The 57,671-nt window shown below is 44.7% G+C and carries 53 protein-coding genes; 33 read left to right on the top strand and 20 right to left on the bottom strand.

The window, feature by feature from the left end; translation table 11 throughout:
• Window positions 1-168 precede the first annotated feature (168 nt).
• The gene (gene ampD, locus H0S56_RS13945) at window positions 169-759 is read left to right on the top strand and encodes a 1,6-anhydro-N-acetylmuramyl-L-alanine amidase AmpD (RefSeq protein ID WP_004281241.1); all 591 of its coding nucleotides are present in this window, start codon (window positions 169-171) and stop codon (window positions 757-759) included.
• 60 nt (window positions 760-819) lie between these two features.
• Window positions 820-2,370, top strand: coding sequence for a murein biosynthesis integral membrane protein MurJ (gene murJ / locus H0S56_RS13940; RefSeq protein WP_195725328.1), 1,551 nt, complete (start codon window positions 820-822; stop codon window positions 2,368-2,370).
• A 123-nt stretch (window positions 2,371-2,493) separates the two neighbouring features.
• Here murJ and H0S56_RS13935 read toward each other — a convergent pair whose 3' ends face one another.
• Window positions 2,494-2,652 (bottom strand): DUF1328 domain-containing protein, encoded by a 159-nt coding sequence (locus tag H0S56_RS13935; RefSeq protein WP_004647174.1) that lies wholly within the window; start codon window positions 2,650-2,652, stop codon window positions 2,494-2,496.
• Window positions 2,653-2,844: 192 nt separating this feature from the next.
• Between H0S56_RS13935 and H0S56_RS13930 the strand changes: the two genes are divergently transcribed.
• Window positions 2,845-3,297: a YcgN family cysteine cluster protein gene (locus H0S56_RS13930; RefSeq protein ID WP_195725327.1), complete on the top strand. Its 453-nt coding sequence runs from the start codon at window positions 2,845-2,847 to the stop codon at window positions 3,295-3,297.
• Window positions 3,298-3,316: 19 nt separating this feature from the next.
• On the opposite strand, the gene H0S56_RS13925 is transcribed toward H0S56_RS13930, so the two are convergent.
• Complete coding sequence (locus tag H0S56_RS13925; protein WP_195725326.1) at window positions 3,317-5,455, bottom strand: putative bifunctional diguanylate cyclase/phosphodiesterase; 2,139 nt, start codon at window positions 5,453-5,455, stop codon at window positions 3,317-3,319.
• Window positions 5,456-5,718: 263 nt separating this feature from the next.
• Here H0S56_RS13925 and H0S56_RS13920 point away from each other — a divergent pair, with 263 nt between their 5' ends.
• Window positions 5,719-6,993 (top strand): replication-associated recombination protein A, encoded by a 1,275-nt coding sequence (locus H0S56_RS13920; RefSeq protein WP_180180781.1) that lies wholly within the window; start codon window positions 5,719-5,721, stop codon window positions 6,991-6,993.
• 301 nt (window positions 6,994-7,294) lie between these two features.
• Here the strand turns inward: H0S56_RS13920 and purC are convergent, their stop codons facing one another.
• From purC to dapA, 3 genes are read right to left on the bottom strand one after another with little or no spacing between them, the layout of a single operon-like run.
• Window positions 7,295-8,014 carry a phosphoribosylaminoimidazolesuccinocarboxamide synthase gene (purC, locus tag H0S56_RS13915; protein ID WP_004281247.1) on the bottom strand — a complete coding sequence of 240 codons (720 nt, stop codon included), beginning with the start codon at window positions 8,012-8,014 and terminating at the stop codon, window positions 7,295-7,297.
• Window positions 8,015-8,050: 36 nt separating this feature from the next.
• A complete protein-coding gene (locus H0S56_RS13910) occupies window positions 8,051-8,656 on the bottom strand; it encodes a hypothetical protein (RefSeq protein ID WP_004281248.1) in 606 nt (201 codons plus the stop codon).
• Window positions 8,657-8,670: 14 nt separating this feature from the next.
• Window positions 8,671-9,570, bottom strand: coding sequence for a 4-hydroxy-tetrahydrodipicolinate synthase (gene dapA, locus H0S56_RS13905; protein WP_004281249.1), 900 nt, complete (start codon window positions 9,568-9,570; stop codon window positions 8,671-8,673).
• A 724-nt stretch (window positions 9,571-10,294) separates the two neighbouring features.
• On the opposite strand from dapA, the gene mhpT reads away from it, so the two are divergent.
• The 4 genes from mhpT (at window position 10,295) to ppk1 (ending at window position 15,756) form a co-directional block, all read left to right on the top strand.
• A complete protein-coding gene (mhpT, locus tag H0S56_RS13900) occupies window positions 10,295-11,500 on the top strand; it encodes a 3-(3-hydroxy-phenyl)propionate transporter MhpT (RefSeq protein WP_195725325.1) in 1,206 nt (401 codons plus the stop codon).
• 308 nt (window positions 11,501-11,808) lie between these two features.
• Entirely contained in the window at window positions 11,809-12,438 is a 630-nt protein-coding gene (gene pncA, locus H0S56_RS13895) for a bifunctional nicotinamidase/pyrazinamidase (RefSeq protein WP_195725324.1), read from the top strand.
• A gap of 129 nt (window positions 12,439-12,567) precedes the next feature.
• Window positions 12,568-13,515, top strand: coding sequence for a bile acid:sodium symporter family protein (locus H0S56_RS13890; RefSeq protein WP_195725323.1), 948 nt, complete (start codon window positions 12,568-12,570; stop codon window positions 13,513-13,515).
• A gap of 177 nt (window positions 13,516-13,692) precedes the next feature.
• Window positions 13,693-15,756 carry a polyphosphate kinase 1 gene (ppk1, locus tag H0S56_RS13885; RefSeq protein ID WP_195725322.1) on the top strand — a complete coding sequence of 688 codons (2,064 nt, stop codon included), beginning with the start codon at window positions 13,693-13,695 and terminating at the stop codon, window positions 15,754-15,756.
• A 94-nt stretch (window positions 15,757-15,850) separates the two neighbouring features.
• On the opposite strand, the gene H0S56_RS13880 is transcribed toward ppk1, so the two are convergent.
• The gene (locus H0S56_RS13880) at window positions 15,851-17,104 is read right to left on the bottom strand and encodes a hypothetical protein (protein WP_004729076.1); all 1,254 of its coding nucleotides are present in this window, start codon (window positions 17,102-17,104) and stop codon (window positions 15,851-15,853) included.
• Window positions 17,105-17,181: 77 nt separating this feature from the next.
• On the opposite strand from H0S56_RS13880, the gene serB reads away from it, so the two are divergent.
• From serB to H0S56_RS13865, 3 genes are all read left to right on the top strand, one after another.
• Window positions 17,182-18,402 carry a phosphoserine phosphatase SerB gene (gene serB / locus H0S56_RS13875; RefSeq protein ID WP_005108185.1) on the top strand — a complete coding sequence of 407 codons (1,221 nt, stop codon included), beginning with the start codon at window positions 17,182-17,184 and terminating at the stop codon, window positions 18,400-18,402.
• A 414-nt stretch (window positions 18,403-18,816) separates the two neighbouring features.
• Entirely contained in the window at window positions 18,817-19,152 is a 336-nt protein-coding gene (gene aciT, locus H0S56_RS13870) for a ciprofloxacin tolerance protein AciT (RefSeq protein WP_004647188.1), read from the top strand.
• Window positions 19,153-19,293: 141 nt separating this feature from the next.
• Entirely contained in the window at window positions 19,294-19,773 is a 480-nt protein-coding gene (locus H0S56_RS13865; protein ID WP_195725321.1) for an SCP2 sterol-binding domain-containing protein, read from the top strand.
• Between the two features lie 304 nt (window positions 19,774-20,077).
• Here the strand turns inward: H0S56_RS13865 and dtd are convergent, their stop codons facing one another.
• The gene (gene dtd / locus H0S56_RS13860; protein ID WP_195725320.1) at window positions 20,078-20,518 is read right to left on the bottom strand and encodes a D-aminoacyl-tRNA deacylase; all 441 of its coding nucleotides are present in this window, start codon (window positions 20,516-20,518) and stop codon (window positions 20,078-20,080) included.
• A gap of 227 nt (window positions 20,519-20,745) precedes the next feature.
• Here dtd and H0S56_RS13855 point away from each other — a divergent pair, with 227 nt between their 5' ends.
• The 5 genes from H0S56_RS13855 to asd all read left to right on the top strand — a co-directional run bounded on the left by H0S56_RS13855 (window position 20,746) and on the right by asd (window position 26,181).
• Window positions 20,746-22,260: a catalase gene (locus tag H0S56_RS13855; RefSeq protein ID WP_180186343.1), complete on the top strand. Its 1,515-nt coding sequence runs from the start codon at window positions 20,746-20,748 to the stop codon at window positions 22,258-22,260.
• 186 nt (window positions 22,261-22,446) lie between these two features.
• Window positions 22,447-22,977 (top strand): ankyrin repeat domain-containing protein, encoded by a 531-nt coding sequence (locus tag H0S56_RS13850; protein ID WP_195725319.1) that lies wholly within the window; start codon window positions 22,447-22,449, stop codon window positions 22,975-22,977.
• A gap of 118 nt (window positions 22,978-23,095) precedes the next feature.
• Entirely contained in the window at window positions 23,096-24,301 is a 1,206-nt protein-coding gene (gene pncB, locus H0S56_RS13845) for a nicotinate phosphoribosyltransferase (RefSeq protein ID WP_100329534.1), read from the top strand.
• A 183-nt stretch (window positions 24,302-24,484) separates the two neighbouring features.
• The gene (locus H0S56_RS13840) at window positions 24,485-25,333 is read left to right on the top strand and encodes a sulfurtransferase (protein ID WP_195726096.1); all 849 of its coding nucleotides are present in this window, start codon (window positions 24,485-24,487) and stop codon (window positions 25,331-25,333) included.
• On the top strand, window positions 25,330-26,181 hold the full coding sequence (gene asd / locus H0S56_RS13835; RefSeq protein ID WP_100329532.1) for an archaetidylserine decarboxylase: 852 nt from the start codon (window positions 25,330-25,332) through the stop codon (window positions 26,179-26,181). The genes H0S56_RS13840 and asd overlap by 4 nt, the downstream gene beginning before the upstream one ends.
• 233 nt (window positions 26,182-26,414) lie before the next feature.
• Here the strand turns inward: asd and H0S56_RS13830 are convergent, their stop codons facing one another.
• Together H0S56_RS13830 and argS are read right to left on the bottom strand one after the other, a co-directional pair.
• Window positions 26,415-27,029: an SPOR domain-containing protein gene (locus H0S56_RS13830; protein WP_100329531.1), complete on the bottom strand. Its 615-nt coding sequence runs from the start codon at window positions 27,027-27,029 to the stop codon at window positions 26,415-26,417.
• A gap of 305 nt (window positions 27,030-27,334) precedes the next feature.
• Window positions 27,335-29,125 carry an arginine--tRNA ligase gene (gene argS, locus H0S56_RS13825; RefSeq protein ID WP_195725318.1) on the bottom strand — a complete coding sequence of 597 codons (1,791 nt, stop codon included), beginning with the start codon at window positions 29,123-29,125 and terminating at the stop codon, window positions 27,335-27,337.
• A 258-nt stretch (window positions 29,126-29,383) separates the two neighbouring features.
• On the opposite strand from argS, the gene H0S56_RS13820 reads away from it, so the two are divergent.
• Entirely contained in the window at window positions 29,384-29,671 is a 288-nt protein-coding gene (locus H0S56_RS13820) for a DUF2798 domain-containing protein (protein WP_004281267.1), read from the top strand.
• Window positions 29,672-29,753: 82 nt separating this feature from the next.
• Here the strand turns inward: H0S56_RS13820 and H0S56_RS13815 are convergent, their stop codons facing one another.
• Genes H0S56_RS13815 through H0S56_RS13805 form a run of 3 tightly spaced genes read right to left on the bottom strand, consistent with a single transcriptional unit; the run spans window position 29,754 to window position 32,210 of the window.
• Window positions 29,754-31,055: a DUF445 domain-containing protein gene (locus tag H0S56_RS13815; RefSeq protein ID WP_195725317.1), complete on the bottom strand. Its 1,302-nt coding sequence runs from the start codon at window positions 31,053-31,055 to the stop codon at window positions 29,754-29,756.
• A gap of 11 nt (window positions 31,056-31,066) precedes the next feature.
• Complete coding sequence (locus H0S56_RS13810; protein WP_004647203.1) at window positions 31,067-31,618, bottom strand: CC0125/CC1285 family lipoprotein; 552 nt, start codon at window positions 31,616-31,618, stop codon at window positions 31,067-31,069.
• 52 nt (window positions 31,619-31,670) lie between these two features.
• Complete coding sequence (locus tag H0S56_RS13805; protein ID WP_004281270.1) at window positions 31,671-32,210, bottom strand: DUF924 family protein; 540 nt, start codon at window positions 32,208-32,210, stop codon at window positions 31,671-31,673.
• A 211-nt stretch (window positions 32,211-32,421) separates the two neighbouring features.
• Here H0S56_RS13805 and gshA point away from each other — a divergent pair, with 211 nt between their 5' ends.
• Together gshA and H0S56_RS13795 are read left to right on the top strand one after the other, a co-directional pair.
• Entirely contained in the window at window positions 32,422-33,999 is a 1,578-nt protein-coding gene (gshA, locus tag H0S56_RS13800) for a glutamate--cysteine ligase (RefSeq protein WP_148335210.1), read from the top strand.
• 18 nt (window positions 34,000-34,017) lie between these two features.
• Entirely contained in the window at window positions 34,018-34,545 is a 528-nt protein-coding gene (locus H0S56_RS13795; protein WP_195725316.1) for a disulfide bond formation protein B, read from the top strand.
• Window positions 34,546-34,598: 53 nt separating this feature from the next.
• On the opposite strand, the gene H0S56_RS13790 is transcribed toward H0S56_RS13795, so the two are convergent.
• Window positions 34,599-35,930 carry a PGAP1-like alpha/beta domain-containing protein gene (locus tag H0S56_RS13790; RefSeq protein ID WP_044108803.1) on the bottom strand — a complete coding sequence of 444 codons (1,332 nt, stop codon included), beginning with the start codon at window positions 35,928-35,930 and terminating at the stop codon, window positions 34,599-34,601.
• Window positions 35,931-36,176: 246 nt separating this feature from the next.
• On the opposite strand from H0S56_RS13790, the gene H0S56_RS13785 reads away from it, so the two are divergent.
• The 7 genes from H0S56_RS13785 (at window position 36,177) to urtE (ending at window position 44,622) form a co-directional block, all read left to right on the top strand.
• Window positions 36,177-36,770, top strand: coding sequence for a YqiA/YcfP family alpha/beta fold hydrolase (locus tag H0S56_RS13785; protein ID WP_195725315.1), 594 nt, complete (start codon window positions 36,177-36,179; stop codon window positions 36,768-36,770).
• Between the two features lies 1 nt (window position 36,771).
• A complete protein-coding gene (gene parE, locus H0S56_RS13780; protein ID WP_005261524.1) occupies window positions 36,772-38,652 on the top strand; it encodes a DNA topoisomerase IV subunit B in 1,881 nt (626 codons plus the stop codon).
• A gap of 358 nt (window positions 38,653-39,010) precedes the next feature.
• Window positions 39,011-40,291 carry an urea ABC transporter substrate-binding protein gene (urtA, locus tag H0S56_RS13775; RefSeq protein WP_195725314.1) on the top strand — a complete coding sequence of 427 codons (1,281 nt, stop codon included), beginning with the start codon at window positions 39,011-39,013 and terminating at the stop codon, window positions 40,289-40,291.
• Window positions 40,292-40,385: 94 nt separating this feature from the next.
• Window positions 40,386-42,020 (top strand): urea ABC transporter permease subunit UrtB, encoded by a 1,635-nt coding sequence (gene urtB / locus H0S56_RS13770; RefSeq protein WP_195725313.1) that lies wholly within the window; start codon window positions 40,386-40,388, stop codon window positions 42,018-42,020.
• A 4-nt stretch (window positions 42,021-42,024) separates the two neighbouring features.
• Window positions 42,025-43,098 carry an urea ABC transporter permease subunit UrtC gene (gene urtC / locus H0S56_RS13765; protein ID WP_195725312.1) on the top strand — a complete coding sequence of 358 codons (1,074 nt, stop codon included), beginning with the start codon at window positions 42,025-42,027 and terminating at the stop codon, window positions 43,096-43,098.
• Window positions 43,095-43,913: an urea ABC transporter ATP-binding protein UrtD gene (gene urtD, locus H0S56_RS13760; protein ID WP_005245659.1), complete on the top strand. Its 819-nt coding sequence runs from the start codon at window positions 43,095-43,097 to the stop codon at window positions 43,911-43,913. Before urtC ends, urtD begins: the two co-directional genes overlap by 4 nt.
• Before the next feature lie 10 nt (window positions 43,914-43,923).
• A complete protein-coding gene (urtE, locus tag H0S56_RS13755; RefSeq protein WP_195725311.1) occupies window positions 43,924-44,622 on the top strand; it encodes an urea ABC transporter ATP-binding subunit UrtE in 699 nt (232 codons plus the stop codon).
• A gap of 207 nt (window positions 44,623-44,829) precedes the next feature.
• On the opposite strand, the gene H0S56_RS13750 is transcribed toward urtE, so the two are convergent.
• From H0S56_RS13750 to H0S56_RS13735, 4 genes are all read right to left on the bottom strand, one after another.
• On the bottom strand, window positions 44,830-45,390 hold the full coding sequence (locus H0S56_RS13750; protein ID WP_195725310.1) for a hypothetical protein: 561 nt from the start codon (window positions 45,388-45,390) through the stop codon (window positions 44,830-44,832).
• Window positions 45,391-45,417: 27 nt separating this feature from the next.
• Window positions 45,418-46,152, bottom strand: coding sequence for a hypothetical protein (locus H0S56_RS13745; RefSeq protein WP_195725309.1), 735 nt, complete (start codon window positions 46,150-46,152; stop codon window positions 45,418-45,420).
• A 172-nt stretch (window positions 46,153-46,324) separates the two neighbouring features.
• Window positions 46,325-46,837, bottom strand: coding sequence for a GNAT family N-acetyltransferase (locus tag H0S56_RS13740; RefSeq protein ID WP_195725308.1), 513 nt, complete (start codon window positions 46,835-46,837; stop codon window positions 46,325-46,327).
• A gap of 81 nt (window positions 46,838-46,918) precedes the next feature.
• Window positions 46,919-47,644 (bottom strand): outer membrane protein OmpK, encoded by a 726-nt coding sequence (locus H0S56_RS13735; protein ID WP_005105335.1) that lies wholly within the window; start codon window positions 47,642-47,644, stop codon window positions 46,919-46,921.
• A 1,006-nt stretch (window positions 47,645-48,650) separates the two neighbouring features.
• On the opposite strand from H0S56_RS13735, the gene H0S56_RS13730 reads away from it, so the two are divergent.
• The 4 genes from H0S56_RS13730 (at window position 48,651) to dsbD (ending at window position 52,323) form a co-directional block, all read left to right on the top strand.
• Window positions 48,651-49,016, top strand: coding sequence for an HPF/RaiA family ribosome-associated protein (locus H0S56_RS13730; protein ID WP_004647220.1), 366 nt, complete (start codon window positions 48,651-48,653; stop codon window positions 49,014-49,016).
• A 127-nt stretch (window positions 49,017-49,143) separates the two neighbouring features.
• Window positions 49,144-49,686, top strand: a complete 543-nt coding sequence (locus tag H0S56_RS13725) for a hypothetical protein (RefSeq protein WP_004647221.1) — start codon at window positions 49,144-49,146, stop codon at window positions 49,684-49,686.
• A gap of 21 nt (window positions 49,687-49,707) precedes the next feature.
• Window positions 49,708-50,463, top strand: a complete 756-nt coding sequence (locus H0S56_RS13720; protein WP_004281287.1) for a transporter — start codon at window positions 49,708-49,710, stop codon at window positions 50,461-50,463.
• 18 nt (window positions 50,464-50,481) lie between these two features.
• Window positions 50,482-52,323, top strand: coding sequence for a protein-disulfide reductase DsbD (dsbD, locus tag H0S56_RS13715; RefSeq protein ID WP_195725307.1), 1,842 nt, complete (start codon window positions 50,482-50,484; stop codon window positions 52,321-52,323).
• A 28-nt stretch (window positions 52,324-52,351) separates the two neighbouring features.
• On the opposite strand, the gene H0S56_RS13710 is transcribed toward dsbD, so the two are convergent.
• Window positions 52,352-53,548: a GGDEF domain-containing protein gene (locus H0S56_RS13710; RefSeq protein WP_138742628.1), complete on the bottom strand. Its 1,197-nt coding sequence runs from the start codon at window positions 53,546-53,548 to the stop codon at window positions 52,352-52,354.
• Window positions 53,549-53,890: 342 nt separating this feature from the next.
• Here H0S56_RS13710 and H0S56_RS13705 point away from each other — a divergent pair, with 342 nt between their 5' ends.
• On the top strand, window positions 53,891-54,460 hold the full coding sequence (locus tag H0S56_RS13705; RefSeq protein ID WP_004281290.1) for an FMN-dependent NADH-azoreductase: 570 nt from the start codon (window positions 53,891-53,893) through the stop codon (window positions 54,458-54,460).
• A gap of 62 nt (window positions 54,461-54,522) precedes the next feature.
• Here the strand turns inward: H0S56_RS13705 and H0S56_RS13700 are convergent, their stop codons facing one another.
• A complete protein-coding gene (locus H0S56_RS13700; RefSeq protein ID WP_195725306.1) occupies window positions 54,523-55,434 on the bottom strand; it encodes an alpha/beta hydrolase in 912 nt (303 codons plus the stop codon).
• 156 nt (window positions 55,435-55,590) lie between these two features.
• Here H0S56_RS13700 and H0S56_RS13695 point away from each other — a divergent pair, with 156 nt between their 5' ends.
• Window positions 55,591-56,028, top strand: a complete 438-nt coding sequence (locus tag H0S56_RS13695; protein WP_005105342.1) for a DUF2147 domain-containing protein — start codon at window positions 55,591-55,593, stop codon at window positions 56,026-56,028.
• Window positions 56,029-56,100: 72 nt separating this feature from the next.
• On the opposite strand, the gene H0S56_RS13690 is transcribed toward H0S56_RS13695, so the two are convergent.
• Window positions 56,101-56,451 (bottom strand): Spx/MgsR family RNA polymerase-binding regulatory protein, encoded by a 351-nt coding sequence (locus tag H0S56_RS13690; RefSeq protein WP_168730606.1) that lies wholly within the window; start codon window positions 56,449-56,451, stop codon window positions 56,101-56,103.
• Between the two features lie 152 nt (window positions 56,452-56,603).
• On the opposite strand from H0S56_RS13690, the gene H0S56_RS13685 reads away from it, so the two are divergent.
• Entirely contained in the window at window positions 56,604-57,305 is a 702-nt protein-coding gene (locus H0S56_RS13685; RefSeq protein ID WP_005263793.1) for an IS1 family transposase, read from the top strand.
• The last annotated feature ends 366 nt before the right edge of the window (window positions 57,306-57,671 follow it).

The following is a 57,671-nucleotide window of genomic DNA, read 5'->3' as shown; positions in this document are numbered from 1 at the left end:
CTTTTTTAAGCCGTGAAAATTGCGCCTTATCTTAGCACCGTTACATAAAAGATGAGCGATTTTTCATCCAGTTTGCCGGGATGAATTGAGATTTGTCCTTGAAAGTTTTAGCATGAAGCCGGCTGCAATGCTGATCTTGCAGATTTTATTTTTGGGGAGAACGGTTTTATGCAACAGGCAGCTGAGTTTCAGGTCAAGGACGGGCAACTAATCGGTGCACGTCAAATCCCGTCTCCCAATTTTAATCAGCGGCCAGAACAGACCGAGATTCAATTGCTGGTGATTCATAATATCAGCCTGCCACCTTCCCAGTTTGGCGGCGGTTATATTGAACAGTTTTTTCAGAACCAGCTGGATTGGTCAGTACATCCCTATTTTCAAACCATTGAAGGGATGCAGGTGTCGACCCATCTGCTAATTTTAAGAACGGGAGAAGTACTGCAATTTGTTAATTTCAATGACCGTGCCTGGCATGCCGGCCGCTCGACCTATTTGGGCAAAAAAGAATGTAATGATTATTCGATCGGGATCGAGCTGGAAGGCAGTGACGATTTGCCTTTTGCAACCGCACAGTATGAAGCCCTGGTCAAAGTGGCTGCCTGTTTGCAAGATTATTATCCTAAAATTCAGCAGCATATTGCCGGACATTCGGATATTGCACCGGGCCGCAAGACCGATCCGGGACCATATTTTAACTGGGCTGATTTTCGTACACAGCTACAGCATTATAAAAACACCTCAAGCTCGCTTGAGCGATGAAATTAAGCAATGAACTTCTGATAAAAGTTTCATTACAATAGCCACAAATTTATACATTAGGTGAATAGGATGGCGCTTTGGCGTTCGACCGTCATTGTCAGTGCGATGACCATGTTGTCACGCGTACTGGGATTGGTTCGAGACATTGTTTTACTGAATGTCTTTGGTGCTGGTAAAGACTTCGATACCTTCGTAGTCGCATTTCGTATTCCAAACTTTTTCAGGCGTTTATTTGCCGAAGGCGCATTTTCACAGGCGTTTATTCCGGTACTGACTGAATATAAAACCAGTCGCACGCATACCGAAGTCCAGATCCTGATTAGCCGGGTGTTTGGCTGTCTGGCCACGGTCATGACCACGCTTACCATGGTCGCGATCATTGCTGCGCCATTGATTATGTATATCTATGCGCCCGGTTTCCATAGCGATCCTGAAAAGTTCGCTCTGGCGACCGACATGTTCCGCCTGACCATTCCTTATTTGCTGTTCATGTCACTGACGGCTTTTGCCAGCAGTATTCTGAACAGTTATGGCTCTTTTAGTACCCCGGCATTTGCGCCGGTCTTGCTGAATGTGGCGATGATTGCCGGGGCGCTCTGGCTTACGCCTTATATGGCCGAGCCGATTATGGCGCTGGGCTGGGCTGTGATCATTGCCGGTATTTTACAGCTGGCGATCCAAATTCCTGAATTGTGGCGTAAAAATCTGCTGATTCCACCGAAAATTGACTTCAAGCATGAAGGCGTTGATCGCATCATGAAGTTGATGCTGCCGGCATTATTTGGTGTATCTGTCACGCAAATTAACCTGCTGTTAAATACCATCTGGGCCTCATTCATGCAGGATGGTTCGGTGTCCTGGCTGTACAGTGCCGAGCGTATGACCGAATTGCCGCTGGGTCTGATCGGTGTTGCAATTGGTACCGTGATTTTGCCGTCCTTATCGGCACGGCATACTGAGCAAAATCCGGAAAAATTCCGTGGCATGATGGACTGGGCAGCCAAAGTTATTGTGATGGCAGGCCTACCCGCCAGTATTGCACTGTTTATGCTGTCGACCCCGATCATTCAGGCCCTGTTTGAACGTGGCCAGTTCACCTTTGAAGATACCCAGATGACGGCTTTGGCGCTGCAATGTATGAGCGGTGGTGTGATTGCCTTTATGTTGATTAAAGTCTTTGCACCCGGTTTTTATGCAAAGCAGGATACCAGAACCCCGGTGCGTGTTGGTCTGATGGCTGTGGCAGCCAATGCGATTCTGAACGTGATTTTTATCGGCTTCTTCAAGCTGATTGACTGGGAAGCGGAGCATATGGCCCTTGCGTTGGCATCGACGGGTTCAGCGATGGTCAATGCTGGTTTGCTTTATTATTATCTGCATAAACGTGATATTTTCCGTTTTGGTGCACACTGGAAAAAAATCTTCCTGCAATTCATGTTTGCTAATGTGGTGATGATTGCGGCCTTAGCCTATGCCCTGAGCTGGTATAACGCAGATGTGTCGCAATGGATGCGTGTTTTAGAAGTATTGATCTTATGTGTTGTCGGTGTGGTGGCGTATGTTGCAGCCTTGCTAGTGGCAGGTTTTAGACCACGTCATTTAAAACCTTAAGTTCATATTGAAAGAAGTATTTTTGATCAAAACAGAGCATTAAAATACCCATAAAAAAACAAGAGCCAGAAGGCTCTTGTTTTTTGAAAGCTAACACTTGCTTTGAAAAGGTCTAGCGTAAATCTAGACCTTGCCGCGCGAAAGAAAACCAACGATCGCAAGAATCACCGCAATTACTAACAAGATAATTGCAAAATCCTTAGACAAGCCTGCGACGCCACCGAAACCAAGTAGACTCGCAATTAATGCAATAACAGCAAAAATAATAGCCCAGCGAAACATATATATTCTCCATGTGTTTTTATTTTCAAATTTAGTATAGAAATAAACGATTCCAGCGACTGTTAGTGTTTTGTTGATGAACTGTCTATGATTTAACAATAGTTTACGTGATAGTAATAAGAATTTGAGGCGGTAGGTCTGCAGGGTTCGGGCTGCTATAATAAGCTGATTTTTGAATGTGCCGACCTGATCATGAGCGATACTTTACGTCCCGAATTCTGGAAAAACTATTCACTTGCTGAACTGACACAAGTCGAGTGGGAGGCCTTGTGTGATGGTTGCGGATTATGTTGTCTGATTAAACTGGAAGATGAAGAGACTCAGGAAATCGCATATACCAAAGTGGCCTGCAAACTGCTGGATTGTAGCACTGCGCGTTGCTCCAATTATCCAGATCGCTTGCAATATGTGCCGGACTGTATTCAGCTCACGCCAGAGAAGCTGGAGACAATTCACTGGCTGCCTTCGAGTTGTGCCTATCGCCGGGTAGAGCAGGGTAAAAGCCTGCCATCTTGGCATTATCTGATTAGCGGTTCACGGGAAAGTGTGATTCAGGCACGCAAGTCGGCAGCAGGGCGCTGCCTGAGTGAAGCCGATATTCATGAAGATGACATCGAAGACTATATCGTACGCTGGGTGCGTTAAATCTGCCTGAGTGATTCGTTTATTGATCTGCTGGATGGAGTAGGGCCTGGGCCGAAGCACCGGCCATCGGACGATAGAAATAAAATCCCTGTCCAATCTGACAGTCACAATGGATCAGGGTGTCCAGCTGTTCTGTATTCTCGATCCCTTCCACTAGAATATCCAGTGCAATACTAGAGCCAATCTGGGTAATGGCTTTGACAATGGCCAAGGCGGACGGGTCACTGTTCATGCGTTCTACAAAGTTGCGGTCAATCTTGATGCAATCGACCGGATAGTCTTGCAAGCGGGTCAGCGAAGAATGTCCAGTGCCAAAGTCATCTAGTGAAATCTGGATTCCGGCCTGTTTCAGCAGGTTCAGGGCGCGAACCACATAATTAGCACCATGTTCGGATAGGCTCTGCTCGGTAATTTCTAGTTCAACTTTATGTGCGGGAATATCAAAGTTGGACAGGCGTGCCAACAGTTTTTCGGCATAGTCATCGCGCAGGAATTCGACCGGTGCAGCATTGATGGAAATCGGTAACAGATCCAGACCTTGCGCCTGCCAGCGACTCATATCTGCAAAGACTTTCAGTTGCATGGTCTCACTGATGCGTGAGGCCAGCTCATAGTCCTGAAAGGCAGCAAAAATTTCGGAAGGTAACTGAATGTTCTGATTCTGATCTTGCCAGCGTAATAGTGCTTCGAAACCAATCACTGCACCATCAGAAAGACGTACTTTAGGTTGGTAATAGGGAATGATCTGATCGGCGAGAATAATTTTGCGTGCCAGAGTCAGCTGCTTGGTCATATTTTCCAGTGAACCGCACATTTCCTGATTGAACATGCGGATGCCACCACGACCACTATTTTTCAGGTCGTTTAAGGCGATATCAGCACATTTCAGCAAATTAGAAGTATTTAAGGCATCACGTGGATAGATGGCACAGCCAATACTCATGGCACTGCTGATGCTATTGCCGACATAATTGATGGGCTGATCCAGCTGGGCATAGGCCATTTGCGCCGTTGCCAGCAGCTGTTCTTCACTTTCCAAATTTTTGACCAGTACGGCAAATTCATCGCCACCCAAACGGGCGATGATGGTATTTGACCCGAAGCAGGTCTGGAAACGTTTGCCCAAGACATGTAACAGATGATCGCCGGCAATATGGCCCAAGGTATCATTGATATGCCGGAAATAATCCAGATCAATCAGCAGTAAACCCGCCATGGTCTGCTGTTGTTTGGCCTTTAACAGTACCTGTTTAAAGGTTTTATAGAAGGTACTGCGATTATACAGGCCAGTCAGTTCATCACGTTTAATTACTTCTTTTAACCGCGTTTCTGCAATTTTTTGCTGACTAATATTGCGTGATACACAGAGAATATTTTGGGTAATATTCTGCTGATCCAGAATCGGGGTGAGCAGATGATCCCAATATTGGATTGGTTGATCTTTGATCTGAATTTTGCTGGAAAAACGACTGTTTAAGCCTTGGGCAGCCTGTTTCAGAGCACGTTGTCCGGATTTTCGGGCTTCAGGGGTTAAGCGATTTAACCAGCATAATGAACGGTCTTGATCTTGTTCTGTGGTCTCATTTTCTTGTGCCAGACAGCCAGACTGGTTGCTATGCCGAATCTCACCTTCAGGACTGATAATGTTAATGCAGTCTGCGCTGGCATCCAGCATATTTTCCTGAGTTGAAACGATTTGAGAAAGTTGTTGCTGGATTTCAAAATAATCATGCACATCAGTCAGGGAAACGGCCCATTGCAGCAAATGTTCAGGTTCATGATGAAATTTTACCGCTAGGGTACACATGCGATAATGGGTATCACTGCGTTTAATCCGGCACTGGGTTTCAAAGTTCTGATGCTGATCCAGCGCAGCATGCCACTGCGCTAAAAACAGCTGCAAGTCTTCTGCATGAATAAAGCTCTGCCATTGCGGATGACCCTGTTCATTCAGGTTCACGCCAAGATAATCAGTCAAGGCATCGTTAAAATATTGCAGATGTTTTTTGTTGCTGACCCACAAGGGTTGCGGTAAGGCATCGATCAGATTTTTTAACAAAACCGATTCAGACAAGTGAACGTGGGGTGCAATCAGTGATGATGACGTCAGTGGCTTAGACCGACTCACAGCTCCCTGTTCAAATTTATCATGCTTCATGCATTCACCACTACAACCCAAAAGTGCCCAAGGGGCGAGATAAGTTTCTTTTAATTAGAATAAACAATATGAAAATTAAACTGTAATTAATTCACAATTAATCATGTTCAAATTATTCGCTTTTATAGAGATTAATTCATTCAGAATTAAAAAAATAGAGGATATCTACATAAATTAATTTTTTATGCTTGATGTTTGCATTCTTGGAATCAAAACTGCTGATGTTAGAATGAGATCAGAATTTAGTTTGAGCCAATAATAACATGTCAGATAGTCATATCCCGCTTCCAGAACGCTTACGGCCACGCGACCTTACACAGATTATCGGGCAGGAACATTTGCTGGGTGAGCAGGCGCCCTTACGCCAGATGATTGATCAGGGGCATCTGCCTTCGATCATTTTCTGGGGACCTCCCGGAGTCGGAAAAACCACCATTGCCTTACTGCTGGCTCAAGCGGTAGACCGGCCTTTTATCAGCCTGTCTGCACTGAATACCGGCGTGAAAGAGCTGCGTGAAATCATTGCAGAAGGTGGCGATTTGCTGACGCCAGTGGTGTTTATTGACGAAATTCATCGCTTTAATAAATCCCAGCAGGATGCACTGTTAAATGCGGTCGAGAAGGGGAAAATTACCTTAATTGGCGCCACCACGGAAAACCCGTCTTTTGAAGTGAATAGTGCCTTATTGTCACGTTGTCAGGTGTATAGCCTGAATGCATTGAGCGCTGAATCGATTCAGACTCTGCTGACACAAGCCTTACAAAATGACTCTTTTTTGCAGGAACGCCATATCCTGATTGAAGAATTTGATGCCCTGATCCAGTTCGCGGCAGGAGATGCCCGCAAGGCGCTAAATTTACTGGATCTGATTGCTAGTACCTTTGAAGCGGATATGGAAAATATCATCACCAATGCGGTGGTGGTAAAAGTAGCACAGCAAAATATTGCCCGTTATGACAAGTCTGGTGAGCAGCACTATGATCTGGTCTCGGCCTTTATTAAATCGATTCGCGGCAGTGATCCGGATGCAGCCTTGTACTGGATGGCTCGCATGCTCAAAGGCGGCGAAGATCCGGTGTTTATTGCACGGCGTATGCTGATTGCCGCATCTGAAGATATTGGCAATTCCAATCCGAACGCTTTGTTGCTGGCGGGTGAGTGTTTCCGTTCTGTGCAAGCCGTAGGCATGCCAGAATGTCGGATTATTTTGGGACAATGTGCGGTTTATCTGGCGACCAGTGCCAAAAGTAACAGTACTTATCTGGCGATTAACAAGGCGATGGAACTTGCAGACAAAACCTCAAATCTGCCTGTACCTTTACATTTAAGAAATGCACCGACCAAGCTGATGAAAGAACAGGGCTATGGCGTGGATTATCTGTATCCGCATAACTATCCGGAGCATTTTGTACTGCAAGAATATATGCCACCAGAACTGAAAAATACCAAACTGTATGAATCAGCACGTAATAAACGTGAAGTTGAAGGAGAGCGATTACAGCAACGCCGTTGGCAACAGCAACAACAGCAGCAATAAAGGTGGGTATTCCAACTAATTGAACAGATTAAAAAAAGCCCAATTCAAGGCGAATTGGGCTGAAAGTAGGATGTTTTTGAGGGAGATAACATCCTAGAGGGTAGAGGAGAAATTTGGTCGGCAAATATGGAGTAAAGTGCGTCAACTCACTGATTTGCCTGGTATGAAATCATATTAATGCATGTAGTTTTTGATGTAAAAACGATCATTTTAATAATAAAGATTTATTTTTCCGATTAATAGTCGGATATAAAAAACCGAGCTAAAAAGCTCGGTTTTTTCAAATCTGCGTATTTACAGATTAGATGTTGTCTAGATTGATACCTAAACGGCCAGCCACTTCTTCATAGGCTTCAACCACGCCGCCTAAACCTTGACGGAAACGGTCTTTATCCAGTTTTTTCTTGGTGTCTTTGTCCCATAGACGGCAACCGTCTGGAGAGAATTCATCACCAAGTACGATACGGTCATGGAACACGCCGAATTCAAGTTTGAAATCGACCAGAATCATGTTACCTGCATCAAACAATGCTTTAAGCACATCGTTCACTTGGTAAGTCAATTCTTTCATTTTCGCCAATTGTTCAGCAGTTGCCCAACCTAAAGCAATGGCTTGTGATTCATTGACCATTGGATCGCCAAGCGCATCATCTTTAAAGAACAATTCAAATGTTGGAGGAGTCAGTTCCTTGCCTTCTTCCACACCCAAGCGGCGACATAAAGAACCTGCTGCATAGTTACGAATCACACATTCAACCGGGATCATATCCAGTTTTTTCACCAGCACTTCATTTGGAGTCAGTAGCTTTTCAAAGTGGGTCTCAATTCCCGCTTCTGCCAGTTTTTCCATGATGAAGGCGTTAAAACGGTTGTTCACCTTGCCTTTACGATCTAGTTGCTCAATTTTTTCGCCATTGAATGCTGAGGCATCATCGCGAAAGACTAAAATCAGATGGTCTGAACTGTCTGTGGTGTAGACAGATTTCGCTTTACCAGTATAGAGCAAGGTTTGTTTTAACATGAGGGAACCTTTTACAAAAAAAATGCCTAGAAATGTCTAGGCTGGCCAATTTTGGTAAATCTGGTTGAGCAGTTCTGCAGCTTTTTCACGGTCGGCAAAACTGTTATCGGCATTGAACACAGCGAGGTTATTACTTGAACCGACAGAAGATAATCTTAATACATAGATCTGCTGATCAACCTTAATCGTGACTTCATAACGATTTTTGCTCTGCGCAACGATGCTATGATTCAGACTGCTGAGGGTGGCAAGTGTATATTGCCAAATTGTAGCAGAATTTCCCTCAATTTTAAGCAGCGGATTAAGATTTCCGTCAGTGACCAACTGTGGTCGACCCACCGTATTGGTTTCGGTTAGATCAGCTGTATTTGAGTTTTCAGTCTGGGCTTGTGGGCGTGGCAAGGCAAAACGGTTGCCACGCTGGTTTTCAAGCTTCGGTGCATGTTCAATTGCAAGCGGATCAACTGTTGGAGCAGGATACAATGGCGTTGCAGGACGAACCATGGCGCCTTCAGGATATTGTAAAGCTTCCAGGGTAGTAGTCTCTTTATAGTCTAAAGTGCCGTTATTAAAGGCCATTGAACTACAACCTGCCAAACTGAATACTGAAAGTGTAAGGCTAAGTCCTAAACGTAATTGCATAATCTTGTGCTCTTTTATTTGATAACGCCCGCTTCGACCAGTGCTTCATGAAGCGGAGCGCGATATTGTTCTGCAAGTGGTGTTAATGGAAGGCGAATACCCGTACCAATTAAGCCCATGTCATGGAGTGCCCATTTCACAGGAATTGGGTTCGATTCGCAAAATAAAATATTGTGTAAATTTGCAACCTGAGCATTTAACTGTTCAGCTGTGGCTGCATCACCGGCAATCGCAGCTGCACACACTTCGCTCATGGCTTTCGGAGCCACGTTCGCCGTGACCGAGATATTACCTTTGGCGCCATGACCGATCAGTTGATACGCAGTTGCATCATCACCCGAATAAACAGTCATATCTTTACCGACAAGGCCTTGCAGCAGTTCAGCACCGCGCGGTACATCGCCAGTCGCATCTTTAATACCGATAATTTGTGGAATATCCGCCAGGCGAATCACGGTTTCATTGGCCATATCCACACCGGTACGGCCCGGAACATTATAAAGAATCTGTGGAAGATCAACGGCTTCAGCAATAGCTTTATAGTGCTGATACAAGCCTTCCTGAGTCGGTTTATTATAATATGGCGTCACCAGTAAAGCGGCATCTGCCCCCAGCTCTTTGGCTTCGCGGGTCAGTTCGATCGCTTCACGGGTCGAGTTTGCACCTGTGCCGGCAATAATAGGAATACGTTTGTTGGCCACACGAATGATTTCTTTGATCACCTGGGTGTGTTCACTCATACTGAGAGTAGAGGCTTCGCCTGTTGTTCCAACGGCGACAATACTGTTGGTGCCCTCTGCAATGTGCCATTCAACCAGCTTCTCGAGACCCTTCCAATCTACGCTGCCATCTTCAAACATAGGGGTGACGATTGCGACTATGGAACCTTGAATGGTCTGTGCTTGCTGAGTCATTTTAAAAAACTATCCTATTTGTCCATCCGAAAGGAATGAGAAAACATAAATTGGGATGGATTTGTATTTTGATTTATAGCAAATTCAATAGATTTGCATTGAATTGAATATTGCTTATGCAAATTATGACTGATCAAACGCATAAGAACAATATGCTTTAGTAAAAGCTACTGAATTCTTTATACAAAGCCTTTTGGAAACAATCAAGTAATAAATAAGATGATTTATAAAGCAAAATCCTGAGACCAAAGTTATGTCTCCAGTCTAGACAATGGAGGAGATTACCCCAAATGAACCCAATAATGATAAGGCTTGTGCAAAAAGATCAGCTGAAAACTGCCATTTTTATGCCTTTTAATTTTTGATTAATAGTTATATTGGATAAATTGAGACCTCGTACATCTTGATCGTACTCTCGTACCAAAACAAATAAAGCCAAAAACGACTAAGACTAATCTTTTTTAAATATCAATAAATTGAGAATTTTTTTTCTTATCGGTTAATTTTTTAACTTGATGTATAAGCTTTAAACTCTAAGTCTTGAACTTTATGATGTTCTGATTAAGTGTTTTTGCGACTTTATCTGGTCTTATCCTATTTTTATCTGCCTCTACTCCTTTGGGAATATCTAAGCAAAACGTTCAACTTATTGATAGTTATTTCTGCAATCAGGCTCATAGATGATGGCTGTCTTTTGTAACGCTGATTGAACAAGGATAATCCAATGGAAAAATCAGACAATAAGCATGCTATCGTCACGGTCGCGATCTGTTTTCTGATTGCGGTGATTGAAGGCTTAGATATTCAGGCAGCCGGAATTACTGCTGCAGGTATTCGTGAGCATTTTGGTCTCGATAGTTCCCAGTTGGGTGTGTTTTTTAGTGCAGGGATTCTGGGTTTATTACCGGGTGCACTGGTTGGTGGTCGATTTGCGGACCGCATTGGCCGTAAGAAAGTCTTGATCTGGTCAACAGCAATATTTGCTGTATTTACCTTATGTACGGTTTGGGTCAATAGCTTTAACAGCTTGCTGGCAGTGCGTTTCCTGGCTGGAGCAGGTCTGGGCGGCGCAATGCCGATTCTGATCACACTCGCCTCTGAAGCTGTGTCTCCACAAAATCGTGGTCGTGCAGTGGGCTTGATGTACTGTGGCATGCCAGTTGGTGCAGCAATTTTATCTTTAATTGCGGCGACTGAATTTGGCGCCAACTGGAAAAATGTTTTCTATCTCGGTGGCCTGTTACCGATTTTTGCCATTCCGCTGATGATGCTATTTTTGCCTGAATCGAAGGAATACCTGAAAGCACAGAATAAAACGGCTGCAGAGCTTGCTGTTGCACCGCAGGGTTCATTCAAGGACCTGTTTAATTCGGACAACCTGTTACGTACGCTATGTATCTGGGTGAGCTACTTCTTTACCTTGATGGTGGTTTACATCATGTTGAGCTGGTTGCCATCATTGTTTATGGAACTTGGCTTTACCCGTAAAGATGGTTCAACTGCACAATTCTACTTCATGGTTACAGCGACGATTGGTACGATTATTTTGGGTATGCTGACCGACCGCTGGAAGAAAGCCTATGTGATCCTGTTGATGTACGGCGGTATTCTGGCAGGTCTACTGGCGCTGAATGGTGCAAGCTCGCTGAACCAGATGTATATGGCAGCCGCATTGGCCGGTGCCTTCGTGATTGGCTGTCAGGGTGTACTGTATGCCTTCGGTAGTATCGTTTATCCGACAGAAGTGCGTGGTACTGGTGTTGGTGTTGCATCTGCAGTTGGCCGTATTGGTGCCATGCTGGGTCCAGTCATCGCGGGTCAGTTATTGACAGCAGGTTTCGGTGCTGCGGGGGTCATTACTGCTGCGATCCCATGTATCATTATCTCTGCATTATGTATGCTGTTTTTAGTGAACCGCACCAAAGTGTAAGGTTCAACGATTTAAAAAAGCCTGCTCTTGCAGGCTTTTTTATTTTCAGAATTTAAGAATTAAATACACTGTTTTATTATTAAAAAGACTCATCACTTTATCTTAAAACTTATTTTTTTTGCAGAGATCTAGCTTGATACAAGCCCGGAACTCATCTCATATTTGTCAAAAACAATGAATCTATTGATCTGCTCATATACACATGCCGAGAATACACAGTCATGCCATTTTTAACCGTAGAGCTAAAAATCCTGAGGTATTTTGCGCTATGCTTGGGCATAAATCGAGATTTCAATGGATGAAAACAGATGCAGAATAATATCGCTTTACTGGTCGTAGACGTACAAAGAGGATTTACCCCGGGAGGCAATCTGGCTGTAGCCAATGCTGACCAGATTATTCCAAATATTAATCTATTGGGGCAGCATTTTAAGCATATTATCCTGACCCAAGACTGGCATCCGGACAACCATATTTCTTTTGCAGACAACCACCCCGGCAAAGTAGCCTATGACAGCATTCAGCTGGATTATGGCAGTCAGGTTTTATGGCCAAAGCATTGTGTACAAGGGACACTTGATGCCGAACTGCATCCGGATTTAAATTTACCGCAAGCACAACTCATCATTCGCAAGGGTTTTCATTCCCAGATCGACAGTTATTCGGCCTTTATGGAAGCTGACCAGAAAACCACGACGGGTCTTGCTGGCTATCTGCGTGAACGTGGGATTGATACCGTATTTGTGGTCGGGATTGCTACGGACTTTTGTGTGGCCTGGACTGCAATCGATGCCTGCAAACTGGGCTTTAAAACCTATGTGATTGCCGATGCCACCAAGGGCATTGACCTGAATGGTTCCTTGCAACATGCCTGGCAAGATATGCTGTCGCATGGCGTAAAACGTATCTATGTCAAAGATATTGTTCAAGCTGCTTAAAAAGCTGGATAGGGATAGAATTTAAATATTCCTTTGATCTTATTTATATTTGAATATAAAAATTCAGGCATCAACGGGTGCCTGTTTTTATCTTACTTTTTCTCCCTTAATATCACCTGGATGAAACCCATGTCAGCCTTGCTCCAGTTTAGCCAATTTGTCCAAAAAACCTTTGCTTTATGGGTGCTACTTTTTTCTGGCATTGCCTTGATGATCCCTGAAGCTTTTGTCTGGTTAAAAACTTATATTCCCTGGATGTTAGGCATCATCATGTTTGGCATGGGGATGACCATGACGGTAGGCGATTTTAAAAGTGTCCTGCAAAGTCCGAAGGCAGTAGCGATTGGTGTGGTGGCCCAGTTTATGGTGATGCCGGGTTTGGCCTTTTTGCTGTGCAAGCTGTTTCAGCTGCCACCGGAGATTGCGATCGGGGTAATCTTGGTGGGTTGCTGTCCGGGTGGAACCGCATCCAATGTGATTACCTATATGGCCAAGGGCAATACCGCCTTGTCTGTTGCCTGTACTTCAGTTTCTACGTTACTGGCTCCTATTTTAACTCCAGCAATTTTCTATCTGCTGGCCAGTCAGTGGATTGAGATCAATGCCTGGTCGATGCTGGTGTCGATCTTACAGGTGGTGTTATTCCCGATTATTCTGGGCTTAATCGTACGGGCGCTACTCAAGCAAAAAGTCACGGCCTATATTCAGGTGATGCCGTTGATTTCTGTGATTGCGATTGTGGCAATTGTCGCGGCGATTATTGCCGGCAGCAAAGCCCAGATTCTGGAGTCCGGGTTAATGATTTTAGGAATCGTGGCCTTACACAATGGTATGGGCTATTTACTGGGTTATTGGGCCAGTCGTATATTTCACTTGGCAGAAATAGACTGTCGTGCAGTATCCATTGAAGTCGGGATGCAGAATTCTGGTCTGGGTGTGGCTTTGGCGGCAACCCATTTTGCTGCATCTCCAATGACAGCTTTGCCAAGCGCCATTTTTAGCCTGTGGCATAATATTTCAGGGCCAGCTTTAGCCACTTATTGGGCTGCCAGACAAACTGAAAAAACAGACACCTAATTGCAGTTTGATGACAGCGCGCAACAAGCCAGAGGATGATTTTTTATAATTTTAAAAATTAAAATATTAATTTATATGGATTTATCGGGCTTTGTAACATAAGTGTCATAAAGTCTGCCTAAGATCGCCCCTCAATGATGTGAAACAACAGACTGTAATCAGCAGCATTGAGAGGGCATGGAACAATTTCAACATTCGTCAGCGACCTATTTTAATCGGGAACTTTCCTTATTTGAATTTCAGCGTCGTGTCTTGGCACAAGCACTCGATCCGAATTTACCGATTTTAGAGCGCTTAAACTTCCTGATTATTTTTTCCCGTAACCTGGATGAGTTCTTTGAAATCAGGATTGCCGGGCTGATGAAACAGCAAGACCTGAATGCGACTACCCGGACGCCTGATGCTGTACCCACCGAGCTGATTCTACAACAACTGTCCCAGTCCATTCATGCCACAGTTAACAAACAGTATGAAGTTCTGAATCATGCAATTCTGCCTGAACTTCAGGCGCAGGGTATTCAGTTTCTTCAATACCAGGATCTTCTGGAAAAACATAAAGCCTGGATTGCAGCCTTTTTTGCCAAAGAAGTGCAACCGGTATTGACCCCGATCAGTCTGGATCCTTCACACCCTTTTCCACGTTTGGTGAATAAAAGTCTGAACTTTATTATCAGCTTGGAAGGTAAAGATGCCTTTGGCCGTGAAATCGAGATGGCGATTGTTCCAGCACCACGTTCCTTAGCGTGCCTGATTAAAATTCCGGAAGATGTCACCGGAAACAATACCACCCAGATTTTTCTGACTGCGATCATCCAGCAGCATATTAGTGATTTGTTTCCCGGCATGAAAGCGACCGGATGTTATGCCTTTCGGGTCACCCGCAATGCCGATCTGGTACTGTCGGAAGATGTCGATGATCTGGCAGTGGCTTTAAAAGACGAACTGTGTTCGCGCCGCTTTGGTCGTGCAGTACGTCTGGAAATTGAAAATGACTCTCCACAGAACATCATCGATTATTTGCTAGATGAATTTGATCTGACGGAACAGGAACTGTACCGGATTGATGGACCGATCAATTTATCCCGTCTGAGTACCAGCTTTGAGCGTCCGGAATTAAAGTATCCGCATTTTAGTCCGGTCATTCCGAAAATTTTCCGTAAACAGAAAAGTATTTTTGAAATTTTAAAAGCACAGGATGTGCTGCTGCATCATCCTTTTGATTCATTCCAGCCGGTGATTACTTTACTGCGCGAAGCGGCCAAGGACCCAGCGGTGCTGGCGATCAAGCAGACGCTATACCGCAGTGGTCCGGATTCGGAAATTGTTCAGGTGCTGGCAGAAGCCGCACGCAATGGCAAGGAAGTCACGGCCGTGATTGAACTGCGGGCGCGTTTCGATGAAGAATCTAATATTATGGTGGCCAATATTCTGCAAGAAGCCGGCGCGGTCGTGGTCTATGGCATCGTGGGTTATAAAACTCATGCCAAAATGATTCTGATTGTCCGGCGTGAAAATCAGGAATTACTGCGTTATGCGCATTTGGGTACCGGAAACTATCATGCCGGTAATGCCCGTATGTATACTGATTACGGCCTGATGACCACACAGCCGGATATCTGTGAAGATGTGCATCGCATGTTCCAGGAACTGACCGGCATGGGCAAAATGGCCAAACTGAAAGCCTTGCTGCATGCACCGTTTACCCTGCATAGCGAACTGCTGAAACTGATTGAGCAGGAAAAGGCATTTGCCCTAGCTGGAAAAGCCGCGCATATCATCATCAAAGTGAATGCACTTACCGAACCGCAATTGATTGCTGCCCTGTATCAGGCTTCGCAGGCTGGGGTAAAAATTGACCTGATTGTGCGTTCAATCTGCTGTCTGATTCCACAAGTTACCGGTATGTCTGAAAATATCCAGGTCCGTTCAATCGTAGGACGTTTCCTGGAACATACCCGGGTTTATTATTTTGGACATGGCGGTGCCAAGAAACTGTATTGTGCCAGTGCCGACTGGATGGGCCGTAACCTGTTTTCCCGGGTGGAAACCTGTTTCCCGGTGCTGGATCCAGAGCTGAAAAAACGGATTTATAAAGATGGCCTGATCAGCTATTTAAAAGATTGTCACAATGCATGGGAGTTAGATGCCGAGGGTCAGTGGCATAAAGTCCCCTGTCAGGATCCGGCCCAGCCTTATAATGCCCAGCAATATCTGCTGGAACAAAAACAGTTAAAAATTTAAGAGATAGGCCAAGACACACTGGCGTATTTGTTTTGTACCCATAAAAAAGCCGGATGTTGGATCCGGCTTTTTTAATTAAAACATTCAAGGATATTTATGAGGCTTTGGACTGTTTGGATTTTAGAATTTCAGTTCTAAAAGTCTGTGCCAGCTCGGCGCTTTCAGCATCCATCCCATTCACCACAAAAGCGTGACGGGTCAGGACATTGGTTGGATTCGGCATGCTGACCAGCTGGAAGTGATCACTCACATCTTTCAGCAAGGTGTTCGGTACATGTAAGGCACTTTCTTTCGCGACCAGATGCTGAGTCAGGCGCTCAGCGGCCTGTACCGAGCTGAGCTGCATCTCCTCGACTTTAGAGGCAATCGCGCTACGGGTTTGTAACACAAAACGTTTTTCTTCACGATAGCGTTTATACAGCACTTCCGAAAGCAGCTGGAACACGGCACTGATCATGGTCAGGCAGGCCAGGGCATTCGGTTTGTCTGCCGCGATACTGATGGTGGCACCTTTTTCATCAAATTTATGTACGGTACAAATATCAGAACTATTCAACTTATAGCGTTGCACACAGAGTTCGGTGGCTTTATTCAGAAAAATCTGGCAAAGATTGAAATAAGGCACCGAAACGGTTTTATTCACGCTATCCAGTAACTGTTTTGGATCGTAGAACTGGATGTTTAAGCTCAGGCTATCGCTCTCCAGTACCGCCGGCTTATGTTCTTTTTCTTTGGCTTTGTTTTTCACTGCCTGTTGGGCCTGGGCAATCGCCAGTGCCGCATTATGCTTTTCCTGTTCCAATGCCTGGGTCAGGGTCTGAATCTCGAATTTCAGCCGCGATTCGTTATTGATGCGCGCCAGATATTCGGTGCGGCTTGGACGTGCCACAGCACGATAAGCGACCCAGAGCAGACCATGAATGATGAACGAGAACAGAATTGCCAGCCATTGTGTGCGCAGAATTTCACCAATACTTGGTTCAATCAGAGTGATTTCAATCACACCGACTTTTTTCTCATTTTGCAGCGCATCACGGACAAAAACTTCACCCTCGCGGGTTTTGGTCAGTCCGCCAGTGGCTAAAACCTGAGCTTTCGCATCTAGAATCCGGATGGAAGCGACACTTGGATTGGTGGCATAACGATTTGCCAGCAACGCCAGAGAAACGCGGTTGGGTGGTTCAAGCTCAGACAGGCTGTCTGTCACCAGTTGACTGGTGATCAGCTGTCCCTGATTGGCACGGTTTTCATTCAGTTGGTGAGTGGTTGCCAATACCAGTAAAAAGGTATGCAGAGCAAAACTTACAATCAATAGGCTAGCAAATAGCCCTTGTCTAGGCGCATTCAACGTAAACTTCCAAGGCAATTCTGTTCAATTTCGATTATGATTCTAACAATAGTTGTAGCTCAGACCCGAGTCAATTCATGCGAGAAATCATTCTTATATCATTCTTAGGACCTGACCAGCCTAATCAATTTACACGATTAATGCAGGTTTTGTCCGCCCATTCCTTACAGATTTTAGATGTAGGGCAAGCGGTTATTCATAATCAGTTAACCTTAGGTATTGTTGTAGCCTCTGAAGACCAGACAGCGACAGCATTAGCCATGAAGGAGATCCTGATTCTAGCACATGATATCGGGTTAACTGTGCGCTTTAAACCGATCTCTGCGACTGAATATGATCAGTGGGTCAAAGAGGGTGGACGCACACGTTATATCGTAACGGCATTGGCCCCTGAATTAAATGCCTCTCATCTGCAAGCCGTGACCCAGATTGTCTCGGGTCAGGGCTTTAATATTGAAACCGTGACCCGTCTGTCTGGTCGCCCCGCTTTAGATGGCCAGAGCAGCGGGCCAAAACGTGCCTGTGTCCAGTTCGGTTTAAGTGGACAAATGCTAGATGCAGCTGCCATGCGTGAGGCCTGTTTGCGTTTATCCACTGAACTTAATGTCGATGTCGCGGTACAGGAAGATAATGCCTATCGCCGTAACCGCCGTCTGGTTTGCTTTGATATGGACTCGACCTTGATCGAGCAGGAAGTTATTGACGAACTGGCAATTGAAGCCGGCGTCGGTGAACAGGTCGCAGAAATTACCGAACGTGCCATGCAAGGCGAGCTGGATTTCCAGCAAAGCTTCCGTGCCCGTGTCGCTTTATTAAAAGGCATGGATGCATCGGTACTTCCGAAAATTGCCGAGCGCCTGACCATTACCGAAGGGGCTGAACGCCTGATTTCGACTTTAAAAGCATTGGGTTACCGTACCGCAATCCTTTCAGGTGGTTTTCAGTATTTTGCGGAATATCTGCAAACTAAACTGGATATTGATGAAGTGCATGCCAACGCGCTCGATGTGCAGGATGGGGTCGTTACCGGTGAAGTCAAAGGCCATATCGTCGATGGCGCACGCAAAGCCTTCTTGCTCGGTGAAATCGCCCAAGAAATGGGGATTTCCCTGGAACAAACCATCGCAGTCGGTGATGGCGCCAATGACTTGCCAATGTTATCCATTGCAGGACTCGGTGTGGCTTTCCGTGCCAAACCATTGGTACGCCAAAATGCCAATCAGGCGATTTCTAGCGTCGGTCTGGATGGGGTGCTGTATCTGCTCGGCGTACATGATAAAGACCTGAACCGTGCATAAGTACAGGCTTTGATTGATTTTAAACGCGACCTTTGGGTCGCGTTTTTTATTGCTTATGATGTGAGTGATATAAGGAATATCTGAAATATGGCTACAAAAACATCGATCATCTTAAACGGAAAAATAATTTTTTCACTTAAAAAAACTACTGATAATTTTGTAATGACACGCCAACATTGGCGCAGTCATTGATCCACAAAAATGTGAAAAGCAAAAAATGTAATGACAATATAATATCGCGACAAAGTATGTCGTTAGGCTGGATGACAGGACTTTTTTTATGCAAAAAACTCAGCATAATGCAGGCATAGAGATACAAATCAACAGATTCCACTTTATTGATTTAACGAAATTCAATAGATAGAAGCGTTGCAATATCAAGCGGAAACTATCTATCTGGATGGAGGGGGTTATATGGTAACAGCGAATTTAGCAACGATTGTGGGCTTCAGTTTAGTCGCTGTAGCTGTGCTTGCTGTGTTCTTCTCGCCTTATCGTCGCTGGTTAAGCTTTATGGCGGCCGGGATGCTGGTATGGGGCCTGATCGAGGTGATTCGTGTAGGAACTCAAACCTGGTTTGAGCTACCAATGACGTATAGTTATCTGAGCGCGTTAACTGCGGTCATGATGGTCGTGACTGGCCTGTTATTGCGTGAAGATCGTCGTGCTGAGCGTGCTTTGGCAAAACGCCGTTGCATTGAACATACGCCAGTGTATGAAGACGACCAGCAGCAGCTTTCAAGCCGTTAATTCTACAAGTTGCAATGAAAAAAATGCACCCACGGGTGCATTTTTCAATTTGGAAATATGATACAAACTGCATAATCCACCTAGCCCAGAACTATGCTAGGATATTTGTCAATTTTCGTACAATTAGAATAGGCATCCTCCATGAAACTGTCGTCCATTCCTGTGTTAAAACTTCCTCTCGTCGATATGAGTACAGATCCGCTGGACTTACTGGTCGTAGGTTTAGCTTTACGTATGAAGCAGTTGGCACGTACCAGCCCAAAATTCATTGAACTGGTACATGGACGTCAATTCCGTATTCAGATTGGTACGGATGAAGGCATGGCACGTCAGATTATTGTGGATAACGGTCATATCGATACGGTTTCGGGTGATGCTGAAAAAGCTGATTTTGTGTTGCAGTTTGCTGACAGTGAGCAGGGTGTAAAGACCTTGGTCAAAGGTGACCCGACGGCATTTATGACCGGCATGCAAAGTGGCACGATCAAAATGGAAGGTGACTTCGGCCTGCTGGTCTGGTTTAACCAGGTGGCGAAAATGATTCCACCAAAACTGCCAAAGCCGGTCAAAGAAAAATTTAAAATGGCACGCCAGTTTATTAAAGAGAAAACAGGCAAATAAAACGCTGCTCCTGACTCGCCCGCCTTTTTCAAGGAGGGCTGAGGGCAGATTCAGCCGGTTTCAATCTGGGTAATGCCAGCCAGTTAGGGAGTTTAGATCTAAGCTCCTTAATTTTTTAAATCTTTTGCAGAAACAGTTATTTTCTAATCTTGCGGTGCAATACAGCTGATGCCCCAGACCGTTATGGTTGAGGTTTCCAGCTATCCCATATCCTCATGAATTAACAATAATAAAAAACCAGACAGTTTCCTGTCTGATCTGCATTACTCAATCTGAGGGTTTTTTAATGTGGAAAATAGTGTCGCTATTCAACTTCTAAATTAAAAGTCACCGGCCCATCATTGACTAGATGCACTTTCATATCTGCTGCAAAAATACCGGTTTGTACATGCTCAAACTGGCTTTGGGCGTATTCTACCAGCTGTTCATACAAGGCTTTTGCTTCAGCCGGCGGCATGGCCGGGCCAAAATCTGGACGTAGGCCTTTTTGAGTCTGCGCCATCAGGGTAAATTGCGAAACCAGTAACAACCCGCCGTTGGCCTGACTGACATTCCAGCCCATCTTGCCTTGTTCATTATCAAAAAAGCGGTATTTCAAGATCTTATCAATCAGTTTTTTGCCTTTTTCCAGGTCATCACCTTTGCCAAGACCTAAAAAAACCAGAATGCCTTTTTCGATTTCACCGCTGACTGCACCGTCTACCACGACTTTAGCTTCTAAAACTCTTTGTAATAACGCACGCATTTCACATATTTACTGATGACTATGGAAGGGCGTAATTGTAGCAAGAATACAATCTGCTAAAGGAATAAATGCTGATTTTTTGGACTACAAACACCTGAAAAATAATTGATTAATTTTTATATATTCAATAAAACGATTAAAGTAATGAGAATAATCCGTTTTAACAATATTTGGTTTTTCTATATCTTAGCCCATGCAGGAAAGGTAATAAATTGAGAGATTTAGAAATGTTTAAGCGTTCATTACTGGTTGCAATGCTTGCAACGGTTACAGCTGCACAAGCGGCTCCTTTGACTAAAGACAATGGCGCACCAGTCGGTGACAACCAAAACTCGATCACTGCTGGTCCAAATGGTTCTGTTTTACTTCAGGACGTTCAGCTGGTACAAAAATTACAACGTTTTGGTCGTGAGCGTATTCCAGAGCGTGTTGTTCACGCGCGTGGTACAGGTGCTTATGGTGAATTCGTTACCACCAAAGATCTGTCGGATCTGACCATTGCTTCATTGTTCAAAGCGGGAACCAAAACCCCGGTCTTTGTGCGTATGTCGACAGTTATTCACGGTAAAGGTTCTCCAGAAACCTTGCGTGATCCGCATGGCTTCGCCATCAAATTCTATACCCAAGAAGGCAACTGGGACTTAGTTGGTAACCAGACCCCTGTATTCTTTATCCGTGACGCGATCAAGTTCCCGGACTTTATTCACGCGATGAAACCAAGTCCGGTCAACAACGTTCAAGATGCCAACCGTGTGTTTGATTTCCTGTCTAGTCAACCATGGGCAACTAACATGTTGACTTATGTGTATGGCAAGCAAGGTGTACCAACCAGCTACCGCGAACAGGATGGTTTTGGTGTTCATGCCTACAAACTGTATAACGACAAAGGCGAATATAAATACGTTAAATTTAACTTCCGCTCTCAACAGGGTGTCAAAGGTCTGAACGTTAAAGAAGCAGCGGAACAGCAAGGTAAAGATTTCAATCACCTCACCAATGATCTTTACAACAACATCAACAAAGGCAACTTCCCGAAATGGGATCTTTATATCCAGGTATTGGACCCTCAAGACCTTGGCAAGTTTGATTTCGATCCACTGGATCCAACCAAAATCTGGCCAAACGATTTAGTTCCAGAAACCAAAGTCGGTACCTTGACCTTGAACCGTATGCCGAAGAACTTCTTCAATGAAACCGAGCAAGCTGCATTTGCACCGGGTAACCTGGTGCCGGGCATCGAACCATCTGAAGACCGTTTGCTGCAGGGCCGTATCTTCTCTTATTCAGATACACAAATGTACCGTTTAGGTGTGAATCACCAGCAAATTCCTGTAAACCGTCCAATCGTTGCCGTGAACAACAACAACCAGGAAGGTTATATGAATGTGAGCGAGCGTGATTCTGATGTGAACTACGAACCAAGCCGTAAAGAGCCAAAAGCTGCAACTGAAAAAGCGCGTGCAGTTCAGACCCCACTTGCCGGCACAGTTCAGCAAATTGGTGTGAAAGAGCAAAACTTCAAGCAGGCGGGTGAGCTTTACCGTTCATATACGGCCAAAGAAAAAGACGATTTAATCATGAACCTGGCGGCAGATCTTGGCAATGTCAAAGATTCTGAAACCAAGCACATCATGTTGTCTTACTTCTACAAGGCAGATGCGGATTATGGTACGCGTATGACCAAAGCAGTGAAGGGCAATCTTGCGACTGTGAAAGCCAAAGCAGCGCAATTGAAAGACTAATTTGGATTAGTCCGACAAATTGGTGACTAGGGTCTAGCACGTCACCTCAAGAAAGTCCTGTAAAACTCCAAACCTTTCCTGCACCCTAGGGGGAGTTTTACAGGCACCCGGTTTTACTCATTTTCTCTCATTTGAACTGAATCAGACTCGATTCATGTCTCTACTCGATTTCTGTTGGAGTCCATCATGAAAGTTATGCAGCATGCAGTTTTAGCCAGTATTTTTGCCTTGGGTGCCATGTTTGCAAACCTGAGCAGCGCACAAGATCTGTCTTCCGTTAAAAGTGTTGCAACTACACCGATGAACTCGCAACAGGAATTGGTTGCATTGTTCTTTGCCGCGGCCAAAACCGGCAATGACGAAGTGATCAATGAATTTTTAAAGCACGGTTTTCCAGCCGATGTGCGTAATAGTGATGGCTATACACCACTGATGATGGCGATCTATTATGGACATCAGAGTATTGTAACGAGCTTGCTTAAACACGGCGCTGACCGCTGCGCCCGAGACAATAAGGGCAATACTGCCTTGATGGGTGCGTTGTTTAAAATGGAATTTGCCATTGCCAGACAGCTGCATCAGGTCGACTGTGATGCTCAGGCCGAGAAAAGCGGACAAAAGACCACAGCCGAGTTTGCCCGGGTGATTGGTCAGGAAAAACAGCTCCAGAAAATCATTCAGGGACAGGACACAACCCAGGCCCAGCCTCAGAAATAAAACGGTTTATGGCCTGATACTTTTGTCGCAGTTTCAGCCGGCTGTACGTAAATCCTGCAATATTGCATGAATTTTTATGCTTTAATGCAGATATAAGCACAGCGATATTTCCTTAATTATGGCTCCAATTATCCGTTCTCTGTTAGATACTGACTTGTACAAATTCACCATGTTGCAAGTGGTATTACACAAGTTTCCGCAAACGCATAGTGTCTATCATTTCCGTTGTCGTAATCTGGAAGACACGGTCTATCCGCTGACGGATATTCTGGATGATCTCAATCATCAACTTGATCTGCTGTGTCAGCTCAACTTCAAAGAAGACGAGTTGCAATACTTAAGAAGCCTGCGTTTTATCAAGAGTGATTTCGTCGACTATCTGGAACTGTTTCAGCTCAAACGCCGTTTCATTCAGGCCAGTATCGATAGCGAAGGCCGTTTAGACATTAAAGTGGAAGGCCCGATGGTTCAGGCGATGATGTTTGAAATTTTCGTGCTGGCAATTGTCAATGAACTGTATTTTAGCCGGATTCGTAGCCCTGAAGTCATGGCTGAAGGTGAGCGCCGTTTACAGGCAAAAACGCAATTACTGAAACAATATGATGCATCGCAAAATCCACAGGATCCGCCATTTCTGGTGTCGGACTTTGGGACGCGTCGCCGTTATAGTTTCGAATGGCAAAAGCATGTGGTGGAAGAATTCAACAAAGCTGCACCGCATGTATTCCGCGGTACCAGTAATGTGCTGTTGGCCAAGGAACTGGGCATTACCCCGATTGGCACCATGGCGCATGAATTCCTGCAAGCATTTCAGGCGCTTGATGTACGTCTGCGTAATTTCCAGAAATCTGCGCTGGAAACCTGGGTACAAGAATATCGTGGTGATTTAGGCATTGCCCTGACCGATGTGGTCGGTATGGATGCTTTCCTGCGTGATTTCGACCTGTATTTTGCCAAACTGTTTGACGGCCTGCGTCATGACAGTGGCGATCCCTATGTGTGGGGCGACAAGGCCTATGCACATTATAAAAAGCTGAAAATTGACAGCAAAACCAAAATGCTGACTTTCAGTGATGGCCTGAATCTGGAAAAAGCCTGGAAACTGCATCAATATTTTAAAGACCGTTTCCAGGTCAGTTTCGGCATTGGCACCAACCTGACCAACGATATGGGGCAAACCCCTTTAAATATCGTGCTGAAACTGGTGGAATGTAACCGGCAGTCAGTGGCAAAAATTTCGGACAGTCCGGGCAAAACCATGACCGATAATGATACTTTCCTGGCTTATCTGCGTCAGGTTTTCGAGATTACTGAACCTGCCTAAGTCTATTTCAGACATGCGCAATTTTAGAACCGCTTCTCTGTAGAGGCGGTTTTTTTATTCCGGACGGTTTTTGTGGGCTAGCTTATCTAAATTCTTGCTAATCATCTTAAAAGAAACCGCATAAAGCTAAAAATGAGCTGTGCTAAGATCAAGGTAATTTGACCAAGAATAGCCATGATACCGATGACCGCTTCAGCCTTTAATTTTGGCCTGCTGATTGAGGCAGAAGATTTAGTTCCCTATCTGGGCCATGAAAAGCTTCGTATTGTTGACCTCAGCCGGGCTTCGGTATACGAGCAACTGCATATTCCGCATGCCCTGCATCTGCAACCCAAGCTGCTGGTTCGTCAGGAAGAACATAGCATGGGCTTATTGCCGGACATCGACGGCTTGCAGGCGCTGATTGCTTATCTGAACATTTCGCCTGAGCATCATGTGGTGGCTTATGATGATGAGGGCGGGGCATGGGCCGGACGTTTACTCTGGAATCTGCATTGTCTAGGGTTTGAAAATACCAGTTTATTGAATGGCGGGATTCATGCCTGGCTTGGTGCCGGTTTGCCGACCTCTTCCGCTCAGGAAATATTTAGCCCGGTCAGTCATTTAGTTCCGGTAAATCTCGAACAAAAAGCCGTGTTTCAGATTGGGTATGATGAATTGCGCCAGCTTGTTGAAAAGCAAGAAGTTCAACTGTGGGATTGCCGCACTGAAGATGAATATACTGGTCTGCGTCTGGCAGCGCGACGCGGTGGTCACATTCCGGGAGCACGTCATTTTGAATGGAGTACTGCCCTTAACCGGCAAAATCATTTAAAATTGCAGCCTTTACCACGTACTCAGCAGCGTCTGGAACAACTGGGCTTCGATTTGAATCGGCCGGTTGTGGTGTACTGCCAGTCCCATCATCGCTCAGGTTTGGCCTATATTCTGGGCCGCTTACTGGGCTGGAAAATTCGAGCCTATGATGGTGCGTGGAGTGAATGGGGCAACCGCCTCAATAGTCCAATCGCTACAGGGGAGGTGCCATCTTGAGCATCACATCACGTTTAAAACAACAGTTTTTTATTAAAGCTCAACGATTAGTACCGCAACATCGCTTGTCTCGCGTGGTCGGCAAAATTGCTGCCAGCGAAAACCCGATTATTAAAACGGCTGTGATTAGCGCCTTTAAGGCCCAGTACGGCATTGATATGTCGATTGCTGAACAGGCCAATGCCCTGAAGTTCAAATCTTTTAATGAATTCTTTACCCGAGCCCTGAAAGAAGGCATCCGCGCGGTTGATCCAGATGCCAGTAGCGTTGTTTCGCCAGCAGATGGTGCGATTTCCCAGCTCGGTAAAATTGAAAATGGTGATGTGTTTCAGGCCAAAGGTCAAAAATTTACTGTAGAAGCGCTGATTGCTGATCCGCAACTGGCTGAACCTTTCAAAAATGGCGAGTTTGCGACGGTGTATTTGTCGCCACGTGATTATCACCGTGTGCATATGCCATTTGCAGGTACATTAACTGAAACCTTGTATGTACCGGGCGAGCTGTTCTCGGTCAATCAGGTCACGGCAGAAAATATTCCGGGCCTGTTTGCCCGCAATGAACGCATGGTCTGCCTGTTTGATACTGAAATCGGCCGTATGGCGGTGGTGCTGGTTGGCGCGATGATCGTGGCGGGTATTGAAACCGTCGCCACCGGCAAGGTTAAACCTTCTGGCCGGATCGAGTTAAACCAGCATGATCTGTTCCTGGAAAAAGGCGCCGAACTGGGACGTTTCTACCTCGGTTCAACTGCGGTGATTTTATTTGAAGAAAATAAAATGCAGTGGGATGCAGCCTTCAAGGCCAATTCTCTGGTGAATATGGGTGAAGCGCTAGGACATACAGTTTAAATATTTTAAGCCTCTTGTTGCTTCCCCCTTTTTCAAAGGGGGATTTAACATTTAATCTCCGCCTCTTGCGCTTTAATTCAAAGCAATACGTTTCATCTCCTAGAAGGAGTGGGAGCTTCCTGTTTTCCAAAGGGAATTTAATTTTAGCTAATCCCTCCCAATCTCCCTTTAAAAAAGGGAGGAGTTGAAAAACTAAAAAAGCGCCATCAGGCGCTTTTTTTATTTCTAGAAATTTATCGTTTCACTACAATTGAATCAATCCCGCTATTTTGCAAGGTTTGCTGCGCGATAATCGCCGCTTCTGCAGAGTCATAAGGTCCTGAAACCACACGATACCAGACTTTGCCATTTTCTACGCTTCTGACCACATCGGCAGACAGGCCATTCAGAATAATTTCCGCGCGGCGCGCATCGGCCTGATCCGGATCATCAAAACTGCGGACCTGCAGAATATAGCTGGCCGGAGCTGCAACTGGTGCTTCGCTGGCTTCTAAGCCAGGTTCGGGATTGGCTACAGGTTCAGGCACTTCCGGTCGAGGCGCTTCTACAATGACTACAGCATTCTGACTTTTGGTTTCTGGTACAGCCTGTTCAGGAATCGGAGTCACTTGTTGTTGTGGCAACAAATCGTAAAAGCGGTAGTCTTTATTGGTATCTTCTTCCTGAAGATGCTCAGAGCTGGTCTGCACTTGAGGCTTAACCGGTTCCCATGGCTTCCACAGCATCAGTGCCATTAAAAAACTTAACACGATTAAAATGATCACGAGTGTGCCGAGCCAGGTCGGAATCAGTGGCTTTTTAGGCTTATTCGGTCTTTCAGATACACCGCGTTGCGTTTTTCCAAACACTTGGAATTTCCTCTATATGGGGTGGCCTCATAGCAAAGGCATCACCGCAGTAATGCCTGACTATTATTTCATCCTATGTGATTCGGATCTAAATGTCATTATTTAGATCAAACTGCACACCAGATTTATACTTGAGCTGTTTTTCAAATACCTGGCAGAATTTGCCAGGTATTTTTGAATCGCTACAACAACCGTTTTCGTTGTGGCTTCGAGTAGAGCTTTTGTCTTGCGAGCATGCAAAACAATCTATACATGCTTACTCAAGCGAAGCTTTCGCCTTGCGAGCATGCAAAGCGGTGCTTTGCTTACATGCTCTCAGGCGCAGACACACCTAGAAGTTCCAGGCCATTGCGTAGTACCTGGCGAACATTTACCGATAACAGTAAACGTGCCTGAGTCAATTCAGCATCATCGCCCAATACTTTATTGTCGTTGTACCAGCCGTGGAACAAAGCTGCCAACTCTTTCAGATAGTTACCAATTTGATGTGGTTCATAGCTGTTTGCAGCACGTACCAGAATTTCTGGATATGCCGCCAGTTTGGCCAGCACTTCGGCTTCAGCATCGAGTTCCAGACGGGCCGCCAGACTACGTGCTGCCGTCGCATCAAAGGTCACGCCTGTAGAGGCCGCTTTTTCCAGCATACGGCAGATTCGGGCATGCGCATACTGGATGTAATACACGGCATTGTCCTTGCTTTGCGATACAGCCAGGTCCAGATCAAAGTCGATGTGTTGTTCAGATTTACGCATTACGTAGTAGAAACGTGCAGCATCGTTGCCGACTTCTTTGCGCAAGTCACGCAAAGTCACGAACTGGCCTGAACGGGATGACATTTGTACCATCTCGCCGCCACGCCATAGGCTCACGAACTGAACCAGAAGAACCGTTAATTTTTTCGAGTCATAGCCCAGCGCATCAATGGCCGCTTTTACACGTGCGATATAACCGTGGTGATCTGAACCCCAGATATCGATGATATCGGTATAGCCACGTTGTAACTTGTTCAGGTGGTAAGCGATGTCAGACGCGAAGTAAGTGGTCTGACCATTACGACGTTTCACGACACGGTCTTTTTCATCACCGAATGCAGTGGATTTGAACCAGATGTTGCCATCCAGTTCATACAGGAAACCACGCTGATCTAAGGTCTGTAAGGCTTCTTCAATTTTGTCTGTCAATGATTCTTCGCTGAACCATTGATTGAAGGTTACACCAAATTCGCCTAGGTCATCTTTAATATCATCCAGAATCGCTTTAAGCGCGGCTTGCAAGAATACGCGGTAGCCTGTGCCAATTAACGCTTGTGAATTAAAGATCAAACCATCGATGTGTTTTTCTTTATCGCCAGACAAGACGACTTTATTGCCATCAGCATCTAATTCAGCTGCAAACTGTACATCTTCAGGCACGTCTTTATACACGTCAGCCACAGGACGAACATAAGCATCGCCATCCTGGTCAATAATGCTTTGTGCGATTTCTTTTACGTAGTCACCCTGGTAGGCATTTTTCGGGAATACCAGTTCCTGACCCGTTAATTCTAAGTAGCGCAGATAAGTCGAAGTCGCCAGAATGTCCATTTGACGGCCAGCATCATTGACATAGTATTCGCGATCTACTTTTGCACCAGTCGCTTCAAGCAAGTTCGCAACCGTCATACCATACGCAGCACCACGACCATGACCTACGTGCAGGCTAGAGGTCGGGTTGGCAGACACGAATTCAACCTGAATACGTTTATCCGCATTGACCTGGGTGCGGCCATAAGTCGCCTGTTGTGCCTGGATTTGATCGAGGACTGCAAAGCGCTGGTCGGCATTCAGGAAGAAGTTAATAAAACCAGGACCGGCAATTTCTGCCTTGCTGATATCCGCCACTTCAGGCAGGGCAGCAAGAATTTTTTCCGCTAAATCACGTGGCTTCATACCCGCAGCTTTCGACGCGATCATGGCAATATTCGACGCAAAGTCACCATGGCTTCGGTCTTTGGTACGCGTCAAATTACTTGTATTGTTCCAGTCAGATGGGAGTACGCCTTGTGCCTGTAAAGTGTGCACTGCATGATCGAGAGCTGCTTGTATTGCCGTATTCATAATCAGTCGAAAATAGAGATCGCAGAAAAACAGCAAATATAGCAAATTTCAGGCTGTTTAGGTAAAAGCATTTCTAGGGAATCAAAAGTAGAGGATCACTTCATCAGAAGTTTTTGACTAAAGAAAGGGAAAATCAACGGATTAATCCCATGAAAATAAGACCAGTTTAAGCTCTATGATTCAGATGAAAAAAACAATACTCCACCGTATAGAATTTGGCTTATATTAGTCATCTGAAAACAGTAAAAAGAGCATGTCGTGGCTGCATCACAACGTCCGACCATTATCGGTCATATTCCTAAACTTCCTGCAAAATGGGCATTGATTATTGTGCCTTTTATCCTGTCCTGCCTGATGAGTGGCATTATTTCCATGATCAATATGCTGCGTAATCTCGGCTGGATTGATGGATTTATAGCACTCTGGTTTCATAACTGGATGATTTCCTGGGCGATTGCCTTTCCGATTGTGGTGACCTTATTGCCTTTCGTGCGCAAATTCACTGGGTTATTGGTGGATATGTCCGGCCCCCAGCCACCAAAGTGATCAATCTTTAAATTTGATCTGGCTGGAGTCAATTTTTGGGCATTTTAAAAGCGGGGGCTATATGTGGCGAATAGCCTCATCTTTAAATTAAATGTTCCACTGCCGCCCGGATAATCCCGAGCACCAGACCGATACAGGCACCGACCACGACCCCATTGACCCGGATCATATGCAGGTCGCCGCCGACTTCATTTTCAATCTTGTCGATCATCTCGCTTGAATCCCATTCGTGAATACGCTCGCTGATAAAGCGAATCACTTTTTCACTGTACTGGTCACTCAGGTCAACCGCGATAGAGCTCAAACGTTTATTCAGCAGCTCACGAACCGAAGCATTCGAGATGATATTTTCTCCGACCTGTTGAATGGCAATTCTGAGATTTTCCGCAATACCCGAATCAGGTTTTTGCAAATCTTCCTTGATTGCATCACATAAAATCACCACGGCACCGCTGATAAAATTCAGTACCTGTGGACTATCCAGTAAGGCATCTTTGGTTTCATTCAGACGCTGGCTGGCTTCACTGTCATTATCTGCCAGCTGCAACATCCAGCTATGTCCCATGCTCTCAATTTTAAGTCGCCACGGATGATCTGGATCGGCCAGCATGGCTTCAACGCGCCCGATCACGGAATCAATACTGCGTTGCTGCACGTCAATCCCGATCCAGCTGGCGCCTTTGGCCAGTTTCCACACGCCCATTTCCTTAAACAGGTTACGGGTCAGCTCGCGGGTTTGTTCCGGATGCGAGGTCATCCAGGCATGCACCACATCCAGTCCGCGCTGTAGCACATCCTGATGGAAATCATTGTCCAGAACGGCATGCAGCATTTCGCTGGCCAGAGTATTGATCTGGGTATTTTTGACCCATTGCACGCTGTTGCTTTGGATAAAGCCGGCAATCTGTTCCTGTCCGACAAATTCAAAGATTTTAGGAACCGTTTGCTGAATGACCTGAGTCACTTGGGCATTATTTTGTGGATTGGCCAGCCAGCGTCCTGCAGCCAGACTCAGGTCGGTACTGTCCAGACTGCGTTGTACAATTTGCGGAGAAAGAAAATTTTCCTGCACAAAACGGCCCATCGACTCTGCAATACGAGCCTTATTACGTGGAATGATTTCGGTATGGTCGCGTAAAAACTTGGGAATGGGCAATCTGCCAAAAGGGTTACGAAACAGCACGGTAATCGCATACCAGTCCGCCAGTCCACCGACCACACCCGCTTCTGCCGAGAGCATCAGAATATGAATGAGCCAGACATATTCAGGTAGCAGTTTGGCTGCCACCATCAGTGCCAACCAGGTCAGTACGGCGACCACCAGGGCGATGGTCGCGAAACGTTTACTGCGTTGTAAGCTCGGGGAGATACTCTCTGTCTGCATAGATCATCCTGTCAGGAGGGATTGGCCGGTTGCGGTTGCAGCACTGCACCGGATGGACTTAAACCATATTTAGCCCCAAGTGACTGTAAAATCAAGCGGGCATCAAAGGCATCTTGAGGCGCCTGATTGGCTTTGAAGCATTCAATGGTATAGGCTACTTGGGCAGGATCCAGAGTCACGGTATAAGGACGATCATAGAATGGGTCTGGCCAGAACCCTGGATATCGGCGGTAATATCCGTACGGATAAAAGCTCGGCGCCGGATAGACGATGGCCTGCCGTGGGGGTTGTTGAGTACGGTTACTTGGATCATTCAGTACTCTGAAGAACTGAAAGCCATTTTGTACGGTAGTCTGTGCGGCTTTGAGCAGGGTAATTTCTTCAGCTGTGCCAAAGCTCATATTGGGGCGAGCCTGAAAGCTGATACGGTAAGTGTTGCTGTTGAGGGGAGTGGTACTGTAGCGACCTAACTGATCAAATGTTAAGGGCTTTGAGGGTGTGGTTGCACAGCCAGTCAGGCTGATGGCAGCAATCATACTCAATCCCAGTAGCATGTTTTTCATGTTCGATCTCCTGATGCAATGATCCAGTCCAGACAGCCGGTCTTAAAAAATCTTAAAAACTGCTATCGGGCTGGGTCAGGAAAGTAAGTTCTTCATCGGTCGATGCACGACCCAGAATCTGGTTTCGGTGCGGGTAACGTCCAAAGCGGTCAATAATGACCTTGTGCTTTTTCTCGAATTCCAGATTGGTCGGATTGCCCAGACGCTGAAACAGTTTTAAGGCGAATTCATGAATCAGTTTGGATTCGCTGTGCATAAATGGCATATACAGAAAGGCACGCTGTTCCGGACTGAGCTGTTGATCCAGGTTCAGGCTGATGGCTTCCTGAGCCAAGGCCAGTGCCAGACTGTCTTGGGCGAAAGCTTGGGGAGAATCACGGAATAAATTTCGTGAAAATTGATCTAGCACAATAATTTCGGCCAGCCGGCCTTCTGCGGTTTTACGCCAGCCCCAAAGTTCAGCCTGGGCTGCCTGCTGATGGGTGCTCATGAACTGCTGCGCAATACTTTGGTCGAATTCATGACTTTGGCTAAACCATAAGGGCTGGCTGTCCGCATGAAACCAAAAGTCTAAAATATCTTGATAATTCATAATATTTACAATTCATTAGCATCTATTTGTTAATAAAATCACAAATTTTCCATGTCTTATAGAGGAAGTTTGTGTTAAAAATTTGCCAAATTAAAAATCAATGGTTTGCCTGAAAACTAGGCAGCCTGTCATATGCCGGCGCGAAATCACGTTATACTGATTAAACCGATGATTTTAATTTAATAATTTAGCCCCCTTAAGCGAGATTGTAATGAGTCAACCTGAATCGACTTCCCAAAATGTATTACCGACCTGGGTCGAGTCGTCACTCATCAAAGGCATGCTGCGTGGTATCGAGCGTGAAAGCTTGCGTATGCAAAGTGATGGTTTCCTGTCACAGGCAGCGCATCCTCGTGCCTTGGGTTCAGCCTTGACTCATCCACATATCACCACGGACTATTCTGAAGCGTTGATGGAGTTTATTACTCCGCCACAGGACAGTATTAAAAAAGCGCTGGACTATCTCAGCGATATTCATGCGATTGTGCATCGTCATCTGGAAAATGATGAAAAGCTCTGGCCTTTGTCGATGCCGTGTATGCTGGACAGCCGCGATGACAGCATTCCGCTGGCACAATATGGCAGCTCGAATATCGGTCTGTTTAAAACCTTGTATCGTCATGGTCTAGGTGTGCGTTATGGCCGCCGTATGCAGACGATTTCAGGCGTGCATTACAACCTGTCTTTCCCGGACCATCTCTTCGAGGCACTGCAACAGCAGGAACAGGACGAAGCGCTGAAAGCATTGAGCTTGCAGGATTATCGCAGCCATCGCTATATGGGCCTGATCCGTAACTTTATTCGTCTGACCCCACTGGTGATGTTCCTGATCGGGGCCAGTCCGGCAGTCTGCCAGTGCTTTATGACTGGCCGTGATCATTTCTTGCTGCCATTGGTGAAAGGCACTTTGTATTCGCCTTATGCGACCGCGCTGCGTATGGGACGTTTTGGCTATCAAAACTCTGCGCAGAAACAGCTCGGTATTCACTACAATAATTTGCAGGACTATCTGGACGGACTGCAAAAAGCCGTTAAAACGCCGTATAAACCGTTTAGTCGTCTGGGACTAGATGATGCCAATGGCCAGCCGATCCAGATCAATGATCATGTGTTGCAAATCGAAAATGAATATTACAGCTTAGTGCGCCCGAAACAGGTGCCACTCGCGGGTGAAACCCCGTCACAGGCACTGGAAAATCGTGGGATTGCCTATGTCGAGCTGCGCGCAGTCGATGTCAATCCATACAGCCCGATTGGCATTAATGAAGATACGGCCGGTTTCCTTGAAGTGGTAGCCTTGTACTGTTTATTGCAAGATAGTCCGGCACTACTCAGTGATGAACAGGATATTATTGAGCAGAATCAGGCCGAAGTAGTGAACCGTGGTCGTGCGCCAAATGCCGCAATTATGGAAAATGGCCAGTCTTATCCGATTGAGGATTGGTGTGCCATACATTTGCAGCGCATGCATCCCTTGGCCAAGCTGTTAAATTCGGCCTATGACAGTACTCTCTATACCGATGCATTAAAAACCATGATGATCCGGGTCGATGAAGTCGATGCCACCTTGTCTGCCTTGGTGGTGGGTGATACGCGTGAACAGGGCGGGATGTGGCATTTTGGCCAACATCTGGCCCAGCAGCACAGCAGTGTCTATGAAGAACATCAGCTCAGTCCGGAAACACTGGCTTATTTTGAAGAAATGTCACAAAAGTCATTGCAGCAGCAACAGCAACTCGAGCAAGATAGCAGCATCAGTTTTGCTGATTATTTAGCCCAATATCGATAAAAAATAAGGGGATTCACCATGCAATGGGGTTATCGCTTCGTGAGTGGTATGTTGTTTCTGGCTGCTGTCATCGGCATGGCATTTGCCTTATATCTTGAGCATGTACAAGGTCTGGCGCCTTGTCCGCTCTGTGTGTTTCAGCGTGTCGGATTAATCGGACTCGGGATCATCTCACTGATCGCATTCCTGCATAATCCCGCATCTAATCTCATGAAGCGGCTATATGCCTTGCTGGGTTCGCTCAGTATTTTGTGGTCTGTGGGCGTGGCTGTGCGTCATGTCTGGTTACAGAACCTGCCCCCGGATCAGGTGCCGAGCTGTGGTCCCGGTCTGGAATACTGGCTGGAAACCCTGCCGATGCAGTCTGTACTGCAACAGGTCTTAAATGGTTCAGGGGAATGTGCCGCGATTGACTGGACCTTCTTGGGTCAATCCTTGCCTGTCTGGTCTTTGATCTTTTTCAGTATTTTATTGCTGATTAGCCTGTGGCAACTACTGCGTAAATATAAAAAGGCACCGGTTAAACGACTCAGAGATAAATATTAATTCCGTATTTAATAAAAAAGCCCTCAATCGAGGGCTTTTTTATTTGCTTCAGTTTAGGTCAGGGCTATGCCTTCCAGACTGTCCAGATCCATCACATATTCATGAATCTGATCAAAGGCTTCATCTTCTACACTTGGATAGAACCAGCGCGCCACCTGCTCGGCCACTAGCGGATGATACTGAATTTCAAAATGGTTCAGGCCGTAAAAAATCGCCTTGTTTGCATCGGGGACTTTGAGCTGGAAACGCGGATTGGGATGCTCGCCCAAAGCACTTTTAATACTGACCAGATAATCACCAATTACATGTAAGGTCTTGTTTTTTCGGTTTTCAAACTCGATGGTACCGGCGACCAGATAGGTATCGATATGCGAGGGAATTGGGGCAGGTTTACGGTGATCATCCATAAAGCCGATCCGTAGCGGATTATGCTCCCAGTCATCATCCCGGACGCTGCCATGGCGTAAATCCAGAATACCGTTACTGCGAATATTGACCAGATGGCCAAGCAACCGGATCAGTGGAAAATGTCCGAGTTTGTCCTGCAAGCTAAAACCAAAACGTTCCAGTACCGCACCATGATGCGGTGAACCCAGACAGACCAGATTCTCCACCATGTTGACCCAGCTATACACATTCTGCTTGCCATAGAACAGTGCGCTGCGTGACACCAGTCCACCCATGCTATGGCCGATCAGGTCAATACTGGTAATTCTAGGATTGCGAACAACCAGATCCTGTAAGGTATTCGCCAGACTGCGACCATTGGCAGAAATCCGGCGTCCAGTATTGTAATTCAGGTAGAGCATGGTATTGCGGTCGCGCTGCGCCAGTAATTTTGCCCCAATGCCTTCATATTTGCGATTTGACCAGTCTAAATGGTTCATGCATAAGCCATGTACAAACAAAGTAATACGACCGCTTAGCTCACCTTTTTGCAGCGAGCCATAATGGTCATAGATCACCATCGGCAGGGCTAGAGGGTTTTGATATTTCAGCAGATAATCCCCGATAATGCCATTTAAGACACTGACCAGAAAATGCAAGGAAGGTGTCAGCGGTTTATTATGCAGTTTAGGAAAGCGTTCAATAATCTGGCGCAAAGCAGGGGCAATCAGGGTATTGCCGTAATGAAACAGCATGTCATAAGACATTTGATAGAGCCGCACAATCGACGGAATATTCTGAATTTTTTCAGAATTATTTTCACTTAAACCGAAAATACTCATTAAAATTTCGCGTTGAATACTCTTGATCAGCTCCTGGATCACATCGTTAAAGCGCATCGTTACCAGCTGCGCCAGACCTTCCAGTACATCGGCCTGACTCGGCGGGGTTCGATCCCATCGACAATAGGTTTCATGTAACGGTGTCAAACTTGGCATCTGATCCTGTCCTTTCAATGAGCCGCATGTGGTGCCATCTTTCTTTTTAAAGAACTTCGCGGTATAAATTCTTTTTCTTGTTGAGTTTCCGGATTTTGAGGGCCTCAGCTTAAAATAACGAGAATGAGAAAAGATTTTGGGCTTTTTTGTCAGACAATTTAAGCAATTAACTGGTCTTATAACGTAGTGTACTTCACATTATTTAAATTAAATTTTGATGATTGATGGGTTTTTTGTTGGTAGTTCATGAATATCATTTATTTGCATGGTTTTAAGAGTAATTCAAACTCGATCAAGGGGAAATTGCTGCAACATTACTGTGCAAAGTATCCTGAAATTCAGGTACATTTACCCGATTTAAACATGTCACCGAACGCTGCCATTGCGCATGTTTCTGAACTGATTGAATCGATGCATAATGTGGTATTACTGGGCAGCAGTCTCGGTGGATTTTATGCGACACATCTGGTCGCACAGCATGCTGTGCCTGCTGTACTGATCAATCCGGCAATGCGACCATGGCAACTGTTTCGTGAACTGTTTGACGAGCAACTGCCTTATCAAGTCCATCCGAACTGGTGTCTGGATGAGGCAGATCTGTTACAACTGCAGCAATTGGCCCTGCCTGTTGCACAAGATGCAGACAAAATACTGGTTCTGCTGCAACAAGGCGATGAAGTTTTGGATTATCGTGAAGCACATCGTTATTATAGTGCTGCGCATCCCCCTGGAATGCTGATGACTGAAGCGCATGGCAGTCACGGGATGGATGATTTTGCGGAAAAAATTCCATTCGTCTTACAGTTTTTATTGGACTGCATAAAAAAGGAAACCGAATAACGTGTCTCAATATACGGCTCAATCTCTTGAAGTTTTATCTGGTTTGGATCCGGTCCGTCGTCGTCCGGGCATGTATACCGATACTTCTCGTCCCAACCATTTGGCACAGGAAGTGATTGATAATGCTGTCGATGAGGCACTGGCAGGGCATGCCAACAAGATTACCGTCACGGTCTATAAAGATGGTTCTTTATCAGTCGAAGACAATGGCCGTGGTATGCCGGTGGATATTCACCCTGAATATGGCCAGAGCGGTATTGAAATTATCATGACCAAACTGCATGCCGGCGGTAAGTTCAGCACCGATAATTACCAGTTTTCCGGTGGTTTGCATGGCGTCGGGATTTCAGTGGTCAATGCGCTTTCGACCCGTGTAGAGGTCGAAGTTCAGCGTCAGGGTAACCTGTACAGAATGGCCTTTGAAAATGGCGAACCGGTTGCACCGCTTGAAGTACTGGCAGGTAAGGCACCGAAACGGGTATCAGGAACTACGGTACAATTCTGGCCTGAAGCCAAATATTTTGATTCTCCTAAATTTGCCCTCAAAGCTTTAAAACATAATCTCAAAGCCAAAGCTGTTTTGGCGGCGGGCTTACAGATCAACTATGTTGATCAGATCAATGATGAAAAGATCACCTGGCAGTTTGAAAATGGTCTGGTCGACTATTTGATGGACGAGCTGGAAGACCGTGAAATTATTCCGGCACCGGCTTTTGTCGCCACAGGTGACGCAGAGCGCGCCAGCGCAGAATTTGCGATTTGCTGGAATGTCGAAGGCGGAGAAAGCGTCCAGGAATCTTATGTCAACCTGATTCCAACCGCACAAGGTGGAACCCATGTGAATGGTCTGCGTTCAGGTGTCACCGATGCGATGCGCGAGTTCTGTGAACTGCGGAATTTGCTGCCGCGGAATATGAAACTCTCTGCCGAAGATGTCTGGGACGGCGTCAACTATATCCTGTCGCTGAAATTCCAGGAGCCACAGTTCTCAGGTCAGACTAAAGAACGTCTGTCGAGCCGTGAAGCAGCAGGGATTGTGCAGAATATTGCCAAAGATGCCTTTGCATTATGGTTGAACCAGAATTCTGACATCGCCATGCAACTGGCAGAAATGGCCATTTCCAAAGCCGGTCGCCGTCTCAAAGCAGCGAAAAAAGTAGAACGTAAGAAAATTGTCGCGGGTCCAACCTTGCCGGGGAAACTGTCGGACTGTGTAGGCCATGATCTGGATCAGTCAGAACTGTTTATTGTGGAAGGGGATTCTGCGGGTGGTTCGGCCAAGCAGGCGCGTGATAAGAACTTCCAGGCGATTATGCCAATTCGTGGAAAAATCCTGAATACTTGGGAAGTCTCTTCTGACGAAGTTCTAGCATCGCAGGAAGTACACAATATTGCGATTGCCATTGGCGTTGATCCGGGTTCGGATGACTTGTCTGAACTGCGTTATGGCAAGGTCTGTATCCTGGCGGATGCCGACTCGGATGGTTTGCATATCGCGACTTTGCTGTGTGCCTTGTTTGTAAAGCATTTTCCTACACTGGTCGAGGAAGGGCATTTATTTGTAGCGATGCCGCCATTATTCCGTATTGATGACAATAAAGATGTGCACTACGCTTTGGATGAAGATGAGCTGAATAGCATCCTGAAAAAATGCAAAACCAAGAATCCGCAAATCACCCGATTCAAGGGTCTGGGCGAGATGAATGCCAGTCAGTTACGTGAAACCACGCTTGATCCAAACACGCGTCGTCTGGTGCAACTGGATCTGGATGATGCTCATCATACCGCAGGGTTACTGGATAAACTTTTGGCGAAAAAGCGTGCCAGTGACCGCAAAGACTGGTTGGAGCAAAAAGGTAATCTGGCAGATTTGGTGGTTTAAACTATCGAATTTAAGCAGTAAAAAATCCCGCAAGCGCGGGATTTTTTGTTTTAAAACAGTGCAAAAAATATTCAAGGTGCTGCACTTTATTTGTACATCATCTTCTATCTTAGTTTTGGCATATTTTGATTGGTCTTTATGCAACTTATTTAAAGTTGAGTCTGAGTTCTACATTGCAATAGGGCTTTAAGTGTTTTTAGTATGACTAAATTCATGATTCATAATACGAATAATGAGATCAGTTAAATTAATTTTTTTTATTTTTTGAAGCCTTGGCACAGAAATTGAATCACTCCATCCAGATGTACAACAAGACAAGCATGAAAAATGCACTATCATAAAGTTTGGAGAAAATCTGATGTTCCAACGCAATTTATTTTCAAAAAGTATTTTAGCCGCAACCATGGCAGGGGCTGTTGCATTAACGGGGTGTTCAAAATCTGCTGAAAAAGCAGAAGCCCCGGCCGCGGAAAGCAAAGTCGCAGATAGCGGCGATACGATTAAAGTCGGGATCCTGCATTCATTGTCCGGCACCATGGCAATTTCTGAGACCTCACTGAAAGACACGGCCTTAATGGCGATTAAGGAAATCAATGACAAGGGTGGGGTACTGGGTAAAAAACTGGAACCTGTGGTGGTCGATCCAGCATCAGACTGGCCACTTTTTGCAGAGCAAGCACGTCAGCTGATTACCCAAGACAAAGTCGCGGTAATTTTCGGTGCATGGACGTCGGTATCACGTAAATCTGTCTTACCAGTGGTTGAAGAGCTGAATGGCTTATTGTTCTATCCTGTACAGTACGAAGGCCAGGAACAATCCAAAAATATTTTTTATACCGGTGCTGCACCTAATCAGCAAGCCATTCCAGCCGTGGAATACTTGATGAGCGAAGAGGGCGGTAAAGCGGAGCGTTTTGTTCTGCTCGGTACAGACTATGTGTATCCACGTACAACCAACCAGATTTTACGTGCTTTCTTAAAGTCTAAAGGCGTGGCTGATGCGGACATTATGGAAGAGTACACGCCATTTGGTCATAGCAACTATCAAACCATTGTCGGCAATGTGAAAAAATTCGCAGCTGGTAAAAAGACCGCAGTGATTTCAACCATCAATGGTGACTCCAACGTACCATTCTATCGTGAACTGGGTAATCAGGGCATTAAAGCTTCTGATATTCCAGTGATGGCGTTCTCGGTAGGTGAAGAAGAACTGCGTGGTATTGATACCAAGCCATTAGTGGGTCATTTGGCGTCATGGAACTATTTCATGTCAGTGAAGAATCCGGTCAATACCGAATTCACCAACAAAATGAAGCAGTATGCGGTGGAATTCAAACTGCCAAATGCTGACAAACTGGTGACCAATGACCCAATGGAAGCGACCTATGTCGGGATTAATATGTGGAAGCAAGCCGTTGAAAAAGCAGGTTCTACAGAGGTCGATAAAGTCCGTGAAGCGATGGCAGGTCAGGAATTCAAAGCACCATCGGGCTATACCCTAAAAATGGATGCAAGTAACCATCACTTACACAAGCCAGTCATGATTGGCCAGATTCGTGGTGATGGTCAGTTTGATGTGGTCTACAAAACATCTCAAACTATTCAAGCAGAGCCTTGGAGCCCGTACATTCCTAAATAATACCTATCTTTTGCCTGCTACAGCCGTAGCAGGCATCCTCTGATTTTTTTCTTACTCTCCACGGAAAACTTCCAATGGAATAGGGGTGTATATAATGAATATTCGTGTGAATATCGCCACTATTTTTCTGTTGTGTATACAAATATTTTGTATGCAAATGGCAACAGCAGAAACATCTTTACAACACAATAATTCAACCATAGCGATACAACCACAAGATGCGATTCAGCAATTTGTGCAAGGTGATTTTGCTCAACGTCGTGCTTTACTCAATCAATGGCCAAGCAGTATTGAACAGTTAGATCAGCTTGCAGAATATGTTGAAAACGACCAGCTTTATAGCGATTCTCAAGGACAAACCTATATTTTAGAAGCCGATGATCAGTTGCTCAGTTATCCAAGTTTAGATGCTGTTGCAGATTGGCCAAGCGACCTTGCACAAGTCACTTTGGTGAATACCTTGCGTAAAGCATTGACCTTTGGTTTGGCACAAAGCAAGTTGAAGTCGGATGATGCCTCTGAGCGTTTAGAAGCGATTGATATTTATGAAAGCAATCTTGCGGAACTTGATATAGCACATATCAATGCGCTGTATTTAAAAGAACAAAACAATAAAGTCAAAGCCCGTTTGGCACAACTGAAAGCGCGTCTGGATTATGAAAACTCAGATGCGCTCGTCAAAATTCAAGCCGCAAAAATTTTACAAGATTCTAATCGTCCTGATGTCTTGGCGATGATCGACAATGAGTTGTCACAGCCGACTATCCATCCTGAGCTGAAAGCGGCTTTGCTTGAAGCGAAAAACAGTATTAAAACCCGTATTCAAGCCAGTGAATGGACAGGACATTTATTTTCAGGTTTAAGTACCGCCAGTATTTTGTTGCTTGCTGCACTGGGTCTTGCGATTACCTACGGTTTGCTCGGTGTGATTAATATGGCGCATGGTGAGCTCATTATGATTGGCGCCTATACCACTTATGTAGTGCAAAGCCTGTTTAAAAGCTATTTGGGCAGCTATGTCGATTGGTACTTAATCGCCGCGATTCCTGCGGCATTCTTGGTAAGTGGGCTGATCGGCATGTTGATTGAACGTACCGTGATTCGTCCGCTATATGGTCGCCAGTTGGAAACCTTGCTTGCCACTTTTGGTGTCAGCCTGATTCTGATGCAATTGGTACGCATGACTTTTGGTGCGCAAAATGTCGAAGTTTCTAACATTTCCTGGCTGTCAGGCGGGATCTCGATTACTCCAAGCTTGATGCTGCCCTATAACCGTATTGCGATTATTGTCTTTACCATTGCAGTGCTTTTGTTGTTGGTTTACCTACTGAATAAAACCCGTTTTGGCTTGTTTGTACGTGCGGTGACGCAAAACCGTCAAATGGCGCGAGCAGTCGGTATTCGTTCAAGCCGTATCGACATGATGGCCTTTGGTTTAGGTTCAGGTCTTGCAGGACTAGCCGGATGTGCTTTGGCACAAGTCGGTAACGTCGGGCCGGATTTAGGGCAAAACTATATTATTGATGCCTTCTTGGTTGTAGTAGTCGGTGGTGTAGGTCAGGTGTGGGGTGCAGTCCTTGCAGCGCTTGGTCTGGGTATTAGCGGTACAGCCTTGGAAATTGGCATTGGTGCGGTACTGGCAAAAATTATTCTCTTGGTGCTTGTGATTTTGTTTATTCAGAAACGTCCACAAGGTTTGTTTGCCATCAAAGGCCGTTTTGTGGAGTAAGCACATGAAGATCACACAATTATTATCCGACAAACCGCATAGTGGCATTGCGATTGCCGTGTGCTTTGCCATTTTATTGGCATTGCCATGGTTACACCTGTTACCTGCCGATTCAACCCTGCATTTATCTGCGTATTGGGTCACCCTGATTGGCAAAATCATGTGCTTGGCCTTGGTCGCTTTGGCACTCGATTTGGTGTGGGGTTATGCCGGCATTTTAAGTTTGGGGCATGGTTTGTACTTTGCTCTTGGCGGTTATGCCTTTGGCATGTACCTGATGCGCCAGTCTGCAGGGGATGGTATTCCTGACTTTATGCGCTTCCTGAGTTGGACGGAAGTGCCATGGTTTTGGGTGGGGACTGAATACTTCCTTTGGTCACTTGCCCTTGTGGTGTTAGTACCGGGCATCATTGCCTTTATTTTTGGTTTCTTTGCCTTCCGCTCGAAAATTAAAGGCGTGTATTTCTCGATTATTACCCAAGCCATGACTTTTGCCGCTGCATTACTGTTCTTCCGTAATGAAACCGGCTTTGGTGGCAACAATGGTTTTACCGGTTTTAAAACCATGCTAGGTATGAACATTACCTCGGCATCTATGCGTGCCAGCCTGTGCTTTATCACCGCATTGGTACTGCTGCTCTGTTTTGTTGGGTTACGTCATTTAATGAATAAACCTTATGGCCGTGTGTTGGGGGCGATTCGTGACAGCGAAAATCGTCTGCAATATTTGGGCTATCGCACGCTTTGGTACAAGCTCTCTGCTTGGGTGCTTTCTGCTGTGATTGCAGGGATTGCAGGCGCGCTGTATGTGCCGCAAGCAGGCATTATTAATCCAAGTGAAATGAACCCGGTGAACTCGATTGAAATGGCGGTGTGGGTGGCAGCGGGTGGTCGTGGCACTTTAATTGGCCCACTAATTGGTGCAGGTGTCATTAACGGGGTAAAAACCTATTTCACCTCGGCTTATCCTGAAGCATGGTTACTCATTTTGGGTGCGCTATTTATTGTGGTCACCATTTTCTTACCGAAAGGCATTATTGGTCTGTTTGACCGTTTTAAAAAGGAGCGTAGCGAATGAGCGAGATCCTACAACCGCATGGTGGTCATGCCACTGAAGGCTATGGTCGTCCTAAAGAACAAGGCGCGGACTTTACCCACGGTATTGCGCTGTATTTAGAAAAAGTCAGCGTCTGGTTTGATGCTTTTCGTGCCTTAAATGATTTGTCGCTCTACATTGAAGAAGGGGAATTACGCTGCATCATCGGGCCGAACGGGGCAGGTAAAACCACCCTCATGGATGTGATTACCGGTAAAACGCGACCAACCGAAGGCACAGCATTTTTTGGGCAAAACTACGATTTAGCCAAAATGAGCACTGAACAAATTGCCGAAGCAGGCATTGGGCGTAAGTTCCAAAAACCGACCGTGTTTGAAAATTTCACCGTCATGGAAAATCTGTTACTTGCTGCACCCAAAGACAAACGGGTGAAAAAGAGTTTCTTTAGCAAACTCGATCCCGATGCACAAAATGCTTTGGATGAATCATTGACGCAGATTCGTCTGCAAGAGTTCATTAATAAACCTGCTGGCTTGCTGTCACATGGTCAAAAGCAATGGTTAGAAATCGGCATGTTGCTGATGCAACGTCCAAAACTGATTTTGCTTGATGAACCTGTAGCAGGCATGACCGATGCCGAAACCGAACGCACGGCGGAGCTGTGTTTAGAACTCAAGAAAAATCACACCCTCGTTGTGGTCGAGCATGACATGAGCTTCATTGACACCATTAGTGAAAAAGTCACGGTACTGGCGCAAGGGGCAATTTTGGCAGAAGGCACATTGGCAGAAGTACAAGCCAATGAAGATGTCATTGAAAAGTATTTAGGGCGTTAAGGAGCTTGCGATGTTAGAAGTCAAAGACGTCAATCAATTTTATGGTGGCAGTCATATTTTACGTGATGTGTCGTTGACTGCACCTGTGGGTGAATGTTCGGTGGTGCTTGGACGCAATGGGGTGGGGAAAACCACGCTCCTTAAATGTCTGATGGGTATTTTACCGATTAAATCCGGACAGATTTTGCTGGATGGCAAGGACATTTCGAAACTCAGTCCTGAACAGCGTGTACGTGAAGGTTTGGCTTATGTGCCACAAGGTCGAGATATTTTTTCAACGCTGACGGTGGAGGAAAACCTCCTGATTGGTATGGCGAAATTTAAAGGAGCAAAGACACGCAAAGTGCCTGAGCATTTGTATGAAATTTTCCCTGTCTTGGAGGAAATGAAGCACCGCCGTGGAGGAGATTTGTCCGGTGGGCAGCAGCAGCAGCTTGCCATTGCACGTGCACTTGCTTCTGAACCGCGTGTGCTGATTTTGGATGAACCGACTGAAGGCATCCAGCCATCCATTATTAAAGACATTGGTCGGGTGATTCGTAAACTGGCGGATGGCGGTGAGATGGCAATTGTGCTGGTCGAACAATTCTATGACTTTGCTGAAGAATTGGCGGATGGATATACCGTGATGGCACGAGGGCAAGTGGTGGCGCACGGTGTGAGCAGTGAAATGCCAGAGAAAGGGATTCGGGAGTTGGTGGCGATCTAAGATCGCCCCGTTATATAATTTATTTTTTTGGATCAAATTCTTTAGTTGGTCTTGATCCTTTATCGGTGGGATCAGGTTCAAATTCATAAGATTGGTTATTTGGTCTTACAATAAATCCTAGATATCCACCAGGTAATGATCTTGCATGTATTCGTCTTCGATTAGAATTACGTCGAGATGTATTTTTTTCACTTTTCTTAGAGTCAGTCACTTGATACCCTCTTGAATTAGAAATAAGTAAAGTTGTACGAAGAAGATAAAACATAAAAGAAAAATGAAAGCTATCGCCGAAAATTTAATCAAATCTTGCGATTTTTGAATCAAGTCTAGACGTAATTTTAATGAGCTTCTATTTTCATTTATGCAATTAGTATATGTGAGGTATATGTGCCAGTAGGCAGCTGCAGGTATTTCATCTTTGGATTTTACTTTATTTTGTATAGATTCGGCTGCTATAGGAAATTTTGATGAATTATGAAAGTTACTTGCCAAATAAAGTTGATACCAAGCACCTGATAAAAAAACGCCTAAAAGAAAAATATTTATTAAAATAAATGGTCCTATAAAAATGGGAGCTTTAGATAAAATAGTTGCGAAAAAAGAAGAGACTACCATTGTAGTAAAGGCAACAATAATTACACTAATTAGTGTAATTTGACGCCCAATTTTTTCATCAAATTTTGTGGATCTGGTAAGTTCAAAATTATATTCATTTTGAGCAATTTCAGCTAAAAACTTATATTTATCGTTAAAGTCTTCTTTTTCCATTTTTCTAAAGTTCATAAATTTATGGTCTTATTTTAAACTATTTTCTATCTCCAAATATATGCCATCCGCCGAGACATTATGGCCAAAACCACAAGACATCGGATTGCTGCTATTCACCACAATCTGTTGTCCAATTTGAGCGTTAAACTGAAATTTCAAATCAATTTTGCAATCTTCTACGCTGTAATTGGTCTGAGCTTTGTTCAGCGGCATCCGGGTTGAAAATTCTCCCATATTAGGACCATAAATCAGACTGCGTAAACCCATATAGAGTCCATTAAACTCAATCTGGTAGGTATTCGAAGTTCGTTTAACTTCCATCGTATTCCACTGACCAAAACCTGCATAGCGGACATATTTCCCTGCAAGACTCTTCGATTTTTCTGGTGTAGGCAACTGTTTCAGATTGAATTGGCTGACTTTAGCATTCGGAAAAACGGAAAACCAGGCGCGTGCCCATTGCGGCTTTCCAAGCTTGACATAACTTAAACCGACATTATTAAATGCTGTGGTGATATCACGTTCAGAAAAAGCTGTACCGCCGTCTTCTACATTCATCGCACAAAAAGATGACCAGGCGGCTTGTTGCTCAAATTGCGCTATAGCCTTTTGATATTGTTTTTGGTCGTAGAATTTCTTGCCATTATTTGCATAGCTTTGCACTTTGCTACAGCCTGAACGGAGCTCTTTTTCAAAATCTGAATCAGCAAAAGTGTGCGCGCTTAAACCTAAAAGACCGATAGACAATAGAGATTTATACATAGTGTTATTCAGTATGATTTTGAGCTGAATAAAACATAGCCGCTAGTATAAGTAAATAGAACTTGTGCTTATTAAACTGGATAACAACCAAATATCGTGATGACCAAATATTAAAAAGCTGAAAAGGAGTGTCCAGAAAGCAGTTCTGGAATAGCTTTAAACTAAGAATGAATCAAGCTCGATCCAGATTCAGTTGCAAGAGGACCAAATCACGCCATTGCCCAAACTTCTGTCCAACTTGCGGCATATAGGCAGTTTGAACGAAACCCAGTTTTTCATGCAGACGAATCGATGAAGTGTTTTCAGAATCAATCGCCGCGACCATGATATGCAGTTTCTGTACTTGAGCCTGTTCAATTAAATACTGCAATAATTGAGAACCTAAACCTTGCCCTGCATAATCTGGATTTAAAAAGATCGAATGTTCTACCGTCTGTTGAAAGCCCTGAATACTACGAAACTGATCATAACAGGCATAGCCAGCAATGACTTGATTTTGAGTATCTTCAACCACAAAAACCGGGAAATTCTGATTTTTAAGCTGCTTAAACCAGATTTTGAAATATTTCAAATCAAAGGCCGTTCTGTTCCAGGTCGCAGTACCATAGAGTACTTCCTGATTATAAATCTCGAGGATGGTTTCAAGATCATGTTCGGTCGCAGGGCGAATGTCAAAATCAGGCATATTCTTGTTCTGGTAGAGGTGAGCTGAAATCACAGTTTAAAAAAAAGCAGAACCGGAGTTCTGCCTTTGATCATACATCAATTAGAAATGATATTTCACAAGTGCGCTGACATTGTTTTCGTCTTGATTTTTAAGACCAAACTTGTTGTTCCACACTGAATGTTCAACGCCGAGGTATAAACGGGTGTCTGGAGAAATGTGTTTGCCCGCATTCCATTTCCACTGTGTAGTCCAGTTTAACTCGCTTGCTTGAGCGTCTTTTTCAGCAGTTGACCAATCAAGGAAGCCATCTACAAGAAAGTCTTCAGCACCCAGTTTAAATGGCACACCATAGGTAAGCGTCATTTGATAATCGTCTTTATTGCCAAACACTTTTTCATTGTTTGCACGATAAAGATTTAAGCTTGCATATTGAAAGTATGGGATATCAAGGTCAAAGCCCACGCCATATAGGAAGTTATCAGCATTATCTGAACCTTCCCACGTTGTTGAAATAAGCACATCTTTCACTGGACCAAAGGCAAGTTTTTGGCCTGTAACTTCGCTTAAGCTTAAACGTGGTGATAACTCAAAGTACGTACTTTTAACATCATCGCCACCGCGCAGACGATCCATAAAGAAGAATACATCTGCATATTTAACTTTTGCAGCATATTCAACAGTTAAAGTAGTTTGCTGATCGTCTACAACTTCATAGTTTTCACCATAAAGACCTGTAACGCTAAAGTCCTGCCAAACTGGTTTTGCTTGAGCAAATGCTGCAGTTGAAGCCAATGCACAAAGTGCCGCAAGTTGTGTAAATTTCATTTAAATCTATCCCCCCGAGAAAGCAGAATAAGCATACAGATTAATAAGTAAAAATAAAGTTAAAAGTGATCGCTGACTTAAATATATTTCAGCCCCCATGAGTTGAATGAAGACGATCATCTTCCTCAGTTTTCATTGTCTTTCGCTGATGCTTTTCTAAAGCATTATTTTTTAAATAAAGTTGAATATGTAGTGCCTTAAAAGACTGAATGTAGGACTAAAAATATAAAATCACTTCAATTCAGGATGATGAGTTTAGAAAACCAGTAAAAATAGGAGGAATATACAGATTGTTTAGTAATTAATTTGAGCCTGAGGCTGAATAGCTTTGTTCTGTTTGTGTAATGAGGTTAGTTCTAAAATCTCAAATGACGGTCGTTTTATAAGCCTATTCTCAGCGTCGTAAAATAAGAGTGATCGGTCTTATATTTCAATTGAAAATCATTTTTGCAGTTTATTATTTTCGAATGACGAAAGAGTATTTTTCCCGGTTCTGCAAAAGCAACTAAATAATGATAAAGCATATTATCTCTTCAGAACTGTAAGGCTGACTAGGCGCTGATCTTATAAGAAAAACTATTAGATAAAAGTGAGCTAATTTTCATAAAAAAATACTTTTAATTTCTTTTTTTTAGGTTTCTTGGTCGAATGTTATTTAAGCGATTTATCTACCTGGCCAAAAAAACATTTCAAATTAAATCGTGTGAAAGGTTGTGAAATTTCCGTTTGAAAAATCCTGTATTTTTGAGCTGAGTAAGCAGTTGTCACAATGGATTATTCTTTTGCTAAAAAACCAAAATATCACTTGCATATTTCCCAGATACAGCCGATATTCAAGATATAAGGACACGATTCTGCAGACTCAAAAATGTGTTCATCATTCAAAATGGAGGGTGTGATTCCAATCATTTGAAGAAGTGAAATGCGATGCGAAACAGCAAGCTACAAACGTGCCAAGATAAAAAATTTTGCACTCAAAAGTTACAAAGATTGAGGATGGTAATATATGAATATTGAACTTCGTACCGATAACCACATTCAGAATAGTGATCGTTTAATTACTTATGTACGGGAAGAATTAAATCAAGAATTCCAGCGCCACAGCGAACGTATTACCCATTTTTCAGTCCATCTTAGTGATGAAAATGGCGCCAAAGGCGGCGATGACGATATTCGTTGTATGATTGAAGCGCGTCCTGCAGGCTTGAAACCTGTCGTAGTCAATCATCGTGGCCATAATGTCGATACTGCGATCCATGGTGCAATTGACCGACTAAAACGTAGTCTGGAACATGTGATCGAGAAAAAAGACAATGTTCGTCCTGGTGCTCTCGAACTAGCAGACACAGATACTGCGGATATCGAAGACTAAGCCGAACCGATTTGAAAAAGCCCTGCGGGGCTTTTTTCGTATTAAACAAAAATATAGTTATGAGAAGCACAACAAATCCTGCTTTATTCGGCATAATAGTCGAAAACGAATCAAAGTGAGCTCCATCATGTTAACTGCGCAACAACAGCTTTTTGTGCAAGCACTCGAAGAATTAAATCTGGACCAGGTCAAACAGCTGCTGGCAGATGGACTCAACCCGAATTTTATTGATCATGACAAAGGCCCGGTGATTTCGGTCTGGTCAGATGGCCTGTTTAAATGGTGGGAAGAAGTGTGTGAGCTGTATGAAGCCGGAACACCACTTTCAGAAGAGGAGAAACAGGCACGTTTGGCGGTACATTTACAGATTCTGGAAGAACTGATCCAGGCCAAAGTGAATCTGCATTTGTGGGATGCAGAAGAAATTTATGGTCCACTCTGGGATGCCGCAAGTGCCGCATGCGCGCCAGCTGTACAGCGTTTACTGGATGAAAAAGTCGATCCAAATAGCAAAGATGAAGATGGCATGACTATTTTATCTTCAATTAGTGATCTATTCTTTGATTGTGATTTTGATGAAATCAACTGGTCAGAAGCCTTGGATGAAGAAAAACAGACGCTAGAACTGCTTCGCAAGCATGGCGCAAAAATGACCAAAGAACTCAGTTAAATTTTAATAAAGAGCTCCAACATGACAACATTAAAAACCTTGGGTTTGATTGCACTGGCCGGTTGTAGTGCACAGCTTTTCGCAGCAGATTTTGAATTTGATCGACCAGGTGAGGGTCTCAGTACTGGAATTACTCCAGTCGGAAATGTCGCTTGGGAGCAAGGCTTGCCTACAGCGCGTTATAGCAAGTCGGGCGATCAGACCGCGACCACACTCAGTGCAGATATGTTGTTACGTACCGGACTCAGTGATGATCTGGAATTGCGTTTAGGTTGGGCTGGCCCGACCTGGACCCAAGTGAAATCCAATGGCCAGACCGAAGAAGATGATGGTCTGGGCGATGTTAGTATTGGTCTGAAAAAGGCCATTGATTTGGATGATGACAAACTCAGTATGGCTTTGCTGGCCGAAGCCATCATTGCAACAGGCAATGCCGGTTTCACTAATGAAGAAGATATTTACAGCTTGGGTTCTGTCGTGTCGTATCAATATAATGACTTGGTCAGTACCGCATTGACCATGCGTTATGAATGGCAGGACAGCAACTGGGCAGTGTCTGCGATTCCTTCTCTAGGCTATCGGATTACTGATCGCTGGTCAGGTTATTCTGAACTGATTTATCGTAAAGCTGAAAGTGTCGATAATCAATACGCGCTCGGTACCGGTGTCATGTATGCCTTAAATGATCGTGTCCAATTAGATGCGAATGTCGGTGTAGATCTGGATGGTGCAGATCGAAGCTACTTCTCAGGCCTAGGTTTCTCTGTGCTGTTCTAAGAGATTCATTCATAGAAGATGAAATACTCGCAGTTCCCGACCTGGGGGAAAATGCTTGCCCCAGTTATTTTGGGAAGCACCTTGTTCAGCAGTCCTGTTCAGGCGGAAACGGCATTGTTGTCTGCCGAGCAGGCTTTTCCTGTGAGCGTGATCTCCACCAGTCAGCAGCAGGCTGAACTGAGTTGGCAGATTCCGGACAACTATTATCTGTATCAACATAAAATTGAAGTCCGGCAGGGCAACCAGCCGGTGGCGTTTGAGTTGCCACCCGCTGAAGATTTATATGATGATAACTATGGACATACCCAGGTTTATTATCAGCAGTTAAAGTTTCAAATTCCGACTCAGGCGGGGCAATCCTATCAGGTCAGCTGGCAGGGCTGTGCCAAAGACCGGATCTGTTATCCGCCACAAACCATTCAGTTCAAGACCGATTTGTCCGGTCTGGTGCAATTTGAAGCTGTCGTATCAGGAGCAAAGCGTTTACTTGATCTGAATACTTCATCACTGCAACACAATACCCTGTTTAATACAGCAGATTCTTCAGAATCTACAGCAGATGAAATCTCTGCATCAGCCAACACACAAACCGAACCCTATGCAGCACAAGACCAGAAATGGTCAGCCCAACTGCTTGAACGCTCTTTGGGCTATGGGCTTTTGCTGTTTTTTGGTTTGGGAATTTTACTGGCTTTTACGCCGTGTTCCTTGCCGATGCTGCCAATTCTGACCTCGCTGATCGTACGTGACAGTAAAGGCCTGAAAGCCTGGATGATTGCACTGACTTTTGTCAGCAGTATGGCCGCTGTCTATGCAGTACTTGGCCTAATTGCGTCTTCGGCCGGTCTGAATTTTCAGCGCTGGTTGCAGCAACCGGGAACCCTGATCGCATTTAGCATCCTGTTTGTCCTGTTTGCCCTGAATCTGTTTGGCCTGTTTGAAATCAAACTGCCGCAACGTCTGGTTCATCGTCTGGACCGGGCGCAGGCCATGCAGCAGGGAGGGAGTCTGGTCAGTGCCGGTGTCATGGGCATGATCTCGGCACTTCTGGTAGGACCATGCATGACCGCACCACTGGCAGGTGCATTGTTATTTATTTCCCAGACGCAAAGTCAGTGGCAGGGCGCTCTGTTGCTGTTTACTCTGGGTTTTGGGATGGGCACGCCTTTATTACTGGCCAGTATTCTGGGTGCACGGATTCTGCCTAAAGCCGGGCACTGGATGAATCAGATCAAAGTGCTCTTTGCCTTTATCATGCTGGCGCTGGCGCTGTATTTTATTCGCCCACTGATTTCAGAAGCCGCTTTACAATGGTTATCCCTAGCTTTGGGTATGACCTTCGTGGCTTATGTGCTGTTCCGGATTTTCTGGCATCGTACCGGTTTGAGATGGCTATATATCCTGTGTCTGGTACTGGCCGTGCCCTATATCGCTTATAGCCAATATCAGCACAGTCAGCGTTTTTTTGTGGAGCAGGCGAGCACAGAAGCCAAGTGGCATATGGCACGTAGTGCAGCAGAATTTCAGCAGATTTTGGACAGGGCACCACAAGGGCAAAAGATTATTATTGATGTCTACGCCGACTGGTGTGTTGCCTGTCAGCCGATCGAACATCGTATTTTAAAATCTGCAGCGGTACAGCAGGCGCTTGCGCCATATTTCCTGATCAAGCTGGATTTAAGCCAATATAATGTCTCTCATCAAGCGCTGTTAAACCAATGGGAAATTCTCGGGCCGCCGACGTATTTATTCTTGAATGCGCAGCAGCAGGAAATTAGGGGTTTACGTTTAACCGGTGCTTTTAGCGAGGCAGAATTGCTGGCACAGCTGCAAGCACTGGCTCAAAGTGAAAATCCATAATTTAGTTCTTAAAAAAAGCTGAACCCGTTTAAGAAACCTGCATCTGTACTGGCACCGGTTCAGCATAAGCTTTGACCAGATTACGCCCACCGGCTTTAGCCTGATAAAGCGCCTGATCAGCCTGACTCAATAACTGCTGCGGGCGTAATTCCGCGCTAGAAATGGCAATCCCGAAACTGGCGGTCACCGGAATCAGCTCATCCTCATCACTGAAAATCTGCAATTGCTGAATGGCGATGCGGCAGCGTTCAGCCACTTGTTCGGCTTTTTCCAGACTGGTATTTTTAAGCACCAAAATAAATTCTTCCCCGCCAAAACGGCCGACTACATCACTTTCGCGCAATTGCTGATTCAGCACGGCACTCACTTCGACTAAGGTTTCATCACCCTTATGATGGCCATAGTGATCATTAATTTTCTTGAAATGATCCAGATCTAATAGCACTAAAGCATAATTGGGAGTGGCTGCGGCATTCAGTTTATCCAGACATTGGTTGATACTACGGCGGTTAAACAGATTGGTGAGCGGATCAATCTGGCTCAGCTGTTTGATCAGCTGCTCGCGATGACGCCATTGACTGAGCAGAATCTCGAATAACACCATGCAGACGGCCAGAATTGGCAAAATGAAATACAGCATCGATAACAGCCAGAAACCATTATAAAAAAGCTTGTCATCGATATTAAAGAGCGGTGAATAAGGTAATTGATGACTGAAACTTAAATAGGCACATCCGCCTAGGAAAATTGACGCTGGAATCAGCATGCTATAAACCAGCGTGCGATGGAACAGCACCAGTCCCACCATAATTAAACAGACATAGGAGGTCGTGGCCACAGGGCTGATCACCCCGACGAGATAGGCGTCACGACACAACGAGATAACAAAAGTACCCACTGCCATATAAGGCAGATAACGTTCAATCAGCTGATTCCCCTGAAATTTATAACAGGGAAAAATCAGGAGAAATAGAATTACCAGAAAGCTGCTGTTCAGAGTAATTTGTGTATAGACCCGTTCTAGATGAACATATTGCCAATATTCGGGATTTAATAACACGAAAATATCCCAGCCGAGCCAGGTCAGATGTACTCCGCATCCCAAGGTCAGCATCAGGATGCATTTCTTCAGGATGCGCCAGTTCATCACGACTTCATCTTCGACCAGGTATTTCTTGATTCTGTGTCTTAGCACTTTTTCTAATACAGGCGATATTCGCTTCATGGTCCCGGTCTGACTTTAATTGTTATGGCAGATTTTTTTTAATACTTATTGGATATTTATAACTTTATTTACACAAGATAACATAAGTTTGAATGCTTGATAAACAACAATATTTAAAACATTTTTGTGATTTAGTTGATATCTGATCTGCTCAGTCTTTGCCGATAGCGCAAGTGATCCAGGCTATGTCAAAGGGTCTTAATCAAAATTAAAGAGGTTAAGAGGTATACAGTTTTGTTCTAAATTCAGGATGATGTGTTTTATTTGTACTAATTATTTCAATATAGTCAATCGTTAAAATGGCTGCATTGTTAGAAACAACCAAAGATAAAGAGCGAAGCCATGAAAGTTTTACAGATTGATTCCAGTATTTTAGGAGATGCTTCTATTTCGCGTCAGTTGACTCAGGCTGTGGTGGAACAACTGCAGCAAAAATATGCTGAGGCCATTGAAGTTGAGTATCTGGATCTGGCTGCACAGCCTATTCCTCATCTTACCGCCGAAATTTTAATGGGCCAGAATGCAGAACAAACGGCATTGGGCGAGGAAATTTTAGATCAATATTTACAGGCTGATGTCGTGGTGATTGGTGCAGCGATGTATAACTTCGGTTTGCCATCAACCCTAAAAGCCTGGATTGACCGGATCTGTGTCGCGGGACGTACTTTTAAATATACCGAACAAGGTCCTGTGGGTTTGGCGGGCAATAAGAAAGTGTATATTGCCAGCAGCCGTGGTGGTGTCTATGGCGAGCAAAGCCCGGCTGATTTTCAGGAGGCTTTCCTGAAAACCGTGTTTAACTTTACCGGTGTGAATGATATCGAAGTGATTCGTGCTGAAGGCGTGAACATGGGCGAAGCGGTTAAAGCCCAAGCATTGCAAACTGCATTGCAGCAAGTTCAGGCCATTTAAAACCTAAAACCTCTTTTCAAAGGGTCAGCTACGGCTGACCTTTTTTATATGCTAAATCATGCTTAATCTCGGTCCAGACGATGGGCAAATTCTGCAAGATCGGTCAGCGCCTGTTTGGCTTCATCGAACCAGGCACTGAACATCTGGAAGTTGTGCCACATGCCGGTATAGAGTTTAAATTCGACCTCGACACCCGCCTGTTCCGCTTTTTCTTTAAAACGACTAGCATCATCCAGCAGAATTTCCTTGGAACCTACCTGAATATGAATCGGTGGCAAGCCGGCTAAATCGGCAAAAAAAGGAGAAACTTCCGGATCACCACGATCAATCGAACGTGGCACATAATATTCAATCCCGGTTTGAACCGTTTCCAGAGACAGCAGGGCATCATGCTTCTGGTTATAACGTAAAGATTCACTGGTCAAGGTTAAATCCAGCAGTGGAGACAGCAGAATCAGACCGCTGACCTGTGGCAGACTTTCCTGCTGTATTTTGAGTGCCAGCGCCAAGGCCAGATTGGCACCGCAAGAATCGCCGGACAGAATAATATCTTTGGCCTGAACACCTTGATCCAGCAGCAGATTATAGACATCAAACAAGGCTTCTAATGCTTCTGGATAGGCAGATTCAGGTGATAGCGGATAATCGACATGCAGTACCTGCATCTGGGTTCGAGCCGCAATTTGAGTCATAAAGGCGCGATGGGTATTTAAAGAACCTAAGTAAAATGCGCCGCCATGAATATGAAAAATCAGCTGGGTCGATTCCTGCTGCGGCTTAATTTCTTCCGCGTGCAGTCCGGCCAGTCGGAGCGAGCGAATCTGTACCGTTTTATCCTGAGGGAAAAGTTTGCACATCTGTTCCAGAGCAATGCGCATTGAACTCGGTGGAAGACTGAATCTGCTCGGGGCACGAATGGCCGTTTTTAAAAAGCTTTCTGTAATTAATTGTTTCGTTAGCGGGCTTATCTTCATCTTCCTTCCATCTTTTTGTGCTTTTATTGATCGTGTAGATTATTTACCAACCATATTTACAAGGTTACACTAAATAGTCACAGCTAAAAATTGAAAAATTGTTGTGACTTTTTAATACTACATGGGTCTATTTTCAGACTAAGGAAATGAAGAAAAATGAAAAAAATAGCGCTTACGTTAGGACTACTAGGCTTATCTGCACTGGCTAATGCCGCGGATCCTTTAAATGGCACGGTATGGAAAACCATTGATGATAAAACCAAGCAGCCTAAGGCCATGGTTAAATTCACTGAACAAAAGAACGGCACTTTGTCAGCCAGTATTCAGTCTGTGTTAACTCCAGGTGAAGAAAATGCCTGCAAGAAGTGTGAAGGTCCATATCACAACAAATCTCTGAAAGGCCTGACCATTGTTAAAGGTCTAAAAAATGCTGGCGGGACTAGCTATGACAGCGGTTCGATCCTTGATCCACAATCCGGTAAAACCTATAAGTTGAAAGGCCAGTTGGCAGACGGTGGCAAGAAACTTGAGCTACGTGGTTTCATCGGTGTAGCGGCATTGGGTCGTAACCAGACTTGGATTCGTGCCAACTAATTTATTTTAAGCAGATATACAAAAGCCTGATCGATGTCAGGCTTTTTTATGAGTGTTATTCAATACAAGATATTAGTGGGCTAAGCTACGATAAACCGTTTCATTAAAACCGGCAATAAATCCTGTAGAGGTTGCCAGTATTGGACGTTTGATTAAACTGGTATGGGTGGTTAATGCATTAATTAAGGCATTTTCACTTGACAGGGTGGCCTGTTGCTCTTCTTCACTGAGTTTACGCCAGGTAGTGCCTTTCTTGTTCAGAACCACGTCCTGACCCAAGGCATCCAGCCAGGTTTTGACGGTTTCAGCATCGATGCCCTGTTTTTTATAATCATGAAATTCATAACTCAGACCTTGCTCCGTCAGCAGATCAAAGGCTTTTTTCATCGAACTACAATTTTTAATTCCGTAAATTTTTAACATAGCTGCCATCTAAAAAATTTAAATCATGAACTAGCTTAACCAAATTGGCAGCAGCAAACCATGCAAAAGCAAATGAAAAAAAAGAAAAAATTTTGGTGGTGTTTCAAAAAGTATGCTGAAAAAAACAATATGGCTTTTGATAAAATAGAGGTATGAAAATAACGCTACAAATCAAATGTCCTACCTGTCTAAGTAACAATATAAAGAGAAATGGCATCAAAGTAGATGGGAAACAAAACCATCAATGCAAAGATTGCAAACGTCAGTTTATTGGTGATCATGCATTAAGCTATCAAGGATGTAACTCAGGTATTACCGGCAAGATATTACATTTAATGGTCAGAGGAAGCGGTGTAAGAGATATTGCTGAAGTCGAGCGTATCAGCATTGGCAAGGTATTACGAACCTTAAGTGAATCGATCTATCAGATTCAGCCTAAACAAAGCCACTACGAATGTCTTGAAGTCGATGAACTTTGGACTTTTGTAGGGAATAAGAAAAATAAACAATGGCTTATTTATGCCTACCATCGAGAATCTGGAGAAGTTGTTGCTTATGTTTGGGGTAAGCGGGATTTAGCAACGGTTCAACGTCTTAAAGCTAGACTTAAAAAGCTTGGGGTTCAATATGCTGGAATTGCGAGTGATCACTGGGATAGTTTTATCACAGCATTTCAATGTTGCAAGCAAGTGATCGGTAAGTTTTTTACCGTCGGTATTGAAGGTAACAACTGTAGAATTCGTCATCGAATCAGGCGTGGATTTAGGAGAAGTTGCAACTTTTCTAAAAAGCTCGAAAATCATTTTAAAGCCTTTGATTTGACTTTCTTTTACCTTAATAACGGATTTGTTTAACGCCAGCATACTTTTTGAAACACCACCAAAATTTTAAATACCAGAAAAGTCATGTCATCAAAATGACATCAAGCAGCTTTAACATGAGCAGCAAGAAAAAGAACAATCTAAATAATAAGAAAAATAAAAATTTGGGAATGATAGAAATAGAAAACCCGCATTTAATCATCCTGATCATGCGGGTCTCAATCCAACGTCCAATGTCACATCCATGCAAAACAAGCTAAATCTATAGTCTGTTTTATTTTCGTCCTACGGCGTCCTGTCCTTATGTTGTCGTCCTGACCTGTCCTTGTGCCGTAGCGCTATAATGCTATGTTATTACATTGAGATAAACCCAAAAAATACGTCATGTCATGTAAGAGA

It is taken from the genome of Acinetobacter lwoffii (assembly GCF_015602705.1).
In the GTDB taxonomy this organism is placed as follows: domain Bacteria; phylum Pseudomonadota; class Gammaproteobacteria; order Pseudomonadales; family Moraxellaceae; genus Acinetobacter; species Acinetobacter lwoffii_E.
The sequence above is the reverse complement of the archived record's forward strand: the minus strand, read 5'-3'. Positions and strand labels throughout refer to the sequence as shown.

What these genes read in the sequence shown, in the direction of transcription:
- H0S56_RS13795 (WP_195725316.1), top strand. Translation starts at nt 34,018, where the DNA reads ATGCAATGGGGTTATCGCTTCGTGAGTGGTATGTTGTTTCTGGCTGCT.
- H0S56_RS13855 (WP_180186343.1), top strand. Translation starts at nt 20,746, where the DNA reads ATGTTTAAGCGTTCATTACTGGTTGCAATGCTTGCAACGGTTACAGCT.
- H0S56_RS13750 (WP_195725310.1), bottom strand. Translation starts at nt 45,390, where the DNA reads ATGGAAAAAGAAGACTTTAACGATAAATATAAGTTTTTAGCTGAAATT.
- ppk1 (WP_195725322.1), top strand. Translation starts at nt 13,693, where the DNA reads ATGGAACAATTTCAACATTCGTCAGCGACCTATTTTAATCGGGAACTT.
- H0S56_RS13930 (WP_195725327.1), top strand. Translation starts at nt 2,845, where the DNA reads ATGAGCGATACTTTACGTCCCGAATTCTGGAAAAACTATTCACTTGCT.
- H0S56_RS13790 (WP_044108803.1), bottom strand. Translation starts at nt 35,930, where the DNA reads ATGCCAAGTTTGACACCGTTACATGAAACCTATTGTCGATGGGATCGA.
- H0S56_RS13865 (WP_195725321.1), top strand. Translation starts at nt 19,294, where the DNA reads ATGAAACTGTCGTCCATTCCTGTGTTAAAACTTCCTCTCGTCGATATG.
- H0S56_RS13935 (WP_004647174.1), bottom strand. Translation starts at nt 2,652, where the DNA reads ATGTTTCGCTGGGCTATTATTTTTGCTGTTATTGCATTAATTGCGAGT.
- purC (WP_004281247.1), bottom strand. Translation starts at nt 8,014, where the DNA reads ATGTTAAAACAAACCTTGCTCTATACTGGTAAAGCGAAATCTGTCTAC.
- H0S56_RS13725 (WP_004647221.1), top strand. Translation starts at nt 49,144, where the DNA reads ATGTTAACTGCGCAACAACAGCTTTTTGTGCAAGCACTCGAAGAATTA.
- H0S56_RS13705 (WP_004281290.1), top strand. Translation starts at nt 53,891, where the DNA reads ATGAAAGTTTTACAGATTGATTCCAGTATTTTAGGAGATGCTTCTATT.
- H0S56_RS13700 (WP_195725306.1), bottom strand. Translation starts at nt 55,434, where the DNA reads ATGAAGATAAGCCCGCTAACGAAACAATTAATTACAGAAAGCTTTTTA.
- H0S56_RS13745 (WP_195725309.1), bottom strand. Translation starts at nt 46,152, where the DNA reads ATGTATAAATCTCTATTGTCTATCGGTCTTTTAGGTTTAAGCGCGCAC.
- H0S56_RS13695 (WP_005105342.1), top strand. Translation starts at nt 55,591, where the DNA reads ATGAAAAAAATAGCGCTTACGTTAGGACTACTAGGCTTATCTGCACTG.
- H0S56_RS13890 (WP_195725323.1), top strand. Translation starts at nt 12,568, where the DNA reads ATGTCAGCCTTGCTCCAGTTTAGCCAATTTGTCCAAAAAACCTTTGCT.
- urtA (WP_195725314.1), top strand. Translation starts at nt 39,011, where the DNA reads ATGTTCCAACGCAATTTATTTTCAAAAAGTATTTTAGCCGCAACCATG.
- H0S56_RS13805 (WP_004281270.1), bottom strand. Translation starts at nt 32,210, where the DNA reads ATGAATTATCAAGATATTTTAGACTTTTGGTTTCATGCGGACAGCCAG.
- urtB (WP_195725313.1), top strand. Translation starts at nt 40,386, where the DNA reads ATGAATATTCGTGTGAATATCGCCACTATTTTTCTGTTGTGTATACAA.
- H0S56_RS13785 (WP_195725315.1), top strand. Translation starts at nt 36,177, where the DNA reads ATGAATATCATTTATTTGCATGGTTTTAAGAGTAATTCAAACTCGATC.
- H0S56_RS13910 (WP_004281248.1), bottom strand. Translation starts at nt 8,656, where the DNA reads ATGCAATTACGTTTAGGACTTAGCCTTACACTTTCAGTATTCAGTTTG.
- dapA (WP_004281249.1), bottom strand. Translation starts at nt 9,570, where the DNA reads ATGACTCAGCAAGCACAGACCATTCAAGGTTCCATAGTCGCAATCGTC.
- urtE (WP_195725311.1), top strand. Translation starts at nt 43,924, where the DNA reads ATGTTAGAAGTCAAAGACGTCAATCAATTTTATGGTGGCAGTCATATT.
- pncB (WP_100329534.1), top strand. Translation starts at nt 23,096, where the DNA reads ATGGCTCCAATTATCCGTTCTCTGTTAGATACTGACTTGTACAAATTC.
- urtC (WP_195725312.1), top strand. Translation starts at nt 42,025, where the DNA reads ATGAAGATCACACAATTATTATCCGACAAACCGCATAGTGGCATTGCG.
- H0S56_RS13925 (WP_195725326.1), bottom strand. Translation starts at nt 5,455, where the DNA reads ATGAAGCATGATAAATTTGAACAGGGAGCTGTGAGTCGGTCTAAGCCA.
- ampD (WP_004281241.1), top strand. Translation starts at nt 169, where the DNA reads ATGCAACAGGCAGCTGAGTTTCAGGTCAAGGACGGGCAACTAATCGGT.
- mhpT (WP_195725325.1), top strand. Translation starts at nt 10,295, where the DNA reads ATGGAAAAATCAGACAATAAGCATGCTATCGTCACGGTCGCGATCTGT.
- H0S56_RS13850 (WP_195725319.1), top strand. Translation starts at nt 22,447, where the DNA reads ATGAAAGTTATGCAGCATGCAGTTTTAGCCAGTATTTTTGCCTTGGGT.
- H0S56_RS13720 (WP_004281287.1), top strand. Translation starts at nt 49,708, where the DNA reads ATGACAACATTAAAAACCTTGGGTTTGATTGCACTGGCCGGTTGTAGT.
- pncA (WP_195725324.1), top strand. Translation starts at nt 11,809, where the DNA reads ATGCAGAATAATATCGCTTTACTGGTCGTAGACGTACAAAGAGGATTT.
- H0S56_RS13920 (WP_180180781.1), top strand. Translation starts at nt 5,719, where the DNA reads ATGTCAGATAGTCATATCCCGCTTCCAGAACGCTTACGGCCACGCGAC.
- gshA (WP_148335210.1), top strand. Translation starts at nt 32,422, where the DNA reads ATGAGTCAACCTGAATCGACTTCCCAAAATGTATTACCGACCTGGGTC.
- dtd (WP_195725320.1), bottom strand. Translation starts at nt 20,518, where the DNA reads ATGCGTGCGTTATTACAAAGAGTTTTAGAAGCTAAAGTCGTGGTAGAC.
- H0S56_RS13810 (WP_004647203.1), bottom strand. Translation starts at nt 31,618, where the DNA reads ATGAAAAACATGCTACTGGGATTGAGTATGATTGCTGCCATCAGCCTG.
- aciT (WP_004647188.1), top strand. Translation starts at nt 18,817, where the DNA reads ATGGTAACAGCGAATTTAGCAACGATTGTGGGCTTCAGTTTAGTCGCT.
- serB (WP_005108185.1), top strand. Translation starts at nt 17,182, where the DNA reads ATGCGAGAAATCATTCTTATATCATTCTTAGGACCTGACCAGCCTAAT.
- H0S56_RS13690 (WP_168730606.1), bottom strand. Translation starts at nt 56,451, where the DNA reads ATGTTAAAAATTTACGGAATTAAAAATTGTAGTTCGATGAAAAAAGCC.
- urtD (WP_005245659.1), top strand. Translation starts at nt 43,095, where the DNA reads ATGAGCGAGATCCTACAACCGCATGGTGGTCATGCCACTGAAGGCTAT.
- H0S56_RS13840 (WP_195726096.1), top strand. Translation starts at nt 24,485, where the DNA reads ATGACCGCTTCAGCCTTTAATTTTGGCCTGCTGATTGAGGCAGAAGAT.
- H0S56_RS13815 (WP_195725317.1), bottom strand. Translation starts at nt 31,055, where the DNA reads ATGCAGACAGAGAGTATCTCCCCGAGCTTACAACGCAGTAAACGTTTC.
- dsbD (WP_195725307.1), top strand. Translation starts at nt 50,482, where the DNA reads ATGAAATACTCGCAGTTCCCGACCTGGGGGAAAATGCTTGCCCCAGTT.
- H0S56_RS13685 (WP_005263793.1), top strand. Translation starts at nt 56,604, where the DNA reads ATGAAAATAACGCTACAAATCAAATGTCCTACCTGTCTAAGTAACAAT.
- H0S56_RS13740 (WP_195725308.1), bottom strand. Translation starts at nt 46,837, where the DNA reads ATGCCTGATTTTGACATTCGCCCTGCGACCGAACATGATCTTGAAACC.
- H0S56_RS13730 (WP_004647220.1), top strand. Translation starts at nt 48,651, where the DNA reads ATGAATATTGAACTTCGTACCGATAACCACATTCAGAATAGTGATCGT.
- H0S56_RS13735 (WP_005105335.1), bottom strand. Translation starts at nt 47,644, where the DNA reads ATGAAATTTACACAACTTGCGGCACTTTGTGCATTGGCTTCAACTGCA.
- argS (WP_195725318.1), bottom strand. Translation starts at nt 29,125, where the DNA reads ATGAATACGGCAATACAAGCAGCTCTCGATCATGCAGTGCACACTTTA.
- H0S56_RS13710 (WP_138742628.1), bottom strand. Translation starts at nt 53,548, where the DNA reads ATGAAGCGAATATCGCCTGTATTAGAAAAAGTGCTAAGACACAGAATC.